We start from the raw sequence: 55790 nt of genomic DNA on the forward strand, positions 1-55790 counted from the left end.
CACCCCGGGTGAGCGGCACGGCCCGTACACCGGGTCAGCGGGCCGGGGTGCAGACGGCCCGTACGGACTTGCGCGGATCGCTCTCGGAGCGGGCGCTGAGCACGACCCGGCCGTGCCGGGCGGCCCCCGCCTTCGCCGTGACGGCGACCGGGACGTGCACCGTGCTGCCGGCCTTCGCGGTGGTGAGCCGGTTCGGCAGCCAGGCGGACCAGCCGCGCCCGGTGGCGACGGCCGAGAGCCGGTACACGTCGGAGTCCAGATACGCGCCCCCGTTCCCCGGCCGCCCGGTGTTGGTCAGCGGGAAGGTGCACACGGCCCGGCCCTTGGCGGGCGTGCCGTACGCCGTGCCGTGCCGCAGCTTCAGGCCGCGGCGCTGCGGGCCCGCGCCGTCCAGGGACCGGACGGCGACGGTGTAGCTCAGCACGCCGGACGTGTCGCGCTTGATGTCGACGACGTAGAAGTGCAGCCGGTTGGCCTCGTCGACGTACTCGTACTCGCTGCCGGAGTCCGCGCCCGCGTGGAACAGCGCGTCGCTGAGCTGCCGGTAGTCACCCATGGTGATCATCTGCTGGGTGCCGTCGGGGCGCCGGTAGTCGACCATGCGGACGTCCTCGGGGTGGGCGTCGATCACCCACGCGAACGGCGCCCGGTCCTCGTTCTTGGTCTTGCTGAGCAGGACCCCGTGGTCCGGGGTGAAGGAGTCCATGCCCATCCGGTCGACGACCTCGACGGTGTAGTTGTCGTAGCCGCCGCCGTCGCACAGCGGGTCGGTGGTGGTGGAGCAGGCCGGTTCCAGGTCCCGGCCCAGCGTGATGTTGACGCCGGACAGGCCCTTGCCGCCGGGCGGCGCGGACCGCGCGGTGACCTTGGCGACCACGGTCCCGGACGTCTTCAGCGCGTCCCGGTCCAGGCGCAGGACGTTCTTGTCGTCGACGATGCCGAGCTTGAGCTTGTCGCGCAGGACGTGCTGCGAGCCCATCGAGGCGCCGTTGGCGGCCGGGATCTGCCAGCGGGTGTGCGGGCCGCCGGGGCCGTTGAAGGAGCCGCGCGAGAGCATGCTCCAGATGCCGGTGTAGGCACGGCGCAGCGGTGTGCCGTACGGGTTGTTGTAGTTGTCCGCGATGCCCAGGATGTGGCTGAACTCGTGGGCGTACACGGCCATGCCGGAGCTCTCGGCCTGGGTGGAGGAGCCGGTCTCGGCGTTCGGCCAGATGCGGGCGGCGGCCTTCCAGGAGGTCCACGGCACGTAGCGGGTGCGGGCCGCGTTCCCGCCGCCCTGGATGGGGGAGGGCGGTCCCCAGGCGGCCGGGACGTCCTGCGGCGACGCGAACTTCATCTGCCCGAACTCCTGCCAGGCGGCGGACTCGTCCTGGCCCGCGGTCAGGTAGAAGACGAAGTCGTACTTCTTGGTCTCCGCCTCGCCCACGTCGGCGGTCCAGGAGGCCTTGCCGTCGGTGCGGATGTTCTTGCCGCAGGTGTCGCCGACGGGGCAGGCGCCGGGGTTCATCGACGGCTCGATGCCGTACTGGTACGACTTCCACGGCATCCGGTAGACACCGAAGGACGTCAGCTCGACGCCGAGCCGGCCGCCGGAGTCCTCCATCCAGTACTCGTTGATGGTGTGGCCGCGGTTGAGCTTGCCCGGCTTGTTGAGGAAGTCCCGGTAGAACGCGGGCACCTGGGCGCGGGGGATGTCGTGGGCGGTGGACTGCGGGTTGCCGAAGATGCTGGACCCGGCGGGCTTGCTGACGCTGAACTCCTCGTCCGGGTAGTCCAGCAGGACCAGCGCGCCCCTGAACATGCGCTGGGTGGGTTTGACGGCCGGGTCGGCCCAGTTCGTGCCGGGGACCGAACGGTATTCGGCCCACGTCATGTCGTCGGGATTGCGCCAGTTCTGCGGGTCGACGGGCCGGACGAGCGGGGGCCGGACCGCGGGCGCGGCCTCCGGGGTCGCCCGCGCGGGGCCGGCGGCGACGGTGGCCAGGACGCCGAGGAGGAGGGCGGGAACACCCAGTCTGCCGGCCCTGCCGCGGTATGGGCGGGCCGGTCTGCGGGGAAGGAACAAGGCGCACCTCTTGTCTGTGATCTCAAGTCTTGGACATGACAAGGTGATCGAACAGAATTCCTACCCCCGACAAGGTAAGGCGGGGGACCAAGTGACGCCAGAGTGTCGTGAGGAGCCGATGATGCAGCGAACGGTGCGCGACCGGCACGGTCACGCGATGTCCGCGACCGACGGGGAAGCCGCGGCCCACTACGAGAACGCGCTGCGCGAACTGCTCTTCTTCCGCGGCGAGGTCGCCACCGCGTCGCAGGCGGTCCTCGCGGCCGCCCCGAAATCCGTCATGGGCAACGTCCTCGCCGCCTACCTCGGACTGCTCGGCACGGAGGAGAAGGACGCCACCGCGGCCAAGGAGGCGTTCACCGGCTTCACGGACTGCGTACGCGCCGGAAGGCCCACGGACCGCGAGCGGATGCACCTCGCCGCCGCCACCTCCTGGCTGAACGGCGACATCCACCGCGCCGGGCACGTGCTCGGCGAACTGACCGTCGCCTACCCGCACGACGAACTCGCGCTCGCCGTCGGCCACCAGATCGACTTCCTCACCGGCGACGCCGCCCGGCTGCGCGACCGCGTCGGCGGCGCGCTCACCGCCTGGCCCGAGGACGACCCGCACTACGGCCACCTCCTCGGCATGTACGCCTTCGGCCTGGAGGAGTCGGGGCACTACGCCCGCGCGGAGGAGACCGGCCTGGCGGCCGTCCAGCACAACCCCCGCGACGTGTGGGGCATCCACGCGGTCGTCCACACGTACGAGATGCAGGGCCTGTTCGCCCAGGGCATCCGCTTCCTGGACGCCCGCACCGACGACTGGGCCACCGGCAACTACCTGAACGTGCACAACTGGTGGCACTACTGCCTCTACGCCCTCGAAGCCGGCGACCCCGACCGCGCCCTGCGGATCTACGACGCCGTGCTGCACCACGAGGAGTCGGCGGGCCTGGCCATGGAACTCCTGGACGCCTCGGCGCTCCTGTGGCGGCTCCTGCTGGCCGGCCACGCCGCCGGGCCCCGCTGGACGCGCCTCGCCGACGCCTGGGCGGCCCGCCACGACCCGCCGTACTACGCCTTCAACGACGTGCACGCCGTCATGGCGTACGTCGGCGCAGGCCGCACCGCCGACGCCGAACGCCTCGTCGAGGACCGGGAGGCCTGGCTCGGCCGCGCCCGGCCCGGCCTGTCCAACCACGCCATGACCGCCGCGGTCGGCCTGCCCGTCTGCCGCGCCCTGATCGCGTACGGACAGGGGAAGTACGGACAGGCCGTCGACCTCCTCGTCCCCGTCCGCTACCGCCTGAACACCTTCGGCGGCAGCCACGCCCAGCGGGACGCCGTACAGAAGACGCTGCTGGAGGCCGCGCTCCGCGCCGGACGCGACGACACGGCCCGCACCCTGCTGAGCGAACGCATCAACCTGCGCCCGGTCTGCCCGTACAACTGGCTGGCCCAGGCACGCCTCGCCGACCGGCTCGGCGAGACCGCCAAGGCGGCCACGGCCCGCACCCGCGCCGCCGAACAGGCGGCGCCGGGGGCGGCGGCGCTGGCGCACTGAAAGACGGGCCGCTCGGAGCGCGCCGAGGAGCCTGTGCGCCGCGCCGCGGTCCGCGGGTGTGTCAGGCGCTGGTCGGCACACCCGCGTTGGTGAGGATCTCGCGGACCGGCAGGGCGACGCTCCGGGCAGCCGTCAGGCCGGTGGCCGCCAGGTGGGCGTCCACGATGCGCAGGCCGACCGCGTATCCCGCGGAGTCCGGCAGGCCGACGGGCGGAAGGCCCATGCGTTGCGCGGTGGCGTCGCCGTACACGTAGGGCGGCAGGTTCTGCATCCCGGCCACGTCGATCGCGGCCGTGACCTTCTCGTAGGCGTCGTCCAGTTCCCCGCCGGACAGCGCCGTCGCCCAGGGCCCCATGGCCGCTTCGCCCGCGAGCTCCCGTACGAACGCCTCGGCCAGCCCCTCGGCCACGACCTGCTCGCCGACCGTGACCGTCGCCGGGTCCCAGACGACGTTCGCGTAGCGCACGTTGTGGTGGAGCTCGTGCGCGGCGGCGTGGTCGATCTTCGCCAGGCTGGTCCCGGTGGGCCACATCGTCAGCTGGATCGCGCCGGGGAAGCCGCCCAGGCCGGTGTAGCCGGCGTTGCGGATCATGAGGTCGTCGTCGGGATCGCCGAGCACCAGCACGACGTGCACGGTCCCGGCGCTCCGCACTCCGGGTGCCGCGGCGCCGAGGCGCTCCCACGCGACGGCGAGGCGGTCCTCGATCCGCTCCCACACCCGCGCGTCCTCCATCCGCTCCAGGGCGGCCGGATAGCGGGGGTCATCGCGGTCGAGGCGGAAGCCGCAGCCCATCTCGTGCATCTGGACCAGGTCCAGGCCGCCCACCGCGGAGAGCACGCTCTGCAGCGGGCCCAGCATCTCTCTCAGGGCGTCGGGCCGCTCCTCCAGGGGGCGCCGGAGGAGGTCGTGCATGGCGGACGCCGTGTCATGAACAACGATCTTCATGCCTCAAGACCGTAGGACCTCCCGTTACGGGAGGCGCAAGTCGCGCAGGTACGCTCTTGATCGACTTCCCGCTGGCCCGACAGCCCCCCAACCGGTCATCCTTGACCCGTCGGCGCGGGACCGGACCACGGTCCGGCCACCGCGCACGAGCAGTTCGACCATCGGCCCACCAGCACAGGAGCATGCACACATGACGGGGAAGAGCGCTTGGATACGGGACGTACGCCGGGGGCCGCGGCCCGCCGCCCACCTCGTCTTCCTGCCGCACGCCGGGGGATCGGCCTCGTACTACCGGCCGTTCGCCGCCCACCTCGACACCCGCTTCGACGTGTCGGCCATCCAGTACCCGGGGCGCCAGGACCGGTGGAACGACCCCTTCGTCACCTCCGTGGAGGGGCTCGCCGATGAGGTCGTCGGCTGCCTGAGCCCCGACGACACCACCCCGCTCGTGCTGTTCGGGCACAGCATGGGAGCGTCCGTCGCCTTCGAGACCGCCCGGCGGCTGGCGGACCTCGGGCGCCCGGCACCCCGCCGGCTCGTCGTCTCCGGCCGCCGCGCGCCCTCGATGTTCCGGGCGGAGAAACTCCTCCACCAGGGCACCGACGAGGAACTCCTCGCCGAGGTCGGCCGCCTGGACGGCACCCACAGCCGGCTCCTCGACGAGCCGGACCTCGTACGGCTGATCCTCCCCGCGATCCGCAACGACTACCGCGCGATCGAGCTGTACCGCCCCGACGCCGACGCCGTCCTCGACATCCCGCTGCTGTGCCTCACCGGCGACGCCGACCCCCGCGTGACCCGCGAGGAAGCCGCGGCCTGGAAGGCCCACACCCTCGCCGAGTACCACGAGGAGACCTTCTCCGGCGGACACTTCTACCTCGCCGACCACGCGCCCGCGGTGTGCCGCGCGGTGGAACGGTTCGCGCTGGGGGAGTGAGCGCCCGGGTGTCGGGCGGTCACTCGTCCGCGCCCTGCCGCCAGTCGGCCCGCCCCGGGTTCAGGCCACTTCGGGGGAGGCGGCGCCGGTGGTGACCGGAAGGTGGGCCAGGCCGTGCATCAGGCGGGTGTGGCGCCACGGCAGTTCGGCAGGGGGGACGGCGAGGCGCAGGTCGGGGAACCGGGTGAGGAGGGCGTGGAAGGCGATACGGGCTTCGAGGCGGGCCAGCGGGGCACCGAGGCAGTGGTGGGGGCCGTGGCCGAAGGAGAGGTGGCCGGCGGAGCGGCCGGGGGCGAGGGTGTCGGGGTCGTCGAAGCGGGCGGGGTCGCGGTTGGCGGCGCCCGGCGAGACCAGCACCACGTCGCCCGCCGCGATCTCGGCGCCGCCGAGGCCGAACGGTTCGGTCGCGTACCGGAACGTGGCCGTGGCGATGGGGGAGTCGTACCGCAGCAGCTCCTCCACGGCGTCCGGGATCAGGGACGGGTCCTGGCGCAGCCGGGTGCGCAGCGTGTCGTCCTGGAGGAGGGCGAGCGCGCCGTTGCCGATCAGATTGGTGGTGGTCTCGTGCCCGGCGACGACCAGGAGGACGGCCAGCGAGACCAGTTCGGCCTCGCTGAGCCGGTCGCCCTCGTCGCGTGCGGCGATCAGCTCGGTCAGCAGGTCCCGGTCCTGGTCCAGGGCCTCGGAACGTGCGCTCTCGGCCCGCTTCGCGGCGATCAGCCCGGTCATGTAGTCGCTGATCGAGTGGGAGGCGGCGTCGATGGTGTCCGGGGCGCCGGCCGCGAAGAGGTCGTTGGACCAGCGGCGCAGCGCGGCGCGGTCCTCGCGGGGGACGCCGAGCAGGTCGCTGATGACCTCGATGGGCAGCGGTACGGCGAAGTCCTCGACGAGATCGGCCGTGCCGCCGCGCGCGGCCATCCGGTCCAGCAGGCCGTCCGCGATCTCGGCCACGCGCGGTTCGAGGCGGGCCACCGCGGCCGGCGTGAACGCCTTGACGGCCAGCTTGCGCAGCCGGGTGTGGTCCGGCGGGTCGGTGGCCAGCATGGTGGCGCTGACCGCGGGCGCCAGGTTGCGCTTGGACGGCTTGTCCGCGAAATAGCGGGTGGTGTCCTTGGAGAGCCGGGGCTCCGCCAGCGCGGTACGGGCCTCGGCCCACCCGGTGACCAGCCAGGTCGCGCTGTGCGGCCCGGACCGTACCTGCTGGACGGGACCGCGTTCGCGCAGCGCGGCGAGCAGCGGGTACGGATCGCGGAAGAACTCCGGTGACTCCATGGGGTGACTCATGTGTGAAACCTCAGATTCCTGCGGCGGGCCGGGACGACTTGGCCGGCGCGGGGCCGGCACCGGACGATACGAAGGCGTGCGAGACCCTGCGCAGCCAGCGGGCCTCGTCGAAGAGATTCGTCAGTTCGGGGCGGGTCAGGCTGGCGTCCTCGGCGCTGACCGGATGCGCGGGCGTGCCGCCGTTGCGCCGGGACTCCAGCGCCGCCACCAGCACCGCCGCCTCGACCCCGGCGTCCAGTTCCCGGGCGTCGGCACCGTCGGCCCGCAGCCGCTCCTCGGCGGCGCGGCGGACCTCGTCGCTGCGGTGCGGGCGCAGCGCCAGCATCCCGTCCCGTATCTCGATCACCCGGCGGTAGAGCCGGAACTCGGGGTCGGGCGCCGCGTACCGGTTCTCGGTGGCGGTGAGCTGGATCTCCGGCACCGCCGCCGACAGCGCGGCCCACAGCGGGTGCAGCCCGCGGTGCAGGTGCCACAGGCGGATCCGCCGCCACGGCCAGGCCAGCGCCGGGCCGATGGCGGGCAGCAGGATGCCGACGACGAGCAGCAGGCTGCAGATGGCGGGCAGGCCGACGCTGAACGTGCACGTCGCGGGCGTCACCAGTGAGCTGCACATCTGCTCCGGCGGCAGCCACCCGGCGTCGGTCCACAGCCCGACCACATGGACGATCTTGTAGCCGATGTAGACCATGCCCAGCGCGCAGCCGGCGGCGATGACGCGCAGCCCGTAGCGGAGGCTGGTGCGCGGCGCGTGCCGGGAGTAGCGCAGGGCCTGGCGCAGCAGGTCGATGATGGCGACGCCGAGGTGCACGGTGAACACCAGCACGTAGATGTTCAGCAGCGGCTCGGTGCGCGGCAGTTCCCCGAAGGTGGGGGCGCCGGGCGCGTCGTCCACCGGCGAGGAGAAGAAGAGGACGGCCATCACGACCAGGACGGCGCTCAGCGAGACGAGCCGGTGGCGCGCCTTGCGGTCCGCGTCCGACGGCTCCTCGTTGAAGCGCAGCAGCAGGACCGAGATGCAGGTGGCGGCGACCAGGGTGCTGCAGTTGCCCAGCAGCCGCCCCAGCTTGGGCGTGACGACGCTCAGCGCGTCGCCGACGGCGGGCGTCAGGAACACCAGCGAGGCGCCCAGCCCGGTCAGGAATCCGCACAGGGCGCCCAGGCCGCGCGGCCGCGGGCGGCGCAGCAGCGGCCGCGCCTTGTACGCGGCGGCCAGCAGCAGGACGGCCGCTATGGACAGGAAGACAACGTTGACCATCGGGAGTTCTACCGTCGCTTGGGGGAGCCGAAGACGTCGTCCATGCGGCTGAGGACCTCGGCCTGCTGGGACGTCGCCGGACGGCGGGCGGGGGTGCGGTCGGCGCGCCGCAGGATCAGCGAGGCGAGCATCTCGGCCTCCTGCTCGTCCTGGTCGCTGTAGTGGCTGCGCCCCAGGACGGATTCGACCGAGCCGGGGTCGAGATCGGGCACGAGGGCGTGCGCGACCTCTCCGGAGAGCAGGTTGGAGTGCCCGCTGAGCATGTGTCCGACCTCGTGCAGCACGATGTGGTCGCGGTGCAGCGCGGTGGTGGCCGCGTCGTAGAAGACGTAGTCGGCCCGCTTCGTGGCGATCCACAGGCCGCACGGCCCGGCGGGCGGGGTGACCTGTGGCTCCAGGTGGATCGGGCGGCCGCGCTGTTCGGCGAGCCGGTCCAGGAAGGCACCCAGCTCGAAGGGACGCGGGATGTGCAGCCCGCGCAGCCGGTCCGAACAGTCGGCAAGCACACGGTCCGGTCGCCGTGTGAACTTCATGGCGTGCTCTCCTTCGGCCTCGGCCATGAAAGGTACACGTGCCAGTCTCATGCAGCGCCGGATGGCCCCTCCCGAACGGGGTCGTGCGCGGGCCCGCGGGCTGCCGCGGCCCCGGCCGTCCGGTTCCCCGGCCGGCGGCGGGCGGGGACGTGGTCGGGGACGGCGCGGGGCGTCAGTCGGTCAGGGTCGTGATTCAGCGGGCGGTACGCCAGGTTTCTCCCGTGTTGCCCATCGGGTTGGCCGTCGGACCGCCGCCCGAGTTGCCCGCCGTACTGCCGACGTCCGGCAGCCCTTCCAGCTTCCGTACGCGGTCGATCATCTCCAGTACGGCCGTACGGGACTCTGCGGACATGTCCATGAAACGCGCGGCCATCGCGATGACCCCCGCGTCCTGCATCGCCTCCAGCAGTTCCGGCGGCTGGTCGGCCCGGTCGGCGGAGGCGCCGCCGGGACCCGCGTCCTGCTGGTCGTGGAAGTGCGCGGCGGGCACGCCGAAGTACTCCGCGAGGGCTTCGATGTGGCGTTTGGTCGGGTTGTCCCGCTTGCCCTTGCGCAGCTGCCAGATGTAGTTGCCGGAGATCACCTGCTCGCCGGCCCTGATGTTGATCTCGGTGGCGACATCGTTCGCGGACAGCGATTTGCCCCGCTCGCGACTTCGTTCCTGGAACAGCCGGTCCAGCTTTTCAGCCAGGCTGACCGGCTCGCGGTCCTCGTCCCCCATCGCGCCGCGCTCCCTTCAAGGCCAAACGTGAGACTTCCACTGTAGTGGTCCGGTCGCCGGGGCGGATCGGCGATCCCACCCCCGTGGGCTGGCACGCTCCGCTCGGAGCCTCTATTCTTCACACCTGAGTCAAAGACTCTGGTGTGAAGCGGGGCGGACAGTTCGGACCGGCACGGGGGTGTGGTCCGAACACGTCCGCAACCAAGGGTGGGGCTCGCCCCGCCTACGGGAGAGCCCCACCGTCACGCTCGCACACTCAGGCGCGTTCGCGCCCGGGCCGTGCCGTCGCGGTTACTTCACCGCGCTGCGCTGCTGCCACTGGCTCCAGCTCTCCTGCCAGACCTCCAGGCCGTTGCCGACATCGGTCTTCTTCGTGCTCGTGGTGTTCTTCACCTCGACGGTGGAGCCGATCGAGAGGAAGTCGTAGGCCCGCTTGGCGTCCGAGGTGCTCATGCCGAAGCAGCCGTGGCTGTTGTTGACCACGCCCAGCGACTTGTTCCAGGGCGCGGAGTGCAGGAAGGTGCCGGACGCGGTGAGATGCGTCACCCACTTCGAGTCCAGCATCCACTCGTTGCCGTGGCCGATCGTGGCGGAGTCCATCGTCTCGGCCGCGTTCTTGCTGCGCACGGTGTGCACCCCGCCGCGCGTCGGGTCCTGCGGCGAACCGGCGGAGCCGGTGATCGTGCCCACGGCCTTGCCGTTCTCGTACAGGGTCATGCTGTGCGACGGGACGTCGATGACGGCCTTGTGGTCGGGGCCGATGGTGAACCCGAAGTCGTAGTCGCGCGCGAACCAGCCACCGGCCTTGCCGGAGTCGATACCGCCCAGACCGCCCTTGACGGACACCTTCGTGCCGGCCGGCCAGTACGTCTTGGGCCGCCAGTCGATCCGGTCCTTGCCCGACCAGTCCTTGACCCAGCCCCAGGCGCCCTCCACCTTCGGCTGCGTGGTGACCTTGAGCGCCTTTTGGATCTCGGCCCGCTGGTCCTTGGCGACCGGATGGTCGAAGAGGATCGAGATCGGCATGCCCGTACCGACGGTCTGCCCGTTCGACGGGGTGTTGGTGAGCTTGTTGACCTTGTCGGCCTTCTCGGTGGTGAAGACCGAGTCGGCGGCCGACTCCTTGCCGTCGCCGGACTTCGTCTTGGTGTGCACGGTGTACGTGGTCCCCGGCTTGACCTTGCCGTCGGATATCCACGACGAGCCGTCGCCGGACAGCTTGCCGCCGACCGTGCCGCCCTTGTCGTCCTTGGCCTCGACGGAGGTGAGGCTGCCGCCGTCCGCCTTCACCGTTATCGGGGAGCCCAGCTTGGCGGACTTGCTGCCCGCCGCCGGCGTCACGGTCACCTTCGCGGCCGGCTTGTCCGACGCCTGCGAGCCGCCGTCCGCTCCGCACGCGGTCAGCAGCGCGGCTCCCACCAGGGTGGCGGACAGCAGGACGGTGCGACGGGCTGATCTGACGTGCACGAGCGGTTCCCTCCAAAGCAACACAACAGGCTGTGGCGGGCGCTCCTCGGCCGCGACGCGATCCTTCGGAGCGCCGCCGGGCCGGTTGTCGGCAACCGCCGTCTATGCAGACGGGTCCCACTGCATGATCGGTTGCCTGGAGAAACGGATATGTGTGTCACAGAACGGTACGGGGGTGCGCCGAGTCGGCGGAATGTGAAATTCCGCTTGGGTGCGAGGGGCGGCAGGGCGTGGTGGGGGTGTGGCGGGGCGGGGGCTCCCCGTGGAGCCGGGTGCTCGACAGGGAGCCGGGTGCTCGACGGGCTCCGCCGTCGCTCGGCCGGGGTGCCGCCCGAAGGCGACATAAGAAACCACCGGCCGTCCCGCGAAGGTCTTTGCTTTACCTTCCGTCACTTCTGGCGCGCACGGCCGGACAGTGGCGATCGGTGACGCCCATAACCCGGCACGTCGGCACATATATAAACCGAACCCCCCTCTGGATCGCCCCTTGACAATTGCCCGACAGCTTGAATTGACGATAGTGGGCAACTACGGTGAGTCAACGCTCGTTGTGCGCTATCGGGCGCACTGTAGATTTTTTGGGGGGAATGCAGTGCAGTTTCGATGGGTTCCACGTCGTCCACTCTCCCGGGGCTTGCTGGCCGTGCTGCTGGTTGCCGCGTTCGCGCTGGTGACGGCCTCGGAGTCGGCGGCTCGGCACAAGAAGCCCGCCCGGCGGATCTCCTCTGCCGCATTCGACAGCAGTACCACGAGGCCACCGGACAGGTTCGTATGTGACTTCGTCCATAAAAGGCACGAATATATGTGTCACGGGGTGCGCTCTACGCGATCTTTCGAGCTGGACAAGAAACTCACCCGGGGAGGCGACAACACGATTCCCGGTGAAGGCTGGGAAGGGATCGCCGCCCCTGACCGGTTCGACTGCCGCTGGATCGGAACGGGCCCGCGCACCATCGAACGGTTCGACTGCAACTACACGCACCGGCACACCAAGAACGGCCGCAAGCTCACGCACTGGTTCATGCTGCACCAGATGGTGTCCGTGACGGACAATCCGGACCCGAGTGCGGACGACCCGAGCAAGGACCAGTGGGTAGCGCCGCACTTCACGTAGGCAACCGCCATGACATCGCTGTTCGTCAGCCACAGCAGCCGGGACAGAGAGGCGACCGAACGCGTCGTCGGCTGGCTCAGGGACGAGGGATTCGCCGGGCTGTTCATCGACTTCGACCCCGAGCAGGGCATCCCCGTCGGCCGGCGCTGGGAGAACGAGCTCTACTCCCAGCTCCGCAGGACGGACGGGGTCGTCTTCCTGGCGAGCGAGTCCTCGGTCGCGTCCCAGTGGTGCTTCGTCGAGCTGGCCCTGGCCCGCTCGCTGCGCAAGCCGATCTTCGCCCTCCGGCTGGACGGCACCGCGCGGCTGAACCTGCTTCGCGACCTCCAGTGGCTGGACCTCTCGGACGAGGCGTCCGCCCTGCCGCAGCTGAGGGATCAGTTGCGCAGGGCGGGGCTGGACGCCGGCGGCTCCTTCCCCTGGGACGCGACCCGCTCCCCGTACCCCGGGCTGCGTACGTTCACCGCCCAGGACGCCGCAGTCTTCTGCGGACGCGACCAGGAGACCGAGGACCTCCTGCGGCTGCTCCAGCCGACACTGCAACGCGGGCCCGGCCGTTTCGTGGCCATCATGGGCCCTTCGGGAAGCGGCAAGTCGTCGCTGTTGCACGCCGGAGTCCTGCCACGTCTGGGGCGCGGACACAGACCCTGGGTCGTCGTTCCGCCCTTGCTGCCCGGCTCGGACCCCGTGCGGACCCTGGCGCACAGCCTGCAACGCGCGTGTGCCGCGTGCGGTCTGCGCCCGCTCCCGGACACGGCGCGCCTGCTCGACGGCGGCCCGCCCGCTCTCGCCGCCCTGGCCACGGATCTCAGCCGGGCCCAGGGCGACCGACGCGACGTCCTCCTCGTCATCGACCAGGCCGAGGAACTGCTCACCAGCTGCGGGGCCGGGAAACAGCAGGAGTTCCTGCGGCTTCTGACCGGCGCTCTGGGGGATTCCAGCCCCCTGTGGGCGCTGGCCACCGTACGTTCGGAATTCCTGAGCACCAGTCCCGACCGCGCCGGCCTGACGGAGGCGATCGACGACACGCTCCCCATCGAACCGCTCAGCCGCGCCCGGCTGCCGGAAGTCATCGCCCGCCCCGCCCAGCGGGCGGGCATCGACCTGGGGCCCGGACTGGTCGAGAAAATGGCCGAGGAGACCAGGGGCGGAGACGCGCTGCCCCTGCTGGCCTTCACCCTGGGCGAGCTGTACGCCCGGGTCGGCCCGGACCGGAGCATCACCGTCGCCGACTACGAGGCCGTGGGCGGAGTCGTCGGGGCCCTGCAACGCCGCGCCGACCGACTCCTGGAGGATCTGAACCGGCGGGGCCGGGGCGCACTCGTGCTGCCGACGCTGCTGCAGCTGGCCGCGGTGGACAGCGGCAGCGAACCGACGCGCCGGCATCGCGCGCGCTCGGACCTGAACAGCGAAGAGCTGGCCGTACTGGACAGCTTCGTCGACGCCCGGCTGCTCACCAGCGACCGGGACCGACACGGGGAACCCACCGTCACCGTGGCCCACGAAGCGCTGTTGCGCCGGTGGCCGCCCCTGCGTGACGCGATCAAGGAGTCCCGCGAGTCCCTGAGCACCCGTACGGACCTGGAACGGCTCGCGGCCGACTGGGACAGCGGCGAGCGGAACCAGTCGTATCTGCCGCGCGTCGAGCGGGCGGAAGTCCTGGGCGCCTGGGCCGCCGCACACGCCGGTGAGCTGAGCCACCGCGCGCGGCAGTTCGGCACGGCGTGCCGGGCCCTCGCGGCACGGGAGCTGGCCGCCGCCCGGCGGACCAACCGCCGGCTGCGCGTGCTCACGACCGGGCTGACGGTCTTCCTCGCCCTGACGCTGCTCGCCGGCGGGCTGGCGCTGTGGAGCAACGAACGTGCCCAGTCCCGGGCGCGGCTGTCCCTGTCGGACCAGCTGAGCGCGCAGGCCGACCGGCTGGCGCAGAGCCAGCCGGACACCGCGGTACTGGTGGGCCTGGAGAGCCTGAGTGCGGCCCACGACGACCGGGACGCGCCGCAGCCGCCGGCGGGACTGGTCTCGGGGCTGGCCCGGATCGGCCACGCCTCCCGGCTGCTCACCGGACATCGGGACCAGGTGCAGTCCGCCGCGTTCAGCCCGGACGGCTCGACGCTGGCCACCGGGAGCTGGGACCGGACGGTCCGCCTGTGGGACACGGCCACGGGAACGCAACGGGGAAAGGCCCTCAGAGGACACACGGAAGCGGTACTGAGCGTCGCCTTCAGTCCGGACGGCAAGCGGCTGGCGACCAGCGGTCTGGACGGCGCGGTCCGGCTGTGGGACACCGGTACCCAAAGGCCCGTCGGCCCTCCGTTGCGGACGGGCCAAGGGGACGTCACGGGTGTGGCGTTCAGTCCGGACGGCAAGCGGCTGGCGACCAGCGGTCTGAACGGCACGGTCCGGCTGTGGGACGTCGGCACCTGGTCGCCCTACGGTGACCCGTTGGAGGGCCATGAAGACGTGGTCACCGGTGTGGCGTTCAGCCCGGACGGCAAGTGGCTGGCCAGCACCAGCTGGGACGAAACGGTGCGGCTGTGGCCGCTTGAGCCGGGCACCGGCGCGGACGTACGCGTGCTGAGGGGACACAGTGGTCTGCTGCGGTCGGTGGCGTTCAGCCGCGACGGCAAACGGCTGGCCACCGGTGGGGAGGACGGCACCGCCCGTATCTGGGAGGTCGCCACCGGGCGGCCGTCGGGCCTGCCGCTGCGCGGCCACAAACAGGACGTATGGGCCGTGGCCTTCAGCCCCGACGGCAAACGGCTGGCCACCGCCGGTGGTGACAAGACCGCGCGGCTGTGGGACACCGCGACCGGGAAGCAAGTGGGACAGCCCTTCATCGGGCACACCAGCGTGGTGCTCGACGTGGATTTCAGCCCCGACGGGAAGCGCGTGGCGACCGCCAGCTGGGACCAGACCGTACGGCAGTGGGACGTGGCCGAGAGCTACTCCGTCAGCCGGCCGATCGCCGCGCACGCGGGAGGTGTCAACGGCGTCGCGTTCAGCCCGGATGGCACGGTGCTCGCCACGGCGGGGCTCGACGGAGCCGCGCGGCGGTGGCGGGTGGGCTCCGGCGAACCGCTCGGCGAGCCGCTGGAACACGGCGAGGAAGTCAACCGCGTGGCCTTCAGCCGCGTCGGCGGGCTGCTCGCCACGGCCGGAGGCGACGGGACGGTGCGCCTGTGGAAGGCGGCATCGGGCGCACCGCTCGGCCCCCCGGTCCCAGCCCACGAGGGCGCGGTGCAGGACGTCGCGTTCAGCCCCGACGGGCGTCTGCTGGCCAGCGCAGGTGCGGACGCCACCGCCCGCCTCTGGTGGACCGCCACGCGCCAACCGAGCGGCACGCCGCTGGCCGGGCACCAGGAAGCCGTCAACGGGGTGGCGTTCAGCCCGGACGGGCGTCTGCTGGCCACCGCCAGCACCGATCAGACGGTGGGCCTGTGGAACGTGCCGGACGGAACTCCCCACGGCCCGGCCCTTAAGGGACACACCAACGAAATCCGGGACCTGGCGTTCAGCCCGGACGGAAAGCTGCTGGCGACGGCGGGGGCCGACCGCACCGTCCGGCTCTGGGACCCGTCGACGGGGCGACAGCACGGCCGTCCGCTGACCGGGCACACCGACACCGTGGAGGACGTCGCGTTCAGCCCGGACGGCGAACTGCTGGCCACCGCCGGTGCCGACGGCACCGTACGCCTGTGGGACGTGGCCACGGGCCGCCCGTACGGCCCTGTCCTGACCGGGCACCGCGGGAGTGTCCGGGCGGTCGCGTTCGCACCGCGGGGTTCCCTGGTGGCCTCCGCCGGAGCCGATGGGACGGCGCGGCTGTGGGACACCGCGTTCGCCTCCTGGACGCGGGCCGGCTGCGCGCTCGTCAACCGCAATCTGACACAGGCCGAATGGGACCAGTACCTGCCCGGCATCGACTACCACCGCACCTGCCCCGGTCTTCCGTCCGGAACCGGAGCGCCACGCGATGCGCCGGCGGCTTCCTACTGACCGGGCGGAGACGGGCCGCACCGCGTGGCGTCGAAATACTCCTAACCGAATGACCTAGGATTTCTCCTGCGGGGTCTCGGCGGCGTGGCCCGCCAGGACGCAGGTGCGTTTGCGCTGGACGAACCAGTAGTACGTGAAGCCGCCGCCGGCGACGATGCCGATGAACAGGAAGGCACCCCAGCGCAGGTACCAGTGCTGCGGGCCGGTCGCGTTGTAGACCTCGGCGCGGGGCCAGGCGAGGTTGGTGGCCATCGCGGTACCCCACAGTACGGCGAGGATGTTGACGGGCAGGCCGAACCGGCCCAGGGAGAACTTGCCCTTGGCCGGTTCCCAGTCCTTGCGCAGCCGCCGGACCAGCATCGGCACGGTGACCATCAGATACGCCACGTAGATCATGATGATGGCGATGCTGGTGATCACCGAGAAGATCTGCGGCTGGTTGACGTTGACCAGCAGGATGCAGACCGCGATGCACCCGATGATCACCGCGGGCGCGACCGGTGTCTGGAAGCGCGGGCTGACCCGGGCGAGCAGCGAGGCGGCCGGCAGGTTGGTGTCCCGGGCCATCGCGAACGCCAGCCGGATGCCGGCGGTGTGCACGGCCAGCGCGCACACCGTGATCGCGATGACCACACACCACAGCATGATCTCGCCCATGGTCGTACCGAGCGTGCTGAGCACGACGTACTGGAGGCCGTCCACGGACAGTTCCTTCGCGTGCAGGTCGGGCGTGGCCAGCAGCGCGAACAGCAGGATCAGCCCGCCGATGAGGAACGAGGCGAACAGCGCCCGCAGGATCGCGCGGGGCGCGTTGCGGCCGGGGTCCTTGGACTCCTCGCCGAGCGACGACGCCGTGTCGAAGCCGTACATGACGTAGGCGGAGGCGAGGGAGGCGGTGAGGAACGCGCCGAGATAGCCCAGCGACTCGCCCTTCTCCAGCCCGTAGGTCTCGGTCACCGCGCCCGGTCCGCGGGTGATGTGCGCGGCCAGCAGCACGATCAGCGCCAGGGCGGCGACCAGCTCGATGGCGACGCCGGCGGAGTTGATCTGTGCCATCAGCTTGACCCCGAACGCGTTGACCAGCGTGGTGAACACCACGAGGACGGCGCCGAGCAGCACGGCGTTGGCGGCCTGGTCGGTGCGGCCGCTGCCGTCGCCGATGAACTGGAAGAACGAGGAGATCTGCGGCAGCGTGACCTGGTAGGCGAGCGCCACGGCGGCCAGCGAGACCATGGTGGCGGTCATCATCATCCAGCCGCCGAGCCAGCCGACGTGCGGACCGCCCAGCTGCTTGGACCAGTTGTAGACCGAGCCGGCCACCGGATAGCGGGCGGCCATCTCGCAGAAGCACAGGGCCACCATCAGCTGGCCGCAGAAGACCATCGGCCAGGACCACCAGTAGGCGGGCCCGCCGTGGTTGACGCCGAAGTAGAAGAGCTGGAAGGTGCCGGTGAGGATCGAGATGTAGCTGATGCCGGCGGCGAAGGTGTGGAAGTTGCCGAGGGTGCGTTTGAGTTCGGGTTTGTAGCCGAGTTCCGCGAGCGACTCGTCGTCGCCGGAGGTGTCGGTCTCCCCGGCCGGCGCGGTGTCCTCCCCGTCGCCGTCGCCGTTGGCCGCCCTGCTGTCGTCCGGCGTGGTGCCGCCCGCCGCGGGCCCGGTGCCGCTCACTCGAACCACCGCTGCGGCCGGGGCGTGGTGTTGTGCCAGATGTGCTTGGCCTCCTGGTACTCTCCGAGCCCCGCCGGGCCCAGTTCGCGCCCGACGCCGGACTGCTTCATGCCGCCCCACTCCGCCTGCGGGACGTACGGATGGAAGTCGTTGATCCACACTGTTCCGGCGCGCAGCCTGGCGGCCACCCGGTGCGAACGCTCCGCGTTCCGCGTCCACACCCCGGCGGCCAGCCCGTAGACGGTGTCGTTGGCCAGCGCCACCGCCTCGTCCTCGTTACGGAACCGCTCCACGGTCAGCACCGGCCCGAACGACTCGTCGCGGACCACGGACATGCCGGGGGAGCACTCGTCCAGCACGGTCGGCAGGTAGTAGAAGCCGTCCCGCAGCCCCTCGTCGTCCGGGCGCGCGCCGCCGCAGCGCAGCACCGCGCCCTCGGCCAGGCCCGCCGCCACGTACTTCTCCACCTTGTCGCGGTGCTGCGCGGAGATCAGCGGGCCGCTGCGGGCGTGCTCGTCGAACGGCCCGCCCAGCCGGATCGCCCGGGCCCGGCGCACCACCTCGTCCACGAAGTCGTCGTGCAGAGCGTCCTCGACGAGCAGCCGCGTGCCGGCCGAGCAGACCTGCCCGGAGTGCAGGAACACCGCCATCAGCGCGTAGTCGACGGCGGTGTCGAAGTCGGTGTCGGCGAAGACGAGATTGGGGTTCTTGCCGCCCAGCTCCAGCGCGATCTTCTTCACGGTGGGCGCGGCGGCGGCCATGATGGACCGGCCGGTGACCAGCCCGCCGGTGAAGGACACCAGGTCCACCCGCTCGTCGCCGGTCAGCGGCGCGCCGACGGCGGCGCCGGCGCCCAGCACCAGGTTGGCCACCCCGTCCGGCAGTCCGGCCTCCGCCAGCGTCCGCATCAGCAGGATCGCGGTGTGCGGGGTCAGTTCGCTGGGCTTGAGGACGAAGGTGTCGCCCGCGCCGACGGCCGGGGCCACCTTCCAGGCGGTCTGGAGCAGCGGGTAGTTCCACGGTGTGATCAGGGAGCACACGCCGACCGGCTCGTACACCACCCGGCTGTCGACCTCCGGCTGTCCGGTGTCCACCACCCGCCCGTCGTTGCCGGACGCGACCAGGCTCCCGAAGTAGCGGAAGCAGTTGGCGATGTCGTCCATGTCGTACCGGCTCTCCACGAACCGCTTGCCGGTGTCCAGGGACTCGGCTCGCGCGTACGTGTCCTTGTCGCGCTCCAGCAGGCCGGCGACGCGCAGCAGCAGCGCCCCGCGCTCCGCGGCCGGGGTGCGCGGCCACGGCCCGTCGTCGAACGCCGCGCGGGCCGCGGCGACGGCGGCGGCCGCGTCCGTGGGGCCGGCCTCGTCGACGGTGGCGACCAGCGTGCCGTCCGCCGGGCAGCGGATCTCGCGTGCCTCCCCGTCGGCCGCGGCGGTCCACTGACCCCCGATGAACAGCTCCGGCATGGGTGCGCCTCCGTGCCTGTGCTCGCGGGCGGGCGGCCCGGCCGGACGGCCCGCGGTGACGATCTTTGCACCGAGCGTAGGCGGGGCCGGGTGCGCACGCATGGTGCGCTGCTCCGGGTGGTGGCGCGGGGAGCGGGCCGGGTACGGGCGGCGCCCGGCGTGCGACGGACCGGCCGCCGTCTCCAGGGGACGGCGGCCGGTCCGGTCGTGCGCGGTGGGTCAGGCGGCCGAGCGGGTCGCCAGCTCGCGCAGCTGCTTCTTGTCCGGCTTGCCGGCGTCCGTCAGCGGCAGTTGCTCGACGAACTCGATACGGGTCGGCTCGTACATCGCGCCGCGCGCCTCGCGCACCATGGCGCGCAGGCTCTCCTCGTCGACGCGCTCGCCGGCGGCGGGCACCACGGCCGCGTACACCTGCTCCATCCGGTCCGCGTCCCGCACGCCGAAGACGGCGCTCTGCGCGACCTGGGGGTGGGTGTTGAGGAGGTCCTCCAGCTCGGTGGTGTACACATGGCCGCCCACCACGACGATCATGTCCTTGATCCGGTCGACGATGGTCAGGTAGTCCTCGTCGTCCAGGAAGCCGATGTCGCCGGTGTGCAGCCAGCCGTCGCGCAGCACCTCGGCGGTCAGCTCCGGCTGCTTCCAGTAGCCCTGCATGATGCTCTTGGAGCGGATGCAGATCTCGCCGTGCTCGCCGCGCGGCAGGTCGCGGCCGTTCTCGTCGCGGACCGCCACCTCGACGTTGGGCAGGATACGGCCGGCCGAGCGCAGCCGCTCCAGGTTCTCCGGGTCGTGGTCGGCGGCGGGCAGCACGCTGATGCCGCCGGCCTCGTTCTGCCCGTAGAACTGGACCAGCACCTGGCCGAAGCGGCGGATCGCGTCGGCGATGCGGGCGGGCGAGGACTGGCAGCCGCCGTAGGTCAGGCAGCGCAGGCTGGAGGTGTCGGTGGTGGCCGCGTCCGGGTGGTCGGTGAGCCGGTACAGCAGCGGCGGCAGCAGGAACAGGTGGGTGATGCGCTCCCGCTCGACGGTCGCGAGCACCTCGGCCGGGTCGAAGTCCTCCAGGAGCACCACGACGCCGTGCTCGCGCAGCGTGACGTCGGCCATCATGCCGCCCGCGTGCGCCAGGGTGGTGCAGACCAGGAGCCGGGACACCTCGTCGTCCGAGGGGCGCTGCCAGAGCACCTTGGCGTCGCCGGCGTCCTCGTCGTTGTCGGCGACGAAGGAGCGGACCTGCCCGTAGGTGGTGCAGATGCCCTTGGGGTGGCCGGTGGTGCCGCCGGTGTGGCGGATGGTGCAGACGTCGTCGGGCCGCGCGCCGCTCGGGAACGGCTCGTCGCTCTCGGCGGAGGCCAGTTCCAGCAGGTCGGTGCCGGTCTTCGCGGGGCCCAGGGACAGTACGGTCGCCACCGGCGCCAGGGCGACGAGTTCGGCGGCGCGCTCGTCGTAGCGGGGGTCGACTATCAGCGCGCTGGTCTCCACGTCCTTGACGATGGTGGCCTGCACGTCGGCGGAGAGCTTGTTGTAGAGGTGGTTGACCCGGCAGCCGACGAGGTTGGCGGCGTAGCGGGCGGCGATGGTCTCGGGCAGATTGCCGCTGAGCAGCGTGACGGTCTGGCCGCGGTCGATGCCCTGGTTCCGCAGCGCGCGCGCCATGCGGTGGACGAGGGCGCGGAACTCACCCGCGGTGACGCGTCGCCCTTGGTGCACCAGCGCCTCACGCCCGGGGTCGGCCCCCAGGGCGTCGAGGTTCTCCTCCACGTAGGTGCGGAAGTCGTGCGCGGTGTCGGGCATAGGTGATTCCTCCTTGATTCCGGGGCAGGACGGCTAGTTAGTTGCCCCGGACAACCATTTCCATGCTAACGGCCGTCGATCAAGGGTTCCAAGTTGAGGCGAACGCGTGTTGGCGGGCCTTTTACCGAGACGCGGACATTCGGCCAACCGTGTCGGCCGGTTAGGGGCGTCGGTGTGGGCGGCCCGCCCCGTCCTTCGTCTCCAGGGTCCACGAAGCGGCAGGTCACGCGCGCGGCGGGGGAGGTTCCGGGCTTCGCGAGAATGGCCGGTAAACGGGGTGCGGGTGCGCGGGGAAGGTATACGGAGGGCGGCGGCCGCGTATTCCGTGGCGGCGGCCGCGCGCGAAAAATGCGCACCGTCCGAAATGGCGGACTTTCGGCGGTAGCGAATTGACGGAGTATTTACCTGTCTTTTACGGAAGTGGTTCCGCGCGGTGTGCCTAAAGCGTGGATTTGCCCGGGTCGCCCATCGGGACGGCGTCCAGTACGGCGACATCCATCGGCGCGGCGAGCAGGCCGGTCACCCCGGCGGCGATCGCGGTGAGCGCCGCGCCCCGGGAGTGGGCGTCCAGCGCGGCGCCGTCCGCCCAGTTCTCCACGACCACCACCCGGTCCTCTCCCGCGTGGACGGCGTACAGCAGACAGCCGTCCTCCTCGTGGACGGCGGGCGCGTGCGAGCGGAAGACGTCGAGCGCCGCCTCCAGCTCGCCGGGCTTCGTCCTGACCGTGGCGACTACGACCGGCATACCTGCGACCTCCAGGGGAACGGAATGTCGAACGAACCTATCCCACCGCGGCGCCCGGCCCGTAACGCCAGGTCAGCTCGGAGACCCGGACGGGTCACGGTGCGGTCGCGAAGGCCACGCGTACGTCGCCGAGCCCCTCGATCCGGGCCTCCAGGGCGTCGCCGGGCCCGGCCGGCACCGCCGGACCGAGCGTCCCGGTCAGTACGGCGTCCCCGGCCCGCAGCGGGCGCCCCGCCCGGACCAGCGCGTCCGCCAGCCACAGCACCACGTTCAGCGGATGGCCCGGCTCCGCGGCGCCGGAGCCGGTGGAGACCTCCGCGCCGCTCCGCTCCAGCACCATGCCGACCCGCCGCAGGTCCACCGCGCCGAGCGGGACGGGCCGGTTGCCGAGGACGTACATCCCCGCGGAGGCGTTGTCGGCGACCGTGTCGGTCAGCGTGATGTCCCAGTCCCGGATGCGGCTGCCGATGACCTCGATCGCGGGCAGCGCGAACGCCACCGCCCGCAGCAGGTCGGCGGCGGTGTGCCGCTCGTGCGTCAGATCGCTCTCCAGGACCAGCGCGATCTCCGCCTCGACCCGCGGCTGGAGCACCGCCCCCGCCGGTATCTCCGCCCCGTCCGGTACGGCCATGTCGGCGAACAGCATCCCGAAGTCGGGGGTGTCGGTGCCGAAATGCGCCTGCGCGGCCGGGCCGGTGATGCCGATCTTGCGGCCGGTGATACGGGCGCCGCCGGCCAGCCGGGTGCGGGTGAGCGCCTCCTGCACCGCGTAGGCGGCGTCGGTGTCCGTGCCGATCAGGTCGCGGACCGGGGCGCACGGCACGCCCGTGGCGCGCGCGTCGAGCAGCCGCCGCGCCGCGGCCTCCACGGCCGGGCCGGGCGACGTTCCGGCCGCCTCGGTGATGTGCGTCGTCGTGGTCACTGGGCTCCCTCGTCCTTCAGGTCCGTACGCGGGTGTCGGCCGGCCCGGAGAAGAGGCCCGGGGCCGCCCCCGTCCTCCCGGCCGATGCCGGCGCCCCGCTGCCGCCGCACGGGTCCCACCAACCCCGCAGGCCTCAGCAGTTGACTGCCATGATCCCGGTTCGGGCGGCGGCCGGGAAGCCGGACCGGCTGTCGTCGGCCAACGTGTGCGCCCGGGGCAGGCGAGGTCCCGGACAGGCGTCGCCCGGCCGGACGAGGTCGGCCAAAACCACCGCCCTGTCATGGCGGGATCGCCGCGGCGGCGCGTGGTACGGGTGGACGTGCCGATGCGCGAACGGGGGAAACGTCATGGACACCGTCATCGTCCAGCTGCCCGAACAGGAGGGGTGTGCGCGCCAGGGGCGCGCCGACAGGCCGCGGCTGCTGCGGCTCGGGCCGGGGGACATCGCGGACTTCGGGCGCGGGGCGCCGGGCGGCCCGGTGGCCGTGCCGCTGTCCGACCCGGGCGTCTCGCGCCTGGCCGGGCAGCTCACCGCCGCCGAGGACTACTGGCGACTGTCCAATTTCAGCCGGGCCGTCACCTACGTCGTCGAGAACATGGAGGGCGCGGGGGAGCACATCAAGGTCGCGCCGGGACGGCTCGGCGCCCCGGTCCCGTTCGAGTTCTCCCGGGTGCTGCTCCCGGCCACCGGCGGCGAGGCGTCCTTCAAGGTCTTCGCGCCGGAACACGCCTACCTGGACGGCGACCCGTACGACGGGCTCGGCGAACCCACGACGAGCCCCTTCGCGCTCGACCCGACCTCCAAGTACTTCCTGGTGCTCCTCGCCCTGTGCGAGCCGCGCCTGCGCCACGCCTCCAGCGGCGCCGTACCGGGCGTCGGCGACGTGCTGGAAAGGCTCCGGCCGCTGGAGACCTGCCGACGGCTGACCCGCTCCGCCGTCAACTACCACATCGACTACCTGACCTCGGTGAAACTGCGGCTGCGCACCGAGGACGCGGCGGCGCCGGAGACCCGCGGCGGCGGCAAACGCGACGAACTCGTCGCCTTCGCGCTGCGCTTCGACCTGATCCGCGAGGAACACCTCACCCTGCTGTCCCCGGGCGGCGGGCGATGAGGCGCGAGGCGGGGTGAGGGCGGACCGCGATGGACGGATCGAGCACCACCCCGCCGCCCGGCGTCCGGCCCGGCTACCGGATCGGCGACTGGCGGCTGGCCGGGCCCATCGGGGCGGGCAGCTGGGGCACCGTGTACGCCGCCGAGCACACCGCCGACGGCCGCCCGGCCGCCGTCAAGATCCTGCGGACCGACCTGCTCGCACCGGGCCAGCGCGCGTGGATGGAGGAGCTGGTACGCCGCGAGGTGCGCTTCAGCCTGGCGGCCGAACACCCCCACGTCGTACGGACCCACGCCGCCCTCACCGTCGAGGACCCGGACCACCCGGAGCTGGACGGGCTCACCGCCCTCGTCATGGACCGGGCCGAGCACAGCCTGCGGGACCTGCTCGCCGACGCCGCCGACGGGCCGCTGCCGGACGCGCCACGGCTCCTGCGGGAGATCGCCGACGGGCTGGCCCACCTCCACGGGCGCGGCTGGGTGCACGCGGACCTGAAACCGGCCAACATCCTCCTCGCGCCCGACGGCACGGTGTGGCTCGCCGACTTCGGCCTCGCCGCCGAACTGGAGGGCAGCCACGCGTACGTACCGCCGCTCGGCTCGCTCGACCACGTACCGCCCGAGTGGTGGTCCCAGCGCACCGGGCAGCGCGGCGCCACGGTGCGCCCCACGGCGGACGTCTGGGCGTACGGCGTGCTGGCCCACCAGGTACTGACGGGCGGCCGGCACCCTTTCCCCGGCCGCACCGCGCGGGCGCGGGCCCTGGCCGCCCAGACGTACGCGCACGGCGGCGCGCCCCTGCGGCTGGACGGCCGGCTGCCGCCGGAATGGCGTGAACTGATCGGTGACTGCCTGCTGCCCGACCACGCGTCCCGGGCCCGGCACACCGCCGGCGAACTGTCCCGGCGCGTACGGAGGCCGGCGGACGCGCCCCGCCCCCGGCGCCGTGCCGCCCGCCGCCCGGTGCTGCTCGCGGCCGGTGCGGCGCTGCTCGCGACGGCCGCGGGGGCCGGGGTGCTGCTGGCCTCCGACGGCGGTCCGGGCCGGGCCGCCGCGGGGGCGTCGACGTCCGCTTCGCCGCCCGCCTCCGCGTCCGTCGCCGGGACGCTGCCGAAGGACTCCGACGTACCGCGGTCCCTGCGGCCGTACATCACCACGGCGGCGCAGCGCTGCGCGGGGGAGGAGGTGACGCCCGCCCTGATCGCCGCCATGCTCAAGACGGAGAGCGGCTTCGATCCGCACGCGCGCCGCAAGGACGAGTTCGGCATCGCGATGTGGACCCCCTCGGTGTTCCGCGCGTGGGCCGTCGACGGCGACCACGACGGCCGCAAGGACTACTGGTCGCCGCCCGACGCCATCGCGTCGATGGGCTCCTTCCTGTGCTGGCTCGACGAGCGCTTCAAGGAGAGCGGGCTGCGCCGCGACCTGCCCGGGCTGATCGCCGCCGGGTACCGCACCAGCAGCCGGGTCGTCATCGACACGGGCGGCGTGCCCGCCCGTACCCGTGGCTACGTGGACCAGGTGGCGCGCCACCTCGCCCGGTACTCCCGCTGACCCCGCCCCGACCTGCGCGGTTGCCGCGCCCCTGACAGATGTCAGGTACCGCGGCGGCCCGTACCGGCGCAGGGTGGATCACGTAAGGCAGGGAGCCGCCCGGCAACGGCGGCGACCACCGCACACAACGGGGAAAAGCAACGGAAGGACAGCACCATGCGCACGACCGCAGTCACCAGGACGATCGCCAGGCTGGCCGTCGCCACCGCCGCCACCGGCGCGCTCGTCGCGACCGCCGGCGCCGCCCACGCCACCGCCCGTACGCAGGGCACCGCCACCCCGGCGCACGCCGCGCAGCAGACCGCCGCCCGGGTGTGCACCGTCAACGACAACGGGGTCAACTTCCGCGGCGGGCCCGGCGAGAACTTCCCGGTCCTCGGGAAGGTCAACGCGGGCCAGAAGCTGAACATGCGGGGCCAGCAGGGCAACTGGGTCATGGGCGACCTGTGGGGCGGCCCCACCGGCGTGTGGGTGCACGTGGCCTACCTGAACTGCTGAGGTCCGGCTCTCGGGGGACGCCGCGCCGGGTTCGCGCCGCACAGCGCGGCCCGGCGCGGCGGCTGTGCGCGCACGCGCCGCCCGGACCCCGCCCGCCGGGGCCTGCCCGCCCGGGGGCGGCTACTGCTCCGTGCCCGGCTGGATGTCGGAGATCCGCAGGGTGTTCAGGTCGGAGGTGACGAGCAGATGGGTGTGGCGCGGCTGCTCCGGGCCGCCCCAGGTGAGACGGACCCGGGTCCAGGCGCGGCCCATGGCGCTGTCGTTGTAGGTGACGCGCCAGGCCGTCGGGGTGTCCTGGGCGCGTAACACGCCGTCCGCGTGCTGCCGCTGCTCCCAGTTGGCCAGGCGTGCCCGCAGCTCGGGGGTGAGGTAGTGGGCGCGCAGCGCCTGGGCCAGCGCGCCGCGCCCGTCGTCGGTCACCGCGTCGAGGTAGCTGCCGTAGAAGTCGGCGACCCGGTCGACGGCCGAGTCCGTACGGCCGCTGCGGGTGGGTACGTCGGCCGCCCGGTCGCCGGCCGGTGCGGGCGCGGCGGTGGCGCTCGACCCGGCGGGCGCGGTGACGGCGAGCGCCGACAGGGCGGTGGCCAGGGCGATGCGGCGGACGGTCCGGTTTCCGGACATGGTGACGCTCCTCTTTCCTGGTGCCTCCCCTCCCGCCGGTGCGCCGTGCGGGCGGCGGCCGGGTGCGCTGCGCGGGAGGAGAGGCGGGTACGCCGGAAGGGCCGCCTCCGCGCGGTGCACAGCGGACGGGTATCCGGCGGGCGGGCCGCCAATCCTCCGGCGCCGGGCGCCCGCGCAGAACGGCGTGATCCGCTTCCCGTGCGGCCGGATGTGGCCGGTGGGGGAGCCGGGACGCGCCGGGTGCGGGCCCCGGCGGGCGCCGCGCGGTGGCGCACGTGCACCATGCAGGGACAAGCGTCGTGCGATGAGGAGAGTGCCGTGGCCCGAGACGTCAGGTCGCTGCTGGCCGAGCTCGACTTCGCGAGCGTCACGCCCGAGGAGTTCGCCCGGATCGTGAAGGGGCTGTCCGCCAGGGAGATCACCGGGCTGGCGCGCGGCGAGCTGCGGGAGCGGGTGCTCGGCGAGGTCTTCGGGAGGATGGGGCGGCAGTTCCGCCCCGAGGCCGCGGCCGGGCTGCACGCGGTGATCCGCTGGCGGATCACCGGCGAGCGGGAGGCGGTCTGGGAGACCACCCTCGCGGACGGGGTCTGCACGGTGCGCGAGGGCGCCGGTACGGCGGAGCCGCGGCTGACGCTGACGATGGGCGACGCGGAGTTCCTGCGGCTGGTGTCGGGCAACGGCAACCCGGTGACGATGGTCCTCACCCGCAAGGTCAAGGTGTCCGGTGACCTGGGGCTGGCCGCCAACATGAACCGGTATTTCGACATCCCGAAGGTCTGAGGGGGGTAGACCCTCCTGAGGCTCCAGTGACCGGTGGGGCGGGAGCAGTTGATGTCCACCCTCTTGACCGCGGCCTGCCAATCGGTAAAGTCTAGACCAATTGGCGAGCGGGAATCCGGTTCTCCCCACGTAGTCGGCATGCACCACCGGGGCGGCCGCGGTCCTCGCGCGTCGGCACCACACCTTCGCGTCACCCCACCCCCACCAGCGGGGCCCGCCCCGGGCCGCGCGCACCGCGCGACAGCGCCGGTACGCGCCGGCTCCGCGCCGGGCCCCCACCGTGAAGGAGTCGACATGCACCAGAAGAGGAAGATCGCCACGGCCATCGGCGCCGCGGTGGCCCCGCTCCTCGTCGTCACCCTGCCCGCGAGCTCGGCCAGCGCCCACGGCTACGTGAACGCCCCGGCCAGCAGGCAGGCCCAGTGCGCGGCGGGCACCGTCTCCTGTGGACCCATCAAGTGGGAACCGCAGAGCGTCGAGGGCCCCAAGGGCCTCAAGAGCTGCAGCGGCGGCAACGCGCAGTTCAGGGAGCTGGACGACGACAGCAAGGGCTGGAAGGCGACCTCCGTCGGCAGCTCCCAGGCCTTCACCTGGCGGCTGACGGCCCAGCACCGCACCAGCACCTGGCAGTACTTCATCGGCGGACGCAAGATCGCGGAGATCAACGACAACGGCGCCAAGCCGCCCGCCTCCGTCACCCACAACGTGAACTTCCAGGGCATCAAGGGCAAGCAGAAGGTGCTCGCCGTCTGGAACGTCGCGGACACCGCCAACGCCTTCTACGCCTGCATCGACGTCAACATACGCTGATGCCGGTCCGGGGCGGCGGGCCCGCGCCCGCCGCCCCGGCTTTTGCCCGGCAACTCCCGTACCGCTACAGCTCCTTGACGCGGATGTCGCGGTAGGAGATGACATCGCCGGCCCCGTGCACCTGAAGGCCGATGTACCCGGACGCGTACCGGCGGCCGTCGGTGCCCGGGTCGTCCGCCCGCGGCGGGGAGAACTCCTGCCCGCCGGTGTTGTCGAACTCGTTGATCAGCACACCGTTGCGGAAGACCGAGTAGTGCTGGTCCACCACCCGGATCTCGTAGTCGTTCCAGGTGCCCTTCGGCGTGACACCCGCGCCGCCGAGACCGACCCGGTCGAAGCCGTACACCGACCCCGTCTTGTACGCGTCGCCGTCCGGCCGGTCCAGGATCTGGATCTCGTGCCCGTACTTGATCGCCACCCACTCGGGCCGCGACTCCTCGGGATGGTCGTACACGGACGGGAAGCGCACGAAGACACCGCCGTTGGCGTTGCCGGTGCCCGGCGCGTCGTCGCGGAACCGCAGCCGCAGCGAGAAGTCGTCGTACCGGCGTCCCGGGAACCACAGCATGCCCATGCCGGGAACCGTGGAACTGCTGGTCATGGCGCCGTCGGCGGTCAGCCCGAAGGCGCCGCCGCCGACCTGCCGCCAGCGCTCGAACGACGCCTTCGTACCGTCGAACAGGTCGCGGTAGCCGGTGTGGTGGCCGGGCGTACCGATGCCGGACCGCTCGGCCGCCGCGTCGACGGCCCGGCGCTCGCGCTCGTCGAGCACACCGTCCGCGAGCAGGCCCGCGGTGACCGACCTGACGTGCTTGAGGAACAGGGCGCGCGAGGACCAGTCCTTCTCGTCCTCGATCAGCTCGTTGACGGTGCAGCGGTTGCGGGTGACGCGGTTGGGCACACCCGTGTCCACCGTACCGACGGCGACGGTGCGCCGCTCGTCCCACTCGGGGCAGTTCGGCGCGGGCACCCCGCCGCCCGGGACCACGGTGAAGGACACCCGTACCGCCTCGGACGTGTTGCCCGCCCGGTCGGTGGCGCGGTGCGCGACGGTGTGCCGGCCGGTGCGGTCCACGACGACGGGCGCCGTGTACGCGAGGAACGGGCCGCCGTCGAGCGCGTACTCGGCCGTGGCGACGCCCGACCCGTCGTCGGCGGCGGTGACCGTCACGGTCGCCCGGCCGATGTAGTCCCCGTCCGAGTTGCGCTGCCCCTCGGCCGTCGCGGAGGTCCTCGGCGGTGTCGTGTCGCCCGCCGGCGCCACGACCGTGAACCCCACCGACTTCTCGGCGGCGGTGTTGCCGGCCTTGTCGGTGGCGCGGTAGCGCACCTGGTACGTACCGGGCTCGCGGACCAGCACGGGCGCGGTGTACGGGCGGAACGCCCCGCCGCCCACCGCGTACTCGACGGTGGCGATCCCGGACCCGGTGTCGGAGGCGGCGACCGTCACCGTCGCCCCGCCGACGTACGCGCCGTCGGCGTCGCGCACGCCGTCCACCGTCGCGGACGTCTGCGGCGGAGTGGTGTCCGCGCTGCCGCCGTCCGTGACGACCAGGACGCCCTGCATCTGCTCGTGGCCCGGGATGGTGCAGTGGTAGCGGTACCTGCCGGGCGTCAGGGTGACCTCGGCCGTGTACTTGCCGCCCTGCGCGTCGCCGGGGTTGGCGAGGATGTTCAGCTGCACGTCGTTGTTGTACTGCGGGTCGGATATGTCGAAGGTGAGGGTGTGCGGCATCCCCATGGTGTTGCCGGTGGCCGTGCTGTTCTCGAAGACGATGGTGGTCCGGCCGGCCACGGCGGTGGCGGGCGCGGTGGTGTACCTGGTGATGTCGTCGCCCGCGGTCCAGGTCAGGGTCTGCCGGGCCGGTGGCGGCTCGGGGCCCTGCGGGCGCGCCGCCGGACGGCCGTGGGCCGCCGTGGCGGTCAGGCCGACGATCATGAGCAGGGCGGTCAGCAGCAGCGTCCACCCGCGCCGTGTGGTCATCGGCCGGCCTCCCGTCCGGCGCGGGCCAGTTCCGCCGGGCGCGGGGTGGGTTCGCCGCCCGTGTACGTCACCCGCCACAGCGCGGACTTGGCGTCCGAGGTGAAGAACCCGCGCCCGTAGTCGAGGACGTACAGCGCGCCGTCGGGGCCGAACGTCCAGCCCATGAGGTTGCGGATGCCGTCCGCGCCCACCGGCACGATCTTGTCCAGGCTCTCCGCGTGCGCCGGAAGACCGCCCGAGCCCGCCGTCCGCGGGTCCATCACCAGCGCGTGCCGCGGCTGGTCACCGTCGTAGAAGTCACCGACGAACCACTTGCCGTCCCAGTAGGCGGGCCAGGCGCCCTGGCCGGTGGCCGCCGTGTCATGGCGGTGGACCGGGCCGTCCATCGCGGCCTGGCCGCCGCCCTTGAGCCAGGGGAGCAGCAGTTTCTGCTCGGACAGCCGGTAGCTGGGGACGCCCTGCGCGTCGCGCGGGAAGTCGGGGCCGCCGCCCTGGGGCGCGTACCAGACGTTGTTGGGCTCGGCGGGCGGGACGGCGACCAGGCCGTCGTTGTGCGGCGACTCGTTCCTGAGGTGCGCGCAGTCGTACCAGCCCAGCGGCTTCGACGGATCGGGCAGGTTGCGGTCGCGGTACGGCTGGTTGTTGCCCATGCAGTACGGCCAGCCGCGGTTGCCCGCGTGGGTGATCACGGCGAACGTGTCGTACTTGGCCGGGCCCCAGGTGGTGCTGGGCTCGGTCGCGTCCGGACCGACCCAGCCCGCGTACAGCGTGTCGGTCTTCTTGTCGACGGAGATGCGCGACGGGTTGCGCACGCCCATGACGTAGATCTCCCCGCGCGTCTTGCCGCCGCCCTCGTCCGGCTCCCTGCCCGTGAAGAGATTGCCGTCCGGGAGGGTGTACGTGCCGTCCGGTTCGGGGTGGATGCGCAGGATCTTGCCGTTGAGGTTGTTGGTGTTGCCCGCGGTGCGCCGCGCGTCGGCGAAGGCGGCGCCCTTGTACGCCGGTTGCGGGTTGTTGCCGGAGTAGCCGTCGCTGAAGCGCGAGGAGTTGTTGTCGCCCGTGGCGATGTACAGGTTGTTCCTGGAGTCCCAGGCCATGCCGCCGCCCGCGTGGCAGCAGCTGTGCACCTGGACCGGCCACTTCAGCAGAACCTTCTCCGAGGCCGGGTCCAGCTTGTTCGTCCGGGCGTCCAGTGTGAAGCGGGAGACGCGGCGCTCGGCCGTGCGCGTCGTCCGGTCGACGCCGGAGTGCGGGGTGTAGTGCAGATAGATCCAGCCGTTGGTGAGGAACGCCGGGTCCAGCTCGATGCCGAGCAGCCCTTCCTCGTTCTTGACCAGTTCGTCGCCGCCGCCCTTGTTGCCGAAGACGGTCACCGTGCCGGCGAGCGAGACCTTGCCGGTCCTCGGGTCCCAGACGTGGACGGTGCCCTCGCCCTTGCCGACCGCCGGATCGTTCCAGTCGGTGACGACCGGGGCGCTTCCGTCACCGCCGCCCCGGCCGATGTAGAAGACCCGGCCGTCCCCGGCGGTGACCAGCCCGTGCGGCTCGCCGATCTGGTCCGATTTCCCCGGCTGGTTGGGGGCGGTGAGCCGTTCGGCCTTGTAGTGCGAGGTGATGGTGGCCTGGCAGTCGGCGCGGGCCAGCCGGGTGGTCCACAGCAGCGCGCCGCGCAGATGCGTACGGAAGTCGGCCTCGCGGAAGCTGTCCGGCGTGCCGCCCATGCCGGTGTAGAAGGACCGGCCGCCGTCGTAGTCGCGGCACCAGGAGACGGGGTGGTCCCAGCCGTTGGCGCCCGGTCCCGGCCGGTAGGTGTTCTCCCGCACCCGGGCCACGGTGTGCACCGAACCGCTCGGGTTCGTGGCCCAGTTGAGCCACTTGTCCGGGCGCTTCCACTGGACCGGCAGGCCCTTGGTGGCCGGGTGGCGGCGGTCGCCGACCTCGACGACGGCCCGCTGCGCCGTGCCCGGGACGGTGGCCGCGGGACGGGCCCCGATCAGGCCGGTGAACCAGTCCGAGTACGGTTCGGCGCGGGCCGCGTCGTGGATGCCGACGAATCCGCCCCCGGCCTCCAAGTAGCTCTCCAGGCCCGCCTCCTGCTCGGGGTCGAGGAGGTCGCCGCCGCCGGTGAGGAGGACGACCGCGTTGTACGTGCCGAGGCGCGGGTCGGTGAAGACCGAGGCGTCGTCGGTCGCGTCCACCGCGAAGTGCTCGGCGGGCGGGCCCGTGCGGCCGATCCGCTCGACGGCCTCGATGCCCGCGTCCACGGTGGGCGGCTCCGCGCCCGCCGAGGCGTGGAAGACCAGGACGCGGACGTTCTCGCCGCCCGGCGGGCTCGGCAGCCGCAGTCCGGCGCCCGGCCCTCCGGCGCTTGCGGGCGCACCGCCGAGGAGGGCCGCCGACCACGCCAGGACCAGCGCGGAGAGGCACGCGCCCCGCCGGGCCGACGGGCGTACCGGTGGTCTGCCTCCTGGCGGCGCCGGTCTGCGGGAGTGCGTCAACGCGCGCACGTACCGTGGGAATTGGCGCCGGATTCGTCGCACGGGTGCACCCGCCCCTCTGTGGCCACGGACAGCAGCAGCCGTTGAAGCTAGACCCCTTTCGGTGACTCGCCAAGAGCTATGGCCGTAAGCGGCCCAACTTTGTCCTGAGTGTGGATAAACGAAGATCGTGCGGCTACCGTCCCAGGCGTCCCCTTGGACCCGTCCCTTCGGCCGTGGGAGCACGATGACCGAGGAATCCGACGTCCCCAGACGCAGGTTCAACCGCCGTCTCCTCGCCGGAGGCGCCGCCGTCGCGGCCCTCGGCCCGGCCGCGGTGCCCGCCGCGGCCGCCGGGCGCCCGGCGGGGACGGGCCGCTCGGCCGTCGGCGCGGGCGCGGTCAGGCACCTCAAGCTCTACATCGAGGAACTGCCGGACGGACAGCTCGGATACGGCCTGGAGAAGGGGAAGGCGAGCATCCCTGGACCGCTGATCGAACTGGTCGAGGGCGACACCCTGCACGTCGAGTGCGAGAACACCCTGAAGACCGCGGCCAGTCTGCACGTCCACGGCCTCGACTACGACGTGGCGAGCGACGGCACCCGGATGAACCGCAGCCACCTGGAACCGGGCGCCACCCGCACGTACACCTGGCGCACCCACGCCCCGGGCCGGCGCGCGGACGGCACCTGGCGGCCGGGCAGCGCGGGCTACTGGCACTACCACGACCACGTCGTGGGCACCGAACACGGCACCGGCGGCATCCGACGCGGCCTGTACGGGCCGGTGATCGTGCGCCGCCGCGGCGACCCGCTGCCCGACCGGCAGTTCACCATCGTCTTCAACGACATGACGATCAACAACCTGCCGAAGGGGCCGGACTTTCGGGCCACGGTGGGCGACCGCGTCGAGATCATCATGATCACGCACGGCGAGTACTACCACACCTTCCACCTCCACGGTCACCGCTGGGCGGACAACCGCACCGGCGTCCTCGAAGGGCCCGACGACCCCAGCCGGATCATCGACAACAAGATCACCGGCCCCGCCGACTCCTTCGGCTTCCAGTTCCTCGCGGGGGAGGGCGTGGGGGCCGGCGCCTGGATGTACCACTGCCACGTCCAGAGCCACTCCGACATGGGCATGGCCGGGCTGCTCCTGATCGCCAAACCGGACGGCACGGTCCCCGGACACGACGGGCACGGCAGCCACGACGGTCACGGAGGCCGGGCAGGTCACAAAGAGGCGCCGCCGCGGCCTGCTGCACAATGATCGGCATGACAGAGACGACGGGTACGGACACGGCGCGGGGCGCGGCCGGCGGCGGGCTGCTGGACGGCAAGGTCCTGCTGATCACCGGGGCGGGGCGCGGCATCGGCGCCGCCGCGGCCCGGCTGTTCGCGCGGGAGGGGGCCGCGGTCGTGCTGACGGCGCGGACCGGCCCGGAACTGGCCGCGGTGGCCCAGGAGATACGCGCGTCGGGCGGCACCGCCGATCACGTCGCCGCGGACCTGGCGGACCCCGCCGCCGTACAGCGCGCGGTGGACACGGCCGTGGAGCGCCACGGCCGCCTGGACGGCGCGTTCAACAACGCGGGCATGGGCATCGGACACGCCCCGCTCGCCGAGATCCCCGTCGAGGAGTTCGACCGGATCACCGCCGTCAACCACCGGGGCGTCTGGCTGGCGATGGCCGCCGAGATCCGGGCGATCACCGCCACCGCGGGCACCGGCGCCATCGTGAACAACAGCAGCGTCGGCAGCCTGAAACCGTCCGCCGGGATGAGCCTGTACGGCGCCTCCAAACGGGCCGTCAACAGCCTCACCCAGACCGCCGCCGTCGAGTACGGACCGCAGGGCATCCGCGTGAACGCCGTCGCCCCCGGCACGACCATGACCGCCATGATCGAGGACTGGGCCGCCCGCGAACCGGACGTCGTCGACCGGCTCACGGCCCGCACCCCGCTGCGCCGCGCGGCCGCCCCCGAAGAGGTGGCGCAGGCCGCCGCGTGGCTGCTCAGCGACCGGGCCTCGTACGTGACGGGCGCCATCCTGCCCGTCGACGGCGGCCTCACCGTCTGAGCGGGCGACCGGAGTGGACCTGACGGCCCTGCGGACCTTCCGGGTGGTGGCCCGGCACGAGCACATCAGTCGGGCGGCTGCCGAACTGCGGGTCGCGCAGCCCGCGGTGAGCCGCACGATCGCCCGGCTGGAGGCGGAGCTGGGTGTTCCGCTCTTCGACCGGCAGGGACGTTCCGTCCGCCTGAACCGGTACGGCTCCCTCTTCCTGCGCCGTGTCGAGCGTGCGCTGGGCGAGCTGGACGACGCGCGGCGGGAACTGGCGGACGCGGCGGGGCTCGACCAGGGGCGGGTGGTGGTCGCCGCCGAGACACTGCTGACGCTCTCGTCGCTGCTGTCGGCCTTCCGGGCAGCGCACCCCGGCGTCGAGATACGGCTCCACCAGTCGACCGCCGAAGTGATGCTCCGTCAGCTCGCGGCGCGCGAGGTGGACTACTGTGTCGCGTCGCAGCCGCTGCCCGGGGCGGGGCTGCGTTCGGTGGTGCTGATGGAGGAGGACGTGCTGCTGGCCGTCCCGCCGGGGCACCGGCTGGCCGGCCGGGGGAGCGTCGGACTGGCGGACGTCATGGACGAGCCGTTCATCACCACGCGCCCCGGGCACTGGCAGCGCGCGCTGCTCGACCGGCTGTTCGCCGCGGCGGGCCGCACTCCGGTCGTCACCTGCGAGGGCGACGAGCCGGCCGCGACCCAGTTCATGATCGGCGCCGGGCTCGGCATCGGCCTCATCCCGCAGATCGCCCGCAACGAGTCGGCCGAGGCGCCGGTCCACTGGCTGCGCCTGGACGTACCGGGCTGCCGCCGCACGCTCAGCCTGGTGCGGCGCGCGGACACCTACGTCTCCGAGGCGGAGCGGCGCTTCGAGGAGGCCGCTGCCGCCCACTTCGCGGGCCGTGGCACACCGTACGGAGCGAGCACCGACTCCGGACGGCGGCACGCCTCACCGCCCCCTGGGGAGGGCTCGTGCCGCCCCCCGACCCCGTGACGGTGCCGGAGCCCGGGGGCACCACCGGCCCGGCCGCTACAGTTCGCCGTCCGGCATCCCGAACGCCTTGAGGATGCGCTCCGCCGCGAGCGTCGCCGTCAGCGTGCCCGCCCGCACCTCCCGCTCCACCTCCGGCGCCACGCCCCGCACCCCGGGGTGGTCCCGGAGCCGGTTCAGCAGCTGCTCGCGGACCATCGACCAGGTCCAGTCGACCTGCTGGTCGCGCCGCTTGTCCGCCAGCGCCCCGGTGGACTCCAGCAGCTTGCGGTGCTGCTCGACGCGGTCCCACACCGTGTCCAGGCCGGTGCCCTCGCGGGCGCTGCACGTCAGGACCGGCGGGGTCCAGGCGGCGTCCGGGGGCTGGAGCAGGCGCAGCGCGCCGGACAGCTCCCGGGCCGCCGACTTCGCGTCGCGCTCGTGCGGCCCGTCCGCCTTGTTGACCGACACCAGGTCGGCCAGCTCCAGGACGCCCTTCTTGATGCCCTGGAGCTGGTCGCCGGTGCGGGCCAGGGTGAGCAGCAGGAACGTGTCGACCATGTTGGCGACGGCGGTCTCGGACTGGCCGACGCCCACCGTCTCGACGAGCACCACGTCGTAGCCCGCCGCCTCCATGACGACGATGGACTCCCGCGTCGCCCGCGCCACCCCGCCGAGCGTGCCCGAGGTGGGGGAGGGGCGCACGAAGGCCGCCGGGTCCGCGGCCAGCCGCTCCATCCGCGTCTTGTCGCCCAGGATGGAGCCGCCGGTACGGCTGGAGGACGGGTCGACGGCCAGCACGGCGACCCGGTGCCCGGCCCCCGTCAGCTGGGTGCCGAGCGCGTCGATGAAGGTCGACTTGCCGACCCCGGGCACTCCGCTGATGCCCACCCGCCGCGCCGCGCCGGAGTGCGGCAGCAGCTCGACCAGCAGCCGCTGCGCGAGCGCCCGGTGGTCGGCCCGGGTGGACTCCACCAGCGTGATGGCGCGCGCGATCCAGGCCCGGGAGCCCTCGCGCACACCCGCCGCGTACTGGTCGATGTCGATCGTCGGTCGCTTGCGGGCCGCTCGGGGCCGGGGCGTCTCAGGCGTCAACGTAGCGGCTCACAGGTCGTGGCCGAGGACCCCGGCGAGGTCCTTGACCAGGTCGTACGCGGCATCGGGGATCACCGTGCCGGGTGGGAAGACGGCCGCGGCGCCCGCCTCGTGCAGCGCCGGGATGTCGCCGGGCGGAATCACCCCGCCGACCACGATCATGATGTCCTCCCGGTCCTGCGCCGCCAGCTCCTCGCGCAGCGCGGGCACCAGCGTCAGGTGGCCGGCGGCCAGCGAGGAGACGCCGACGACGTGCACGTCCGCCTCCACCGCCTGCCGGGCGACCTCCGCCGGCGTCTGGAACAGCGGGCCGACGTCCACGTCGAAGCCCAGGTCGGCGAAGGCGGTCGCGATCACCTTCTGGCCGCGGTCGTGGCCGTCCTGGCCCATCTTGGCGACCAGGATGCGCGGCCGGCGGCCTTCCGCCCGCTCGAACTCCGCCACCAGGTCCCGGGTCCGGTCCACGCCGGAGGACGGCCCTGCTTCGTCTCGGTACACACCGGAGATCGTACGGATCTGGCCGGAGTGGCGCCCGTAGACCTTCTCCAGTGCGTCGGAGATCTCACCGACCGTCGCCATCGCGCGCGCCGCGTCCACCGCCAGCGCCAGCAGGTTGCCCTCCAGGCCCTGGCCGGGCCCGGCCTCGGCGGCGGCGGTCAGCCTGCGCAGCGCGTCCTGGCAGGCCGTCTCGTCGCGCTCCTCGCGCAGCCGCCGCAGCTTGTCGATCTGCTGCGCGCGCACCGCCGAGTTGTCGACCTTCAGCACGTCGATCTGCTCGTCGGTGTCCACCCGGTACTTGTTGACGCCGATCAGCGCCTGCCGCCCCGAGTCGATCCGCGCCTGGGTACGGGCCGCGGCCTCCTCCACCCGCAGCTTCGGGATGCCCGCGTCGATGGCCTTGGCCATGCCGCCGGCCGCCTCGACCTCCTCGATGTGCTGCCAGGCCCGGCGCGCCAGGTCGTGGGTGAGCTTCTCGACGTACGCGCTGCCACCCCACGGGTCGATGACCCGGCAGGTGCCCGACTCCTGCTGGAGGAAGAGCTGGGTGTTGCGCGCGATGCGGGCGGAGAAGTCGGTGGGCAGGGCGAGGGCCTCGTCCAGCGCGTTGGTGTGCAGCGACTGGGTGTGGCCCTGCGTCGCGGCCATCGCCTCCACACACGTACGCGTGACGTTGTTGAACACGTCCTGCGCGGTCAGCGACCAGCCGGAGGTCTGCGAGTGGGTGCGCAGCGACAGCGACTTGGGGTTCTTCGGCTCGAACCGCCGCACCAGCTTCGCCCACAGCAGCCGGGCGGCCCGCAGCTTGGCGATCTCCATGAAGAAGTTCATGCCGATCGCCCAGAAGAAGGAGAGCCGCGGCGCGAAGGAGTCCACGTCCATCCCCGCGTCGATGCCCGCCTTCAGGTACTCGACGCCGTCCGCGAGGGTGTACGCCAGCTCCAGGTCGGCCGTCGCGCCCGCTTCCTGGATGTGGTAGCCGGAGATGGAGATGGAGTTGTAGCGCGGCATCTTCTGCGAGGTGTACGCGAAGATGTCGGAGATGATCCGCATCGAGGGGCGCGGCGGATAGATGTAGGTGTTGCGGACCATGAACTCCTTGAGGATGTCGTTCTGGATGGTCCCGGCCAGCTTCTCGGGCGGTACGCCCTGCTCCTCGGCGGCCACGATGTAGAGCGCGAGGACGGGCAGCACCGCGCCGTTCATCGTCATCGACACCGTCATCTTGTCCAGCGGGATGCCGGAGAAGAGCTGCCGCATGTCGTAGATCGAGTCGATGGCCACGCCCGCCATGCCGACGTCGCCGGTCACCCGCGGGTGGTCGCTGTCGTAGCCGCGGTGGGTCGGCAGGTCGAAGGCGACGGACAGGCCCTTCTGACCGGCCGCCAGGTTGCGCCGGTAGAAGGCGTTGGACTCCTCGGCGGTGGAGAATCCCGCGTACTGGCGGATCGTCCAGGGCTGGTTGACGTACATCGTCGGGTACGGGCCGCGCAGATACGGCGTGATGCCCGGGTACGTCCGCAGGAAGTCCAGCCCGGCCAGGTCCTCGCCGGTGTACAGCGGCTTGACCTCGATGCCCTCGGGCGTCTCCCACACCAGGTCGTCGACGCCCTTGCCGGTGGCCTCCTGCACGGCGGCCGTCCACTGCGCCGCGTCGCCCTCCGGGGCCCGCGGCTCACCCAGCTCGACCGTGCTGAAGTCCGGGATGGCGCCCGCCTGCCGTGTCGCGTGCTCCATCACGCCACCTCCATGACATCCAGGGCCGAGGACAGCACCCCGACCGCGTCGCAGCCCGCGAAGACGAAGGCGTCCACTCCGGCTCGTTCATATGCTTCCCGGCGCTCGCCCGGTTTCCCGGCCAGCAGCACCTGGCGTGCGCCCGCCGCCTTCAGCGCCGCCGCGACCTCGGCCGCCTGCTCGGCGTAGAGAGCGTCGCTCGAACACAGACAGGCGATACCCGCACCGCTGGCCGTGAACGCCCCGGCCGCCGTCTCCGCGTCCACCGAGACCGGGTCGTGCACCGGCTCGACGCCGCCCGCCTGGAAGAGGTTGGCGGCGAAGCCGGCCCGCGCGGTGTGCACCGCGGCCGGCCCGAGCGCCGCGAGGAACGCCTTCGGGCGGTCGCCGGTGGCCGCCAGATGCGCGTCCGAGCGGGCGCGCAGCGCCTCGTACGCCTCGTCCCGGCGCACCCGCGGCAGCCCGCCGCCCGCCGGTACGGGCGCCGCCGCGCGCTCCACCGCGGGCTCCGCGAGGAACGGGAACTCGCTCACGCCGGTCACCGGTTCGCGCCGGTGCGCGAGGTCCGCGGAGCGCTTGCGCCAGGTCGACGCCAGCCGCTCGCCGACCAGCCCGGAGCCGAGCGCCGCGGCCTGCCCGCCCGCGGCCTCGATCTCCTGGAACCAGCCCCACGCGGCGCGGGCCAGCTCGTCGGTCAGCCGCTCGACGTACCAGGAGCCGCCCGCCGGGTCGATCACCTTCGACAGGTGCGACTCGTCCAGCAGGATGGACTGGGTGTTGCGCGCGATACGGCGGGCGAACGCGTCCGGCAGCCCGAGCGCCGCGTCGAACGGCAGGACGGTGACGGCGTCGGCGCCGCCCACCCCCGCCGAGAGGCCCGCCACGGTGGTGCGCAGCATGTTCACCCACGGGTCCCGACGGGTCATCATGACCGTCGAGGTCACCGCGTGTTGGCGCTGCGCCCGCGCGGCGGGGGAGGCGCCGCACACCTCGGCGACCCGCGACCACAGCCGCCGGGCGGCCCGCAGCTTGGCGATGGTCAGGAACTGGTCGGCGGTCGCCGCGTACCGGAACTCCAGCTGCGCGCACGCGGCGTCCACGCCGAGGCCCGCCGCGGTCAGCTCCCGCAGGTAGGCCACGCCGGTGGCCAGCGAGCAGCCCAGCTCCTCGGTGGTCGAGCCGCCCGCCTCGTGGTACGGCAGCGCGTCCACGGCCAGCGCGCGCATCCGCGGCGCCTCGTCGGCGCACCGGCGGGCCAGCCCGGCCGCCGCCTCCAGCTGCCCGGCCAGCCCGTCCGCGCCGCCGGTGCGTGCCACCATGCCCAGCGGGTCGGCGCCCAGGGTGCCCGCCGTCTCGGACGGCGCCACGCCCTTCTCGGCGCAGAGCCGGAACCACGCCTCGGCCGCCGCGGCGAACTCCGCGCCGGGCTCCAGGGCCACGGCGGCCAGGTCCAGATAGACCCCGTCGAGCGCGGTGGCCAGGTCCGCCGCGGGTACCCCGCCGTCCCCGACGGTCAGCCACAGCGAGGTGACGCCGTTCTCCAGGTCGGCGAGGGCCGCCTCGTTGACGCGCCGGGGATCGGTGTCCGCGTGGCGCTGCCGTACGTCCCAGCCCGCGACGGTGCTGCCGGTGGCGCGGCCGGCCCGTACGAACGGGGGGAATCCGGGGCGGCCGGTGGCGTCGGCGGCGGCGGGTGCGTCCTCGGAGGTGTAGAGGGGACGGACCTGGATGCCGTCCTGGAGCGCGGTGGAGAGCGCGTCTTCGGCGGCGGCGCCGGCCGCCTCCGCGGCGCCCGTCTTGCGCAGGACGCCTTCGACCAGGCGCTGCCACTGCTCGCGGTCCGCGTCGGGGAACGCGGCGGCCAGAGGGAGTTCGGGGGGCTGGACGGTCATGGCAGCAGGCTAGGCGAACGGCCGTTTGCCGCAGCAGGGCATCGGGCTGTGACCTTGCACTCGTTGACCTGGGGTTGCTCCATTGGGAAGCTCTACGATCACCCTACCGGCGGTAGCGTTACCCGCGAGTAAGTACCCTGCGGGCGGGCGGATCGCCCGCATTTGCGGCAGGTCGGAGTGTTCTGCGTCCGCCGAACGGCCGCTTCTGTACGGTGGGCGGCCCGCCGCCGTGACGAGGAGGGACATGCGCGTGCCCCCGGTCGGGCGAACCGTCGCCGTGGCGGCGGCGCTGGCCCTGCTCGCCGCCGTGGCCGTGCTGATCGCACTGCCGGGCCGCGAGGGCCCGGCGTGCCCCCCGCGGCAGATCACCTCATGGTCCGCCGAGTCCCGCATCACCGGCGAGTTCACCCGCTACGGCAACGACAACACCCGCGTGGACGACTGGACCGGCGGCGACGGCACCCACTCCGTCCGGCTGCCCGACGGCCGGACCCTGTGGCTCTTCTCCGACACCTTCCTCGACCGGGTCCAGCCCCCGCCCAACCTGCACGGACAGCCGCACCCCTGGCGCTCCTCCGACACCGGCCGCGACCCCGCACCGACCCACAACTCCCTCGTCGTCATGGACCGCGCCGGCCGTCTGGAGCAGACCCTGACCGGCACCACCGGCGTCGGTCCCGGACCGTTCTTCCCCGACACACCGGACGGCTGGCGCTGGCCGGTGCAGGCGCGCGTGGAGCCGCGCGCGCCCGGCTCCCCCGAACAGGTCGTACGGGTCCTGCTCTGGAACCGGACGCCGGGTCAGGGCCCATGGGTCTTCGGCGTGCCCCGCTCGACCGAGGTGGCCACCCTCACCCTGCCGGACCTGCGACTGGAGAGCATCGCCCCGGCCGTCGACCAGGCCGCCGTGCGGGACCCCGCGCGCCGGGTCCTGTACGGCACCGCCTCCGTACAGGACGGCGCGTGGACCTACGTCTACGGCGGTGACGACGGGCCCGAGCGCCCCAGCTCGAACGCCTACCTCGCACGGGTGCCGAACGGGCAGCTGGGCGAGACCGGCGCCTGGCGCTTCTGGGACGGGCGGAGCTGGCAGCCGCGGGCCGACCGGGCGGCCCCCGTGATCCGCGAGGGCCGGGGGCGCGGCGTCGGCAGCTCCTTCACCGTCGTCCGGGACGGCGGCACCTGGGTGCTGCTGACCATGGATAACCCCGGAGCCCCGGGCGACGCCCTGTCGTCCGTCACCGCGTACTGGGCGTGCTCGGCCCAGGGCCCCTGGCACGGGCCGGCCGGGCGCCTCGCCCCGCCCCGGCCGGCCGACCCCACCGGACAGCACCGCGTCGCCGCCTACAACCCGCAGGCCCACCCGGAGTTCACGGCCGGCGGCGGGCTGCTGGTCAGCTACGACATCAACTGGCTCGGCCCGCCGGGCGCCCCCTCCGTCGCCCAGGTCAACAGCGACGTCGACCTGTACCGGCCGCGCTTCCTGCGGCTGCGCCTGGGCCACGGGTGAAGCGCCGCACGCGGCCCGGCGCTCAGTCGGTCTTCGGCCCCGACATGAGCGAGCAGCGCAGCGAGAACGGGTGTCCGGCCGGGTCGGAGTAGATCCGCACCTCGCGGGGGCCGGTGTCGTCCTTCGTGTCCAGCGGGCGCGCGCCGAGGCCGACCGCCTTGCGCTCGGCCTCGTCCATGTCCGCCTCGTCCACCAGGAGGTCCAGATGGGCCTGGAGCGAGCTGTCCGGGCGCGGCCAGGTGGGCGGCGTCATGTTCAGGTCCCGGCGGAAGGACAGCTGCGCGCCGTCGGTGACGACCTCGACCCGGTCGGGCAGATGCTCGGTGTGTATCTCGCCCTCCAGGAATTCGGCGTAGAAGTCCGCCAGTTTCTCCGGGTCGGCGCAGTCGAGCACGATCACGGCGGCTTTGACCAGTCCCATGACATCTCCTCGGCCCCGTGGGCCCTCGGCAGGGCACCGTCACCGGTGCCGGCCACGCGGTGCGCGGGCCGCAGCGACGAGTACCGCGGTCAGGCCGGTTCACTCCCGCCGGACGGGGCCGGGGCGGTCATCAGCGGCAGCACGACCGCGGAGGGGCGGCCCGGCTCGTGGAAGACCTCGAACCGCACCGGGCGGCAGGCGACGGCCGACGCGACCGGCTCACCGGTCCCGTGATGGCGTGCGAACCGCGGGAACGCGCCGCCCGCCACCTGCACCCGCAGGCAGTGCCCGCGCAGGAAGCGGTAGCCGGTCGGGTGCATCTCCACCCGGGCCGTCACCACTCCGTCGGCGTCCGCGCCCGGCGCGCCGGGGCGCAGCCGCAGGATGCCGTCGGTGACGTTGCGGGACATCCCGGACCGGTCCACGTCACACAGCCGTACGAAGACATCGCCGTGCCCCGAGTCCGTACGGACGTGGACCTCGGCCGACACCGGGCCGATCAGGTCGAGGTCGCGGGGCAGCGGCCGGCCGGTGAAGACCAGCACGTCGGGCCGCTGTTCGACGGCCGAGTTGTCCTGCTGCCGGATCTCGCCCGGCAGCAGCAGCGGGCCGCCGGCCGACGGGGTCGGGTCGGCGCCGTCATAGGTGAAGCGGTCGGGCGGGCTGTCCGGCGGCCCGGACCAGTCGAGCCCGCCGGACGGCTGGAGGCGCAGCGGCGTCGGCACGGACTGCGGCGGCGGCCACCGGTCGAAGTCCAGCCAGCGGCCCGCCCGCTGGAGGTAGAGCCGGACCGGCGACTGGTGCAGCTGCGTGGTGTCACCGGCCAACTGGGCGCTCAGCCATGACACATGGTCGGTGAGCGTGGCCTTCAGCGCGTTGCGGTCGTGGGCCCACGGGCCGATCGTGATCCGCGAGCGGCGCCCGGCGGCGGTGAGCGCCGCGAAGTCCCGCAGCTGGTACGGCAGGAACAGGTCCCACCAGCCGGTCACCATGCTCGTCGGGGTGGCCGTCCGCAGCGCCGCGGCACGGTGGTCGATCGGCGCCCAGAAGTCGTCCCCCGGCTCCGCGTGCGCGCTGACCTCGCGCAGGAAGCGCTCGGGCCGCCCTATGGCCGCCAGGTCGGACTCGCCGACGGGCAGCCTGCGCATCGCGCGCTGCACCCGGCGGTCCTGGAGGGGGCTCGGCAGCAGACCGCCGAGCGGTGCCTCCTCCTGGGTGCCCGTCGCGGACGACCACACCAGCATGTTGTGCAGCGCCAGCACCCCGCCCGGGTAGAAGGCGGCGGGGAAGTCGGAGGTGGTGATGCCCAGGCACATCGCCTCCAGCGGCGGGTCGAGGTACGGGCCGAGCGCCCACTCCGCGTACCCGAGGTAGCTGGCGCCCGCGGTGGCCAGCCGGCCGTCGCACCACGCCCGTTCGCGCAGCCACGCCGCGGTCGCCAGCCCGTCCTCCTTCTCGTGCACGAAGGCGTGGAACTCGCCGCCGGAGCCGAAGACGCCGCGCACGTTCTGCGCCACGACCTGGAAGCCCCGCCGCGCGAGCACCCCCGCGAACAGTTTGATGTCGGGCTTGTGCTTGCCGTACGGGGTGCGCAGCAGCACCACCGGCAGCGGCCCGGCGCCGCGCGGCCGGTAGCGGTCGGCGAGCAGCACGGTGCCGTCCCGCATCGGCACCCGCAGGTCGCGGACGCACTCGACATCGGTCGCGACCGGCTCGGGCATGTCCAGGTACCGGTCGACCAGGCGGGCGAGCGCCCGCCCGGTCCTGTCCCGCAGCACGGATTCCGCCATCGTGCCCTCCCGTCGTCCCTTGGTCCGGTGGTCCCGGCGAGGCGGGTTACGCAGTGTCCGCGGGCGTCACTCCCTGTGCGGTTCCGGGAGGGTGCCCGGGTGGTCCAGTGTCCGGCTTCCCGGGGTGACGCGCATGTACGCACCCGGGCCGAGGGCGGCAGCGGCCGGGAACGCAGCAGGTCCGCGGCCCGGCCGCCGCCACCGGTGCGGTGGCGGCTCCGGCGGCTTGGCGGCGTCAGCCGGCCGGCTTGGCGGCGACCGAGGGGCCGGGCTGGATGAGCGGGAAGGCGTTGGTGCCGCCGCACACCATCGGGCCGACCCGCACCCCCTCGCCCACCAGCGTCACCCGGACTTCCGCGGGGCTGCGGCCGCCGGGTACGGAGGCGTTGGCGGCGGTGCACACCAGCTGGCTCATGGATGGGGTGTCGAGCCGCTTGGCGTTCATGGGCAGCTGCACGGTGACCGTGCCGTCCTGCGCGTCCGCGGTGACCGGGCCGGGCAGGACGGGCAGCACGTTGGTGAGCCCGCGCTGCCGTTCGGCGTCGTTGGGGCCCGCCAGCAGCAGCTGGATCGCCTCGTCCGGGCCGACCGGCGCGTTCGCGGGACGGCTGGCGGCGCGCATCCCGGCCGGGCCGAGGAAGTACAGCTGCACGTCGGGCGCGGGCTTTCCGGGCGCCTTGACGCCGTGGGCGGGCTCGCCCGCGTCGATCACACCGGTCGGCGCGATACCGCAGCCGGCCAGGGTGCCCGCCAGCAGCCCGCCCAGGGCGATCCGCCGGGCCCGCGCGGAGTTCGGCACGCTCACGTCTGGTCCGCCTTTCCGGCCGGCGCGGCCTGCCCTCGTCCGTGCGGCCCGCCCGCCGGGGCCTTCGCCGGGCGGTCGCCGTCGTCGTCCGCCGTGTCCCGGCCGCCGTCCGGGCCGCCGCCGTCCGGGCCCGCCGGGGTGCCGCCCGTACGGTCGGCGCCGGTGCCGTCAGCGGAGTCCCGCGACGGCTCCCCGGCCGCGTCCGGCGGCTGCGCGGCGTCGTCCGCCCCGCTTGCGGGCAGCGGCAGTTCCACGGTGAACACCGCGCCGCCGTCCGGACCGTTGGCGGCCTGCATGATCCCGCCGTGCAGCCGTACGTTCTCCATGGCGATCGCCAGACCCAGCCCGCTGCCCTCGGAACGGGCCCGCGCCGAGTCCGCCTTGTAGAAGCGGTCGAAGACGTGCGGAAGCACCTCGGGGTCGATGCCGGGGCCGCTGTCCACGATCCGGATCACCAGCCGGCCGTCGCCCGGCTCCGGCGCCCGCAGCAGCACCCGCACCGGCTCCCCGCCGTGGTGCAGCGCGTTGCCGACCAGGTTGGCCACCACGACATCCAGCCGCCGCGGGTCCAGGCGGGCCCGCACCCCCTCCGGCAGCTCGGTGCCCACCCGGTCCTGCCAGGCCCTGGCCTGCAGCGTCTTGCGGATCGTCTCGGCGACGTCCACCTCGTCCAGATGCAGCGCGGCGGCCCCGGCGTCGAAGCGCGAGACCTCCATGAGGTCCTCGACCATCCGGGCCAGCTTGCCGGTCTCCTGGCTGATCAGCCGGACGGCGGAGGCGGTGTCGGGGTCGAGCGCGTCGGCGTCCTCGTCGAGCACGTCGGTGACGGCCGTCATCGCGGCGAGCGGCGTGCGCAGCTCGTGCGAGACGTCCGCCGCGAACCGCCGGGAGTTGGCCTCCATACGGCGCAGGTCCGCGACGCTCTCCTCCAGCTTGGCGGCCATGTCGTTGAACGTCCGCGACAGGTCGGCCAGCTCGTCGGCGCCCTTGACCTCCAGCCGCGTCTCCAGCTTGCCTTCGGCGATCCGCCCGGCGGCCTGCCGCAAGCCGCGCACCGGCCGCAGCACGCCGCGCGCCGCGAGCAGCGCGGGGACCACGGCCAGCGCGAGCACCGGCAGGGCGCCCCGCTGCGCGGCGCTCACCAGCGCCTCGACGTTGGCCTCCTCGGCGTACAGCGGGAGCTGCGCGTAGACGGACAGCGGGGACGCCTTGCGGCTCTCGGTCTGCGACTGCATCACCGGCATACCGATCAGCAGCCACGGGTCGCCGTTGCGGTCCACCCGCTGGAACGCCGTCACATGCCGGGTCTCGACCGACGCGCGCAGCTCGGCGGGGACGTCGACGCGGCGGCGCACCTCGCTCGGGTCGTTCTCAGCGACGCCCTTGTACTGGACGTAGACGTCCCAGTCGCGGGCCTTGCCGGAGCGGTCCAGCTGCCGGGTGAACTCGTCCACGTCCGCGCGGGTCGGCGGCACCGCGAGGTCGGGCGCGAGCGAATTGACCTGCCCCCGCAGGTCCTTGATCGCGGTGTCCTGGGAGCGCTGGAGGATGGCGTTGCGGGCCTCACGGTAGGTCAGCGCCGCCGTGGTGAGCGCGCTGACCGCGGCGACCAGCAGGAACGCCACGACGAGCCGGACCCGCAGCCCGCGCGGCAGCGAACGGGGGAGGAGGGGGCGCCGCGCGCGGCCGGCGGGCCGGGGGCGCTTCACAGAGGGCCGAAGCGGTAGCCGAAGCCACGCACGGTCTGGACGTACCGCGGGCTGCGCGGGGTGTCCTCGATCTTCGTACGGAGCCGCATCACGCACGCGTCCACCAGACGCGCGTCGCCGTGGTAGCTGTGCTCCCACACGTGCTCCAGCAGCTGCTGGCGGCTGAAGACCTGCCCGGGGGTCGCGGACAGGAACAGCAGCAGCTTCATCTCGGAGGGGGCCAGCGGCAGGTCCGTGCCGCTCTTGGAGACGACGAGTCCGGCGCGGTCCACGGCCAGTTCGCCGTAGGTCTCCACGGGCGCGGGCCCCGGCTCGGCGGGACCGGCGTCCCCGTCGGCGGGCAGCGCGGTGCGCCGCAGCACCGCCCGGATACGGGCCTCCAGCACTTCGCCGCGTGCGGGCTTGACGATGTAGTCGTCGGCGCCCGCCTCCAGCCCGAGCACCACGTCCAGGTCGTCGCCGCGTGCGGTGAGCATGATGATCGGCAGCTGGCGGTCGGCGCGGATGTGGCGGCAGACCTCGAATCCGTCCTTGCCCGGGAGCATCAGGTCCAGCAGCACGATGTCGGGGCGGAAGGCGGGGAGGAGGTCCAGGCCGTCCTCGCCGCTGGCCGCCGCCGCCACCTCGTGGCCGCGCCGGCGGAGCGCGAGGGTGACTCCGTCGCGCACGGCGGCGTCGTCCTCGATGAGAAGTACTCGGGGCATGGGACCAGTATCAATAAGTTTCATGATGGATCGGTAACAGGCGCATCCTGCTCACTGTTCTTCGCATCTGTCGGGATGCAAGGCAGTGAACGCGCGAGTGCACCGCAGGGGGAAAGCGTACGGCGCCGACGGGGGCGCCCGTACATGTGTCCGCGGTGGCACGCGCACGGCAACAGGGACGGGATACGCAATGGCACGGCACGGCAAGCGGGGCGGGATCATCACGGCGGCCGCGGTGGCGGCGGCGTCGCTGGGGGTGGCCGGTTATCTGACCTTCGGGCAGTCCGGCGCGACCTCCGAGGCGCACGCCGGCACGACCGAACAGGCACGGGCCCCGCAGGTCGATCCGAGCATCGTGCACGCCTCCGACCGCCCCGGCAAAAGCCTCAACATCACCATCGACGACGGGCCCGACCCGGTGTGGACCCCGAAGGTGCTGGACGTGCTGAAGAAGAACGGCGTCAAGGCCACCTTCTGCATGATCGGCCCGCAGGCGAAGGCGCATCCCGACCTGGTGAAGAAGGTGGCGGCGGCCGGGCACAAGCTCTGCGACCACACCATCAGCCACAACACCGGCATGGACCACCGGCCCGACACCTACCAGTCGCAGCAGATAGTCGACGCGCAGCAGATGATCGAGAAGGCGGCGGACGGCCCGCGGGTCGACTACTACCGGGCGCCGGGCGGCGCGTTCACCCCGTACAGCAGGAAGCTGGCCGCTGAGCGGGGGATGCGTCCGCTGGGCTGGAACGTGGACAGCAAGGACTTCGAGCGGCCGGGCACCGACGCGATCGTGCGCACGGTGCGCAAGGAACTGCACAACGGGCCGACGGTCCTCTTCCATGACGGTGGCGGCGACCGCAGCCAGACCGTCGCGGCGCTGGACCGGCTGCTGCCGTGGATGAAGCAGCAGGGGTACGGATTCGGTTTCCCGAAGCGCTGACCGCGGGCGTGGGAAGCGGCGTCGGGGCCCCGGCCCGGACGCCGCTTCCCCGACCCCGCTTCTCGGGCCCCGTTTCTCAGGCCCCGTTTCTCAGGCCCCGCCTCTCACGCTTCGCCGAGCAGTTCCGCGAGGCCGCGGTCCACGTCGAGGTGCTGCTGCTCGTGGCCCGCGGGCACGGCCTGGTACGTACGGTCCAGGAAGCGGCGCAGGTCGGCGGTGACGACCTGGACCATCGCGACGCCGTCCTCGACGTGGAACTCCAGCACCGTCCGGTCCCGGCCCAGCGGGCGCACCCGTACGTCGCCGCCGCCCGTAGCGGACCGGAGCCCCTCGGCGAGCAGTTCGCGGGCGAAGGCCCAGTCGACCGCGGCGCCGTCCAGCGAGATCTCCGGAGGAAAGGAGATCCGCACCGCGAGCGGGTCGGCTGGGTGGTAGTGCAGGACCGCGGGCACGGCGTGCGGGCCGGGCGCGGTCGCGATGAGACGTACCTGGACGGCTTGGTCGATGACACTGTGCACCGCGGCTGCTCCCTTACGGCTGTCGGGTCGGGGACATGGCTTACGCCATGTAGGACGGTGTGCCCGCCCTCACCGTGCACGTGACAGGGGTGTGATCTATGTCATGTCCACATCGTCATGGTTGTGATGCAACGGGTGGGTTGACAAGGTTTCGCGATCACGGCAGAAGCCGGAAATCCGTGCCCCGTACGCCGGCTCGTTCGGACCGTACGCCAGGAACTCCTCCAGGATTCCGGGGGCCGCGGCCGCCGCCAGGGCCGGCGCGTCCCCGGCCGGGAGGTCCCGTACGTGATAGCCGTCCTCGCCGGCGGCGACCGCCGCGGTGAGCGTGACCAGCCCGGCCCGCCGGGTGAACGGCGAACTGGTGAACGTCCAGGCCGCGACCGCCTCGCGCTGGAGCACCACGGTGTCCCGGCTGAACGTGCCGGAGCGCGTGACGAGGTACCGCCCGTCGACGGCGTGCCCCAGGCCGCGGTACGCGTCACGGGCCAGCCACCGCGTCACCGGCACCGACAGCAGCGCGAAGACCCAGGCGCAGTGCAGCAGTACGGGAGTCAGGAAGGCGCCGAGGGCGGCGAGGGCGACGGTGCCGGGGAGCGTGACGAAGAGCAGCCCGCGCGTGCGGCGCCGGCGCAGCGCGGCCTTCGGGTGGGCGCGCAATCCGGCGTCGGGGAAGCCGGTGCGGAGCGTTCCCGACGCCGTGCGCACCGCCTCCGTGCGCGGCGCGGGTGGCAGGATGACGCTGCGTTTGCGGTTCTCCTCCTGGTTGCCCAGGCCGCCCGCGATCGCGCGTACGGTGGCGCCGCCGCCCGCCCGCAGCAGCAGTGGCTCCCGCAGGACCACGCCGCGCAGGCGGGCCCGTTCGATGGTCACCGACCGGGTGGTGAACAGGCCGCGGCGTACCCGCAGTGTGTGCGCGTCGGTCCATTCCAGGCGGAACTTCCACCAGCCCTCGACATAGAGGGCGAGCGCGCCGGCCGTGCCGAGGGCCACGACGGCCAGCAGCGCCAGCGGGATCGTCACCCACAGCGCACTGGCGCCGAACTCGTCGAACGCGCTGCGGACGATGCCCAGTTTCCACGGCTCGATGCCGGCGCCGTCCAGGATGCGATAGGCGCCCCCGGCGGCGGCGAACACCCCGCCGATCACCCAGAAGGTGAGCGGCGCGTAGCGCAGCCAGCGCCAGTTGATGCGCGAGACGACCGGGTCCTCGGACGCCGCGCGGGCGTCCGCGCGGGCGAGCAGTGTGGTCCGCAGCCGCTCCGCGTCGGCCTTGGTCAGCGCTTCCAGGGAGAGTTCGCCGCCGCCGTCCGAGGAGCCCGCGGTTCCGGCGCGCAGGACGGTCACGCCGAGCAGCCGGTGCAGTGGCGAGGCGGTCAGATCGACCGTACGGATGCGGTGCAGCGGTACGGACCGCAGCCGCCGGGTCAGCACCCCGCTGCGCACCTCGAAGGAGTCGTGGGTGACGCGGTAGTGCGTACGGGCCCAGCGGATCAGCCCGAGCACGGTGAGGACCGCGAAGGAGCCCGCGATGGCGGCCAGCGTGATCCAGGCGCCGGTCTCGATCCGGCCGCCGGTGGCCAGCGCGGTCAGGGCGAACGAGCCGAGCGGCGCGGCCATCCAGCCGCAGTGCACCAGGAGGGTGCGCCGGTCCAGCCGGTGCCACCGCGCCGGCGCGCCGGGGGCGGGGGGTGCGGCGGTGGTCACGCGGCATCACCCGGCACGGCCTGCGCGGCCTCGCCGATCCGGCGCGACAGCTCCTCGGCGTCCGCGTCGGACAGCCCGGCTATCTTCACGTCGCCGGCGGTGGAGGCGGTGGTGACGGTGACCGTCGCGAGCCCGAACCGCTGCTGCACGGGGCCGCGCACGGTGTCCACGGTCTGCACCCGCGACAGCGGCGCGATCCGCCGCTTCTGCCAGAACCAGCCGCCCGCCGCGTACACCGCGCGGCCGCCCAGCTCCCAGGCGTGCACCGAGTACCGCCACCGCGGCATGACCAGCAGGTAGCCGAGTGCCGGCAGCACCAGCACGACGAGCAGGAGCGGGCCGAGCCAGGGCAGGGCGCCGGGGAAGAACAGCACCGAGCAGACCGCCAGGGCGAGCGCGGTGAGCAGCATCGGTCCGCTGACCGTCAGCAGCGCCTGGACGGTCCACCAGCGGCGGGCGCGCGGATCGACCCGGTTGCGGGGCGGCCGCAGCAGGGGGGCGGCGGGAGCGGGCATGAGGGTCCCCGTTCTTTTGCAAGTCGCATGTATTGAGTAGCGGTACGTTATAACGGTACGAGCGACTTGTAAAAGAAGGCGAGGCCACGGTCACGTGCCGAAGAAGGTGGACCATGAGGCGCGGCGCCGGGAGATCTCCCAGGCGCTGTGGCGGATCGCGAGCACCCGGGGACTGGAGGGCGCGAGCCTGCGCGACGTCGCCGCCGAGGCCGGCATCTCCCTGGGGCGGCTCCAGCACTACTTCCGCACCAAGGACGAGATGCTCGTCTTCGCGCTGCGCCATATCGAGACCCTCGCCCAGCAGCGCATCCGCGCACGCATCGAGGCGCTGGACGAGGAGCCCACGCCCCGCGTCGTCCTCCGCGCGTGCCTGACGGGGATGCTGCCCCTGGACGAACAGAGCCGCACCGGCTTCCTGGTGGGCGTGGCCCACTTCCACCGGGCCGTCCACGACCCGTCCCTGCGCACCGACGCCCGCGACGGCATCCCCAGGCTGCGCGCCTTCTTCGCCGACCAGCTGCGTACGGCCATGGAGCGGGGCGAGGTGCGCGCGGAACACGACGCCGAAGCCGAGGCGATGGTGCTGATCTGCCTGATCGACGGCCTCTCGACGTACATCCTGCTGGACGTGCACACCCCGGAGAAGGCCGTCGAGCTCCTGGACATGCACCTGGCGCGCCTCTTCGACGGGGCCGGCGCGGGGTGAGGGCGGGGCGCGGGGAAGGCGCGACGGCCGGGGAAGCCGTCGCGCCTTTCGCCGCAGGGTCCGGCGTGCGGTGATCCGCTCGGTACGCCGGGGGCCCTCAGTAGCGGGTGCCCTCGGCCGCGGGCAGGGCGTCCAGCTCCGCCAGCGCCGCCGACGGCAGGGCGACGTCCGCCGCACCGGCGTTGTCCACCAGGTACTTCGGGGTCTTGGTGCCGGGAATCGGGATGACGTACTGCCCCTGGGCGAGCACCCACCCGAGGGCGACCTGCGCGGGGGAGACGCCGTACCGCCCGGCGATGGCGCGGACCTTGCCCACCAGCTCCAGGTTGGCCTTCAGCGCGTCCTGCTGGAAGCGCGGCAGGCGGCGGCGGAAGTCGTCCTCGGACAGCTCGTCGAAGGAGGTGATGCTGCCGGTCAGGAAGCCGCGGCCGAGCGGCGAGAACGGCAGGAAGGCGATGCCCTGCTCCTCGCAGTACGGCAGCACCCCGTCGAGGGCCTCCCGGGTCCACAGCGACAGTTCGGACTGCACGGAGGCGACCGGGTGCACGGCCTGGGCGCGCCGGATCTCCTCGACGGTCGGCTCCGACAGCCCGATCTGCCGGGCCTTGCCCGCCTCCACGGCCTCGGCCAGCGCGCCCCAGCTCTCCTCGACCGGGACCTCCGGGTCGACGCGGTGCAGCTGGTAGAGGTCGACATGGTCGGTGCCCAGGCGGCGCAGGCTCGCGTCGATGGAGCGGCGGATGTGCTCGGGGCGGCCGTTGCGCACCAGCGCGGTGTGGTCGCCCGGCTTGTCCGCGGCGGACTCCAGCCCCACCTTCGTCGCCAGGACCACCCGGTCCCGGTGGCCGCCCGCCAGCGCCCTGCCCACCAGCTCCTCGTTGGTGTACGGGCCGTAGACGTCGGCCGTGTCGATCAGCGTCACGCCGAGGTCGATCGCCTGCCGGACGACGTCCACGGAGGTGGCGTCGTCCCGGCCGTCCGGGTCGTAGGCGTGGGTCATGCCCATGCAGCCGAGACCTATGACGCCGACCTCGGGGCCGTTGCTGCCGAGCGTGGTGGTGCGCATGGTGATGCTCCTCGAAGAGTGCCGTGGTCGGTTCGGCACTCACTCTTCATGCTGGAGCGCACTCGAAGTCAAGCGGCCGCCGAAACGGTACGCGAGCCCCGGAGCCGTCCGGCGAACCGGCCGCACGCGGGACAACGTACAGGTCGGAAACTCGCCGGTGCGGCGCCCCGGTTGCTGCTGGACTGTGGCACATGAACGACTCTTCGACTCCGGACACCCCGACCGCCCCCGCACTCGCGGACAAGGCCCGCGCCTTCCGTTCCCTGCACGACGACGCCCGACGGCACGGTGCCCCGCTGGCGCTGCCCAACGCCTGGGACACCGCGAGCGCCCGCATCATCGAGGAGGCGGGCGCGCCCGCCATCGCCACCACCAGCGCGGGCGCCGCCTGGAGCCTCGGTCTGCCGGACGGCGACCGGCTCGGCCGCGACCGGGCGCTGGACCTGGTCGCGCGGATCGCCGCCGCCGTCACGGCCCCCGTCACCGCGGACATCGAAACCGGTTACGGGCACGGCCCGAAGGACGTCGCCGAGACGGTCCGCGCGGTCGTCGCGGCGGGCGCGGCCGGCGTCAACATCGAGGACGCCACGCACGGCGGGCCCGCCCCGCTGCGGCCCGCGCGGGAGCAGGCGGACCGGCTCGCCGCCGCGCGCCGGGCGGCGGACGCGGCCGGTGTGCCGCTGTTCCTCAACGCCCGGATCGACACCTATCTGTCGGCGGCCGGCGAGGACGCGGAGGCACGGCTCAAGGAGACGCTGGAGCGGGCGTCCGTCTATGTAGAGGCAGGAGCGGACGGGATCTTCGTACCGGGCGTCGTGGACCCCGCGACCGTACGGGCGCTGGCCGCGGGCATCCCGGTCCCGCTGAACGTGATGGCGGGCCCCGGGGCGCCGTCCGTCGCCGAACTCGGCGCGCTCGGCGCCGCCCGGGTCAGCGTCGGCTCGGGCATCGCGCAGGCCGTACACGCCCTGGTGCGCGGTGCCGCCCGCGAGATCCTTACCGCCGGCACGTACGGGACGCTGGCGGGCGGCCTCGACTACGGCGAGCTGAACACCCTCCTCGGGCGCGGCTGAGGCAGGACCGCCGCACCCGGCGGCCTACGCCTCCCGCAGCAGGGCCGCGAGGTCGCCCTCGACGTCCAGGTAGCGGCCCTCGCTGCCCAGAGGCACCACACCGTAGGACCGCATCAGGAACCTGCGCAGGTCACGGGCCTGGAACTGCACCATGGCCAGGCCGTCGGCGGTGTGGAACTCCAGCATCGTGTTGTCCGGGCCGCACGGCCAGATGTGCACGTCACCCCTGCCGGACGGCTCCCGCAGGCCGTCCGTCAGCAGGTCGCGGGCGAACGTCCACACCACCTCGGCGCCGTCCAGCGACGCCACCGGCGGGAAGACGACCTGCACCGCGAGCGGATCGCCGCTGTCGTAGCGCAGCCGCGCGGGCACCTTCCTCGACCGGGGCACGGTCGCGATGAGACGGGCGTGGACGGCTTGGTCGATGACGTAGGGCATCGCCGGCTCCCTGGATGCTCGTGTGTACGGGTCCTTGCCTCTATGACCCGTAAGACGCGTCCTGTATTACGCCAGTGCGCCCGACGACTGCGTGAAGTGCGTCACGAACTTTTGGTTGTGGGGATCTGTGCTCCTTACGCTTGCGAAATCCAAGCAAGACCGCCCGAACCGGAACGCGTCTGCCCGGAAGTGCGTACCGATGACCGGGCCCCTGGCGTCCGGCCGGGCACCGCTCCTGGCGCGTCCGGACAGCGGGGGTGACACGTCAGGGGTTGTAGGTCCATGTCCGAAGCATCCGCAGAGTCCCAGGCGTCGGCGGCGGACCACTACACCAGGCTCTACGAGAGCGAACACCCGCGCCTGGTCGCCTACGCGCGCTCGCTGACCACCAACGCCTGGCTCGCGGAGGACCTCGTCGCCGAGGCGCACTTCCGGGTCTGGCGCCGCATCCAGGCCGGTCACCGCATCGACAACGTCCCGGCCTACCTGCGCACCACCATCCGGCACCTAGCCTCGGCCGTCGGCGCGGCGGCCTCCCGCGAGATACCGCAGGACCCCGAGGACGGGCAGGTATGGCCGGCCACCGGGCCGGCGGCCGAGAGCGCGGACCCCGCGCAGCGCGTCGCCTACGTCGACCTGCTCGCCCGTGTCATGGGCCGCCTCCCGCAGCGCTGGGTCACGGCGCTGTGGCTGGCGGAGGCCGAGGACCAGCCGCTGGAGGCGGTCGGCAAGGCGATCGGCGCGGGCAAGGGCGCGACGGCCGTCCTCCTGCACCGGGCCCGGGAGGGCATGCGGCAGGCGTTCCTGGGCTCGGTGCCCGGGACACCGGACAACCCGGCGTGCGGGGCGCACTGGGAGCGGATGCCCGCGTTCGTACGGGGCGAGGCCACCGCGAAACAGGCCGACGGCGTCACCGGCCACCTCGCCGGCTGCCCCGACTGCCAGGCCCGCATGGCGCTGCTGACCCGCGCCAACGACCGGCTGCCCGCCCTCACCGGGCCCGCGCTGCTCGTGCTCCTGGCGGGCGGCTCGGCGAAGTTCCTGCTGCCGCTCGCAGGCGCGGGCGCCGCCGCGGCCGGAGGCGGGCACACGGCCGGGAGCGGCGCGCTCCACTCCGTACAGAAGTCCGTACGGCATCTCCTGCGCGGCCAGATCGGGCAGGCCGGGCCGGTGGCCGCCACCGTCGCGGGCGTCGGGGTCGCGGTGGTCGCCGGTGTGGCGGTCGCCGCCGGTATCGCGCTGACCGGCGACGACGTGCCGTCGCCGGCCGGGCGGGCGGCCGCGGCGCCGGGGGCGCCCGGGGACGGCGACGCGAGGCCGGGC

45 protein-coding genes are annotated in these 55790 nt (G+C 73.0%); 17 read left to right on the forward strand and 28 right to left on the reverse strand.

Annotated elements, in window-relative coordinates:
- Positions 1-34: 34 nt before the first annotated feature.
- Complete coding sequence (locus ACFV57_RS35975) at positions 35-2065, reverse strand: M6 family metalloprotease domain-containing protein (RefSeq protein WP_385241152.1); 2031 nt, start codon at positions 2063-2065, stop codon at positions 35-37.
- A gap of 157 nt (positions 2066-2222) precedes the next feature.
- On the opposite strand from ACFV57_RS35975, the gene ACFV57_RS35980 reads away from it, so the two are divergent.
- Positions 2223-3614 carry a tetratricopeptide repeat protein gene (locus ACFV57_RS35980; protein ID WP_385241155.1) on the forward strand — a complete coding sequence of 464 codons (1392 nt, stop codon included), beginning with the start codon at positions 2223-2225 and terminating at the stop codon, positions 3612-3614.
- Positions 3615-3675: 61 nt separating this feature from the next.
- Here ACFV57_RS35980 and ACFV57_RS35985 read toward each other — a convergent pair whose 3' ends face one another.
- Positions 3676-4560 (reverse strand): DUF2268 domain-containing protein, encoded by an 885-nt coding sequence (locus ACFV57_RS35985; protein ID WP_385241158.1) that lies wholly within the window; start codon positions 4558-4560, stop codon positions 3676-3678.
- A 190-nt stretch (positions 4561-4750) separates the two neighbouring features.
- Here ACFV57_RS35985 and ACFV57_RS35990 point away from each other — a divergent pair, with 190 nt between their 5' ends.
- Positions 4751-5497, forward strand: a complete 747-nt coding sequence (locus ACFV57_RS35990) for a thioesterase II family protein (RefSeq protein WP_385241161.1) — start codon at positions 4751-4753, stop codon at positions 5495-5497.
- 60 nt (positions 5498-5557) lie between these two features.
- On the opposite strand, the gene ACFV57_RS35995 is transcribed toward ACFV57_RS35990, so the two are convergent.
- From ACFV57_RS35995 to ACFV57_RS36015, 5 genes are all read right to left on the reverse strand, one after another.
- Entirely contained in the window at positions 5558-6781 is a 1224-nt protein-coding gene (locus ACFV57_RS35995) for a cytochrome P450 (RefSeq protein ID WP_385241164.1), read from the reverse strand.
- A gap of 10 nt (positions 6782-6791) precedes the next feature.
- Entirely contained in the window at positions 6792-8036 is a 1245-nt protein-coding gene (locus ACFV57_RS36000; RefSeq protein ID WP_385241167.1) for an MAB_1171c family putative transporter, read from the reverse strand.
- Between the two features lie 8 nt (positions 8037-8044).
- Positions 8045-8569, reverse strand: a complete 525-nt coding sequence (locus tag ACFV57_RS36005; RefSeq protein ID WP_385241170.1) for a hypothetical protein — start codon at positions 8567-8569, stop codon at positions 8045-8047.
- A gap of 193 nt (positions 8570-8762) precedes the next feature.
- Positions 8763-9290 (reverse strand): XRE family transcriptional regulator, encoded by a 528-nt coding sequence (locus tag ACFV57_RS36010; RefSeq protein ID WP_385241173.1) that lies wholly within the window; start codon positions 9288-9290, stop codon positions 8763-8765.
- Positions 9291-9581: 291 nt separating this feature from the next.
- The gene (locus ACFV57_RS36015) at positions 9582-10757 is read right to left on the reverse strand and encodes an Ig-like domain-containing protein (protein WP_385241176.1); all 1176 of its coding nucleotides are present in this window, start codon (positions 10755-10757) and stop codon (positions 9582-9584) included.
- Between the two features lie 634 nt (positions 10758-11391).
- Between ACFV57_RS36015 and ACFV57_RS36020 the strand changes: the two genes are divergently transcribed.
- Both ACFV57_RS36020 and ACFV57_RS36025 read left to right on the forward strand, forming a co-directional pair.
- The gene (locus ACFV57_RS36020) at positions 11392-11871 is read left to right on the forward strand and encodes a hypothetical protein (protein ID WP_385241179.1); all 480 of its coding nucleotides are present in this window, start codon (positions 11392-11394) and stop codon (positions 11869-11871) included.
- A gap of 9 nt (positions 11872-11880) precedes the next feature.
- Positions 11881-15870, forward strand: a complete 3990-nt coding sequence (locus tag ACFV57_RS36025; RefSeq protein ID WP_385241182.1) for a TIR domain-containing protein — start codon at positions 11881-11883, stop codon at positions 15868-15870.
- Between the two features lie 54 nt (positions 15871-15924).
- On the opposite strand, the gene ACFV57_RS36030 is transcribed toward ACFV57_RS36025, so the two are convergent.
- The 5 genes from ACFV57_RS36030 to ACFV57_RS36050 all read right to left on the reverse strand — a co-directional run bounded on the left by ACFV57_RS36030 (position 15925) and on the right by ACFV57_RS36050 (position 22465).
- Positions 15925-17538, reverse strand: a complete 1614-nt coding sequence (locus ACFV57_RS36030; protein WP_385241184.1) for an APC family permease — start codon at positions 17536-17538, stop codon at positions 15925-15927.
- Positions 17535-19004 carry an aldehyde dehydrogenase family protein gene (locus ACFV57_RS36035; protein ID WP_385241186.1) on the reverse strand — a complete coding sequence of 490 codons (1470 nt, stop codon included), beginning with the start codon at positions 19002-19004 and terminating at the stop codon, positions 17535-17537. The genes ACFV57_RS36030 and ACFV57_RS36035 overlap by 4 nt, the downstream gene beginning before the upstream one ends.
- A gap of 219 nt (positions 19005-19223) precedes the next feature.
- Positions 19224-20798 (reverse strand): AMP-binding protein, encoded by a 1575-nt coding sequence (locus ACFV57_RS36040; RefSeq protein WP_385241188.1) that lies wholly within the window; start codon positions 20796-20798, stop codon positions 19224-19226.
- Between the two features lie 439 nt (positions 20799-21237).
- Positions 21238-21543 carry a putative quinol monooxygenase gene (locus ACFV57_RS36045; protein WP_385241191.1) on the reverse strand — a complete coding sequence of 102 codons (306 nt, stop codon included), beginning with the start codon at positions 21541-21543 and terminating at the stop codon, positions 21238-21240.
- 94 nt (positions 21544-21637) lie between these two features.
- A complete protein-coding gene (locus tag ACFV57_RS36050) occupies positions 21638-22465 on the reverse strand; it encodes a 2-keto-4-pentenoate hydratase (RefSeq protein ID WP_385241194.1) in 828 nt (275 codons plus the stop codon).
- 347 nt (positions 22466-22812) lie between these two features.
- Between ACFV57_RS36050 and ACFV57_RS36055 the strand changes: the two genes are divergently transcribed.
- The 3 genes from ACFV57_RS36055 to ACFV57_RS36065 all read left to right on the forward strand — a co-directional run bounded on the left by ACFV57_RS36055 (position 22813) and on the right by ACFV57_RS36065 (position 25631).
- A complete protein-coding gene (locus ACFV57_RS36055; RefSeq protein ID WP_385241197.1) occupies positions 22813-23580 on the forward strand; it encodes a serine/threonine protein kinase in 768 nt (255 codons plus the stop codon).
- Positions 23581-23609: 29 nt separating this feature from the next.
- Positions 23610-25133 carry a protein kinase gene (locus ACFV57_RS36060; protein ID WP_385241199.1) on the forward strand — a complete coding sequence of 508 codons (1524 nt, stop codon included), beginning with the start codon at positions 23610-23612 and terminating at the stop codon, positions 25131-25133.
- Positions 25134-25289: 156 nt separating this feature from the next.
- Positions 25290-25631, forward strand: coding sequence for an SH3 domain-containing protein (locus tag ACFV57_RS36065; RefSeq protein ID WP_385241202.1), 342 nt, complete (start codon positions 25290-25292; stop codon positions 25629-25631).
- A 120-nt stretch (positions 25632-25751) separates the two neighbouring features.
- Here ACFV57_RS36065 and ACFV57_RS36070 read toward each other — a convergent pair whose 3' ends face one another.
- The gene (locus ACFV57_RS36070) at positions 25752-26252 is read right to left on the reverse strand and encodes a hypothetical protein (protein WP_385241205.1); all 501 of its coding nucleotides are present in this window, start codon (positions 26250-26252) and stop codon (positions 25752-25754) included.
- A gap of 282 nt (positions 26253-26534) precedes the next feature.
- Between ACFV57_RS36070 and ACFV57_RS36075 the strand changes: the two genes are divergently transcribed.
- The gene (locus ACFV57_RS36075; protein ID WP_385241208.1) at positions 26535-27032 is read left to right on the forward strand and encodes an SCP2 sterol-binding domain-containing protein; all 498 of its coding nucleotides are present in this window, start codon (positions 26535-26537) and stop codon (positions 27030-27032) included.
- A 294-nt stretch (positions 27033-27326) separates the two neighbouring features.
- Positions 27327-27842, forward strand: coding sequence for a lytic polysaccharide monooxygenase auxiliary activity family 9 protein (locus ACFV57_RS36080; RefSeq protein WP_385241211.1), 516 nt, complete (start codon positions 27327-27329; stop codon positions 27840-27842).
- Between the two features lie 64 nt (positions 27843-27906).
- Here the strand turns inward: ACFV57_RS36080 and ACFV57_RS36085 are convergent, their stop codons facing one another.
- Positions 27907-29826 (reverse strand): OmpL47-type beta-barrel domain-containing protein, encoded by a 1920-nt coding sequence (locus tag ACFV57_RS36085; protein ID WP_385241214.1) that lies wholly within the window; start codon positions 29824-29826, stop codon positions 27907-27909.
- Positions 29823-32240 carry a ThuA domain-containing protein gene (locus ACFV57_RS36090; RefSeq protein WP_385241281.1) on the reverse strand — a complete coding sequence of 806 codons (2418 nt, stop codon included), beginning with the start codon at positions 32238-32240 and terminating at the stop codon, positions 29823-29825. The genes ACFV57_RS36085 and ACFV57_RS36090 overlap by 4 nt, the downstream gene beginning before the upstream one ends.
- A gap of 310 nt (positions 32241-32550) precedes the next feature.
- On the opposite strand from ACFV57_RS36090, the gene ACFV57_RS36095 reads away from it, so the two are divergent.
- Genes ACFV57_RS36095 through ACFV57_RS36105 form a run of 3 tightly spaced genes read left to right on the forward strand, consistent with a single transcriptional unit; the run spans position 32551 to position 35364 of the window.
- The gene (locus ACFV57_RS36095; protein ID WP_385241217.1) at positions 32551-33576 is read left to right on the forward strand and encodes a multicopper oxidase domain-containing protein; all 1026 of its coding nucleotides are present in this window, start codon (positions 32551-32553) and stop codon (positions 33574-33576) included.
- 5 nt (positions 33577-33581) lie between these two features.
- A complete protein-coding gene (locus tag ACFV57_RS36100; protein WP_385241220.1) occupies positions 33582-34385 on the forward strand; it encodes an SDR family NAD(P)-dependent oxidoreductase in 804 nt (267 codons plus the stop codon).
- 13 nt (positions 34386-34398) lie between these two features.
- Entirely contained in the window at positions 34399-35364 is a 966-nt protein-coding gene (locus ACFV57_RS36105) for a LysR family transcriptional regulator (protein WP_385241223.1), read from the forward strand.
- Positions 35365-35400: 36 nt separating this feature from the next.
- Here the strand turns inward: ACFV57_RS36105 and meaB are convergent, their stop codons facing one another.
- From meaB to ACFV57_RS36120, 3 genes are read right to left on the reverse strand one after another with little or no spacing between them, the layout of a single operon-like run.
- A complete protein-coding gene (meaB, locus tag ACFV57_RS36110) occupies positions 35401-36435 on the reverse strand; it encodes a methylmalonyl Co-A mutase-associated GTPase MeaB (protein WP_385241226.1) in 1035 nt (344 codons plus the stop codon).
- 9 nt (positions 36436-36444) lie between these two features.
- Positions 36445-38670, reverse strand: a complete 2226-nt coding sequence (gene scpA / locus ACFV57_RS36115; RefSeq protein WP_385241229.1) for a methylmalonyl-CoA mutase — start codon at positions 38668-38670, stop codon at positions 36445-36447.
- The gene (locus ACFV57_RS36120) at positions 38670-40562 is read right to left on the reverse strand and encodes a methylmalonyl-CoA mutase family protein (protein ID WP_385241232.1); all 1893 of its coding nucleotides are present in this window, start codon (positions 40560-40562) and stop codon (positions 38670-38672) included. Before ACFV57_RS36120 ends, scpA begins: the two co-directional genes overlap by 1 nt.
- A 244-nt stretch (positions 40563-40806) precedes the next feature.
- Between ACFV57_RS36120 and ACFV57_RS36125 the strand changes: the two genes are divergently transcribed.
- Positions 40807-42072: a DUF4185 domain-containing protein gene (locus ACFV57_RS36125; protein WP_385241234.1), complete on the forward strand. Its 1266-nt coding sequence runs from the start codon at positions 40807-40809 to the stop codon at positions 42070-42072.
- Positions 42073-42094: 22 nt separating this feature from the next.
- Here the strand turns inward: ACFV57_RS36125 and ACFV57_RS36130 are convergent, their stop codons facing one another.
- The 5 genes from ACFV57_RS36130 to ACFV57_RS36150 all read right to left on the reverse strand — a co-directional run bounded on the left by ACFV57_RS36130 (position 42095) and on the right by ACFV57_RS36150 (position 47501).
- The gene (locus ACFV57_RS36130; protein WP_385241237.1) at positions 42095-42493 is read right to left on the reverse strand and encodes a VOC family protein; all 399 of its coding nucleotides are present in this window, start codon (positions 42491-42493) and stop codon (positions 42095-42097) included.
- An 89-nt stretch (positions 42494-42582) separates the two neighbouring features.
- On the reverse strand, positions 42583-44283 hold the full coding sequence (locus ACFV57_RS36135) for a CocE/NonD family hydrolase (protein ID WP_385241240.1): 1701 nt from the start codon (positions 44281-44283) through the stop codon (positions 42583-42585).
- Positions 44284-44518: 235 nt separating this feature from the next.
- A complete protein-coding gene (locus ACFV57_RS36140) occupies positions 44519-45088 on the reverse strand; it encodes a hypothetical protein (RefSeq protein WP_385241243.1) in 570 nt (189 codons plus the stop codon).
- On the reverse strand, positions 45085-46797 hold the full coding sequence (locus tag ACFV57_RS36145; RefSeq protein ID WP_385241246.1) for an ATP-binding protein: 1713 nt from the start codon (positions 46795-46797) through the stop codon (positions 45085-45087). The genes ACFV57_RS36140 and ACFV57_RS36145 overlap by 4 nt, the downstream gene beginning before the upstream one ends.
- Positions 46794-47501 carry a response regulator gene (locus ACFV57_RS36150; protein WP_385241249.1) on the reverse strand — a complete coding sequence of 236 codons (708 nt, stop codon included), beginning with the start codon at positions 47499-47501 and terminating at the stop codon, positions 46794-46796. Before ACFV57_RS36150 ends, ACFV57_RS36145 begins: the two co-directional genes overlap by 4 nt.
- Before the next feature lie 190 nt (positions 47502-47691).
- Here ACFV57_RS36150 and ACFV57_RS36155 point away from each other — a divergent pair, with 190 nt between their 5' ends.
- The gene (locus tag ACFV57_RS36155) at positions 47692-48444 is read left to right on the forward strand and encodes a polysaccharide deacetylase family protein (RefSeq protein WP_385241252.1); all 753 of its coding nucleotides are present in this window, start codon (positions 47692-47694) and stop codon (positions 48442-48444) included.
- A 104-nt stretch (positions 48445-48548) separates the two neighbouring features.
- Here the strand turns inward: ACFV57_RS36155 and ACFV57_RS36160 are convergent, their stop codons facing one another.
- The 3 genes from ACFV57_RS36160 to ACFV57_RS36170 form a co-directional block, all read right to left on the reverse strand.
- Positions 48549-48962 carry an SsgA family sporulation/cell division regulator gene (locus ACFV57_RS36160; RefSeq protein ID WP_385241255.1) on the reverse strand — a complete coding sequence of 138 codons (414 nt, stop codon included), beginning with the start codon at positions 48960-48962 and terminating at the stop codon, positions 48549-48551.
- 96 nt (positions 48963-49058) lie between these two features.
- Positions 49059-50669, reverse strand: a complete 1611-nt coding sequence (locus ACFV57_RS36165; protein ID WP_385241258.1) for a PH domain-containing protein — start codon at positions 50667-50669, stop codon at positions 49059-49061.
- Positions 50666-51184 carry a PH domain-containing protein gene (locus ACFV57_RS36170; protein ID WP_385241261.1) on the reverse strand — a complete coding sequence of 173 codons (519 nt, stop codon included), beginning with the start codon at positions 51182-51184 and terminating at the stop codon, positions 50666-50668. The genes ACFV57_RS36165 and ACFV57_RS36170 overlap by 4 nt, the downstream gene beginning before the upstream one ends.
- A gap of 94 nt (positions 51185-51278) precedes the next feature.
- On the opposite strand from ACFV57_RS36170, the gene ACFV57_RS36175 reads away from it, so the two are divergent.
- Entirely contained in the window at positions 51279-51890 is a 612-nt protein-coding gene (locus ACFV57_RS36175; RefSeq protein ID WP_385241263.1) for a TetR/AcrR family transcriptional regulator, read from the forward strand.
- Positions 51891-51987: 97 nt separating this feature from the next.
- Here ACFV57_RS36175 and ACFV57_RS36180 read toward each other — a convergent pair whose 3' ends face one another.
- Positions 51988-52956 carry an aldo/keto reductase gene (locus tag ACFV57_RS36180; protein ID WP_385241266.1) on the reverse strand — a complete coding sequence of 323 codons (969 nt, stop codon included), beginning with the start codon at positions 52954-52956 and terminating at the stop codon, positions 51988-51990.
- 191 nt (positions 52957-53147) lie between these two features.
- Here ACFV57_RS36180 and ACFV57_RS36185 point away from each other — a divergent pair, with 191 nt between their 5' ends.
- Positions 53148-54029 (forward strand): isocitrate lyase/phosphoenolpyruvate mutase family protein, encoded by an 882-nt coding sequence (locus tag ACFV57_RS36185; RefSeq protein WP_385241269.1) that lies wholly within the window; start codon positions 53148-53150, stop codon positions 54027-54029.
- Positions 54030-54053: 24 nt separating this feature from the next.
- Here ACFV57_RS36185 and ACFV57_RS36190 read toward each other — a convergent pair whose 3' ends face one another.
- Entirely contained in the window at positions 54054-54467 is a 414-nt protein-coding gene (locus ACFV57_RS36190) for an SsgA family sporulation/cell division regulator (protein WP_385241272.1), read from the reverse strand.
- Positions 54468-54749: 282 nt separating this feature from the next.
- Here ACFV57_RS36190 and ACFV57_RS36195 point away from each other — a divergent pair.
- Positions 54750-55790 (forward strand): sigma factor (locus tag ACFV57_RS36195; protein WP_385241275.1); only part of this gene is annotated, 1041 nt, incomplete at its 3' end.

The sequence above is a fragment of the Streptomyces sp. NPDC059788 genome, assembly GCF_042732265.1.
In the GTDB taxonomy this organism is placed as follows: Bacteria; Actinomycetota; Actinomycetes; order Streptomycetales; family Streptomycetaceae; genus Streptomyces.

Excerpts from the sequence above, each read along its gene's own strand:
- ACFV57_RS35980 (WP_385241155.1), top strand. The coding sequence starts at position 2,223 with ATGTCCGCGACCGACGGGGAAGCCGCGGCCCACTACGAGAACGCGCTG.
- ACFV57_RS35985 (WP_385241158.1), bottom strand. The coding sequence starts at position 4,560 with ATGAAGATCGTTGTTCATGACACGGCGTCCGCCATGCACGACCTCCTC.
- ACFV57_RS35990 (WP_385241161.1), top strand. The coding sequence starts at position 4,751 with ATGACGGGGAAGAGCGCTTGGATACGGGACGTACGCCGGGGGCCGCGG.
- ACFV57_RS35995 (WP_385241164.1), bottom strand. The coding sequence starts at position 6,781 with ATGAGTCACCCCATGGAGTCACCGGAGTTCTTCCGCGATCCGTACCCG.
- ACFV57_RS36000 (WP_385241167.1), bottom strand. The coding sequence starts at position 8,036 with ATGGTCAACGTTGTCTTCCTGTCCATAGCGGCCGTCCTGCTGCTGGCC.
- ACFV57_RS36005 (WP_385241170.1), bottom strand. The coding sequence starts at position 8,569 with ATGAAGTTCACACGGCGACCGGACCGTGTGCTTGCCGACTGTTCGGAC.
- ACFV57_RS36010 (WP_385241173.1), bottom strand. The coding sequence starts at position 9,290 with ATGGGGGACGAGGACCGCGAGCCGGTCAGCCTGGCTGAAAAGCTGGAC.
- ACFV57_RS36025 (WP_385241182.1), top strand. The coding sequence starts at position 11,881 with ATGACATCGCTGTTCGTCAGCCACAGCAGCCGGGACAGAGAGGCGACC.
- ACFV57_RS36035 (WP_385241186.1), bottom strand. The coding sequence starts at position 19,004 with ATGCCGGAGCTGTTCATCGGGGGTCAGTGGACCGCCGCGGCCGACGGG.
- ACFV57_RS36040 (WP_385241188.1), bottom strand. The coding sequence starts at position 20,798 with ATGCCCGACACCGCGCACGACTTCCGCACCTACGTGGAGGAGAACCTC.
- ACFV57_RS36045 (WP_385241191.1), bottom strand. The coding sequence starts at position 21,543 with ATGCCGGTCGTAGTCGCCACGGTCAGGACGAAGCCCGGCGAGCTGGAG.
- ACFV57_RS36055 (WP_385241197.1), top strand. The coding sequence starts at position 22,813 with ATGGACACCGTCATCGTCCAGCTGCCCGAACAGGAGGGGTGTGCGCGC.
- ACFV57_RS36060 (WP_385241199.1), top strand. The coding sequence starts at position 23,610 with ATGGACGGATCGAGCACCACCCCGCCGCCCGGCGTCCGGCCCGGCTAC.
- ACFV57_RS36065 (WP_385241202.1), top strand. The coding sequence starts at position 25,290 with ATGCGCACGACCGCAGTCACCAGGACGATCGCCAGGCTGGCCGTCGCC.
- ACFV57_RS36070 (WP_385241205.1), bottom strand. The coding sequence starts at position 26,252 with ATGTCCGGAAACCGGACCGTCCGCCGCATCGCCCTGGCCACCGCCCTG.
- ACFV57_RS36075 (WP_385241208.1), top strand. The coding sequence starts at position 26,535 with ATGCAGGGACAAGCGTCGTGCGATGAGGAGAGTGCCGTGGCCCGAGAC.
- ACFV57_RS36080 (WP_385241211.1), top strand. The coding sequence starts at position 27,327 with ATGCACCAGAAGAGGAAGATCGCCACGGCCATCGGCGCCGCGGTGGCC.
- ACFV57_RS36085 (WP_385241214.1), bottom strand. The coding sequence starts at position 29,826 with ATGACCACACGGCGCGGGTGGACGCTGCTGCTGACCGCCCTGCTCATG.
- ACFV57_RS36095 (WP_385241217.1), top strand. The coding sequence starts at position 32,551 with ATGACCGAGGAATCCGACGTCCCCAGACGCAGGTTCAACCGCCGTCTC.
- ACFV57_RS36100 (WP_385241220.1), top strand. The coding sequence starts at position 33,582 with ATGACAGAGACGACGGGTACGGACACGGCGCGGGGCGCGGCCGGCGGC.
- scpA (WP_385241229.1), bottom strand. The coding sequence starts at position 38,670 with ATGGAGCACGCGACACGGCAGGCGGGCGCCATCCCGGACTTCAGCACG.
- ACFV57_RS36120 (WP_385241232.1), bottom strand. The coding sequence starts at position 40,562 with ATGACCGTCCAGCCCCCCGAACTCCCTCTGGCCGCCGCGTTCCCCGAC.
- ACFV57_RS36125 (WP_385241234.1), top strand. The coding sequence starts at position 40,807 with ATGCGCGTGCCCCCGGTCGGGCGAACCGTCGCCGTGGCGGCGGCGCTG.
- ACFV57_RS36130 (WP_385241237.1), bottom strand. The coding sequence starts at position 42,493 with ATGGGACTGGTCAAAGCCGCCGTGATCGTGCTCGACTGCGCCGACCCG.
- ACFV57_RS36135 (WP_385241240.1), bottom strand. The coding sequence starts at position 44,283 with ATGGCGGAATCCGTGCTGCGGGACAGGACCGGGCGGGCGCTCGCCCGC.
- ACFV57_RS36150 (WP_385241249.1), bottom strand. The coding sequence starts at position 47,501 with ATGCCCCGAGTACTTCTCATCGAGGACGACGCCGCCGTGCGCGACGGA.
- ACFV57_RS36155 (WP_385241252.1), top strand. The coding sequence starts at position 47,692 with ATGGCACGGCACGGCAAGCGGGGCGGGATCATCACGGCGGCCGCGGTG.
- ACFV57_RS36170 (WP_385241261.1), bottom strand. The coding sequence starts at position 51,184 with ATGCCCGCTCCCGCCGCCCCCCTGCTGCGGCCGCCCCGCAACCGGGTC.
- ACFV57_RS36180 (WP_385241266.1), bottom strand. The coding sequence starts at position 52,956 with ATGCGCACCACCACGCTCGGCAGCAACGGCCCCGAGGTCGGCGTCATA.
- ACFV57_RS36185 (WP_385241269.1), top strand. The coding sequence starts at position 53,148 with ATGAACGACTCTTCGACTCCGGACACCCCGACCGCCCCCGCACTCGCG.
- ACFV57_RS36190 (WP_385241272.1), bottom strand. The coding sequence starts at position 54,467 with ATGCCCTACGTCATCGACCAAGCCGTCCACGCCCGTCTCATCGCGACC.